This window comes from Paraburkholderia sp. RL17-347-BIC-D, assembly GCF_046027915.1.
Classification (GTDB): Bacteria; Pseudomonadota; Gammaproteobacteria; order Burkholderiales; family Burkholderiaceae; genus Paraburkholderia.
This window is the reverse complement of sequence record NZ_JARESS010000055.1, coordinates 1-51,604: the sequence shown is the minus strand read 5'-3', so window position 1 is coordinate 51,604 and position 51,604 is coordinate 1. Positions and strand designations below refer to the sequence as shown.

Sequence of the window (51,604 nt, the reverse complement as noted above, 5' to 3'; positions counted from 1 at the left end):
CGTTCCGCTTCGGGACGCGCCGCGAGGCACGCGCTGTCGATGGGCTTTGTCGCCGTGCCACGCCATTACGTACTGGCCATGTTATCCCGCGAACCATTCCGTCATTTGGTGATGACGTACGATCTGCCTCGCTACACCGTGAAGCAACATCGGCATGCGCGTTCCCATCGCGATCCCGGCAATGTCTGGTTGAGACAAACCATTGCCGATCCTATGCCCTCTGCCGTGATGAATCACCCGTATGATCGGCCGCCCGAAACAAATCTCATCTGCGACTTTGAGGCCTTCTTTAAACTCCTCAAGTCGCGCTCACTTTCCGGTGCAAACCGAGGAAGGGACCTTTAAAAAATCCCTTCACGTGTAGCTCCAGCCCGTCGCGAGAGCTGCCTCCCGTATTAATCCGCGGCAGGGAAGTCAAGCGTAGTGTCGTTGATACGGTTGAACAGGTTGGTGAAAGCAATGCTTGCTACCGCCATTGTGACGTCGACAATTTGCGTATCGGTGACACCTGCTTCTTTGACGGCCGCCACCACATCGGCAGGAACCGTGCCGCTGGTGGTGATCAGATGTAACGTAAACCTGGCCAACGCATCATTGCGCGCATCGCCCGAAGGCTGCGCCTGACGCAACGCCAGAATGTCTTCGCGGCCCAGACCTATTCTTTTTCCCATCAGTGTGTGTGCGGCCACACAATAGTCGCAGCCGGTAGTCTGGCTGACGACTAGTTTGACGACTTCGATATCGATAGCGCTCAAGCTGCTTTTTTGAGCGAGGCTTCCAGGTTCAATACGGCTTCTAGCGCAACCGGACTATTGCCGCCAATTCCAATATATGAATTGCGAACCTTTCCGACCGTGCTTTTGACAGCGCTGAATAATTCGGCTGCACGACCTGTGGCTTCGGACAATGTGATTGTGTGGAGACGACTCATGATGATTTCCTTTACGCAATACGTCGGTTGAGAAAAATCAGTGTCAATGGTTTGTTGTATTGAGAGCGGCAATTTACGCACCCGTATCGGCGAGCAATGCCTCCACTCTGGAGAAGCCCGCCAGTTGTTCGTTGGTAAGAACCACCGCACTTGTCATCGCCGGGGCGGGATGCCAGGCCACGAGGGTTTGGCCGTTGGTGTTTTCGCGCACCAGCCAACCCAGCGGCAAACCAAGAATTGGATACGTCTTATTACAGGCCGTCGTAAACCATCTTCGTAAATTGACTGCCGTTGAACACAAAATTCCCCCATTTGGCGTCGAAGGCCGCCGTCGGCTTGGCGGCAATAATTTCGTCCAGTGATTTGCCTTGCGATTTCAAGGCTGCAACGTTGTTGCGTACCGTGACCAACATGTCGCGGAATTCGATCAGTTGGGCGCGTGTACCCACTGCGCCGTGGCCGGGAACGACGATGGTATGGTCTGTCGTAAATGCCACAGCCTTGTTGGCCCATTGGATCGCACCGTCGATGTTGCCGCCGTCTTCATTGTCGATATACGGATAGATTCCGTTCCAGAAGGTGTCTCCCAGCGCTAGTACGTCAGCGTTTTCGAAGTACACCCATAGATCGCCATCGGTATGGCCATGACCGAAGTTTTCCACTTCGATGTTCGTTCCTGCGAAGGTGAAGGTCTTTTCATCATTGACGATCAGCGTCGGGCGCGCGCCTGCCGGCACCGGATCGAAGGTCCAATTCCAGGCATCGACATGCGTCGTCTCGGTCAGATGCCTCACGGTATTCTTGTGTGCAACGATGGTGGCGCCAGCTGCATGCATCCATGCATTGCCATCGGTATGGTCCCAATGCCAATGCGTGTTCACCACGTATTTCAGCGGCGCGGGACTGATCTTGTCGAGCGCGGCTTGCAGTTTTTCTTGCGATTTGCTGATGCCCGCGTCAACCAGAAACTTGCCTTCCTTGCCCGACAGGACGGTAATGTTGCCGCCCGAACCCATTAGCACGGTGATATTTTCGCGCAGGGGTTCCACGACGATATCCCCATCGGCACGGCGTAAATACCGGGCGCCCGCACCGGTATGAAAATAGTCGTCTGGCGCGGCGTCCTTTCTTGATGAAGACTGACTGCCGGTTCCGGCGAAGGCTACCGTAGAGGTCAACGGTAAACCGGCAGCAATGACGATCGCTACACACAACAGTTTGGAAAGTGCGCCTGATCTTTCTGCTAACTTGAAAAACGTATTCATGGTTCTTCGCCTTCGTTGAGCAGACTCAATCGTCTGCATGTGTGTCGAGTATGGGGATAGCCGGTTTCGCGATAACTGTGAACTGCCCGACTTCATTGAAGGCAGAGCCTGCGGCATTGCTGCCGATGCGCCGCCAACCAGCTGCCGATCAATAGGGCCGAAAAAAAGGCACCGGCAACGCAAACTCCTGACCAGCCCGCCTTGTAATAAGCCACGCTAGCCGCACTTGAACCGATTGCGCCGCCAAAGAAATAACAGGTCAGATAAATGGTCGTGATTCGGCTCCGCGCGTCTGGAGCGAGTGCATAGATCACACCCTGGTTGGAGATGTGCAAGCCCTGTACGCCCACGTCCAAAAGCAGAACGCCAACGATCAATGACGTCAGCGAGTGCGCACCAAGGTAAATGAACACGAACGACGCCAGAATCGCGCTGCTGAAAAGTCCGGTCGCACGATGTCCATGCCCGCGATCTGCCATTCGCCCCGCCGAGCCGGCCGCGAGCGCACCAGCGGCGCCGGCCAGACCAAACACTCCGATCTTCGCCTCGGAGTAATGGTAGGGAGCGGCATTGAGAAGAAATGTCAGTGCGGTCCAGAAGATACTGAAGCAGGCATAGCCCAGAGCGCCATACAGTGAGCGCAGGCCGATCGTTGGGTGTTGATCCAGCAGTGTCAGCAGAGACCGCAGCAACTGACGATAGCGCCAGGCTTGATCACTTCTTCGGTCTTGCGGCAATGCTCGCAAAAGGCACAAGGTGAGAAGCAGGATCAAAAATGCGGCGACACCATAAACGATGCGCCAGCCCGCCAATTGCGCGATGGTTCCGGAGACTGTTCGCGCCAGCAGGATGCCGAGAAGCAAACCGCTCATCACGGTGCCGACTACGCGCCCACGCTCGTCGTCTGATGCGAGCGAAGCGGCGAACGGAACTTGCAACTGTGCAGCGCACGAGGTGGCACCGAGTAGCATGCTTGCCGCGGCAAACAGCTTGAAGTCAGGGCTCAGAGCTACTGCGAGCAACGCGAGCACCGTGAGCAGAAGCAAGGATACGATGAGTGTGCGCCGATTCAATACGTCGCCGAGTGGCACGATCAATAGCAAGCCACACGCGTAGCCGAGCTGGGTGAGCGTAACCAGGAAGCCAACCCGGGCCGGACTATAGCCGAAGGTACTCGCAATAGCGGCCAATAGCGGCTGTGCATAGTAGATGTTCGCGACAATGACGCCGGAAGCAAGCGCAAACAGTAGCGTCAGCCGTCTCGTCAGATCAGGTGTTCGGGCAGACATGAATGTCCTTGTCACGAGTGGGGGCCGCGTCAGGTGTGGTCGGAAAACCGTCGATCAGCTTTTGCACCGTCATCGCCTCAAGCCAGGGGTTGACGAGATAATGATGGGCGTTGGCTATAGCGTCCAAGATCGGTTTACTATTCGACCAATAAGCATCTCCTATAGTTGAGGCGTCTTGCTACTGCGGCACATTCGCGACTTCCAACACTGTCGCAACGGATCAAGCAGTTGGGATACGCAATGGGTGCGCAACTCCTGGAGCGGTCAGGACGCACAATCCGGCTCACTGATGCAGGCAGAGGTTATGCACGGTACGCCCGCCGTGCACTGCAGGATCCGGATGCCGGAAGGCGGGCCACTCATGAGGTGCAGGGACTGACTCGCGGTGATCTTCGATTGGCGATGACGCCGTCGCTCACCGCCTCTTTGATTGGCCCGTTGGTGGAGAACTTCAACGCGCGCTATTCGAGGATCAATCTCAGCGTTACGGAAATGAACCGGGATCGCGTCGAGACCCTTCTTGCGCAACCCGACGAGGCCCGTTATCCATTCGTGAGTTCGAAATGGAATCGCTCGTGCTGTTGAGCAGCGATTTTTCGACACGGGAACATATAGACCGCTATTGCCAGGCGCAACGCGTCAAACCTCGAATTGCTATCGAGGCGAATTCGATCAGCGGGATCATCCAGCAACAGTCACCCGCCGCCGACGTCTCCTTTTTCGCGGCGGTTAGCGCTTCGTATCCTCTTGCCTGGAGCCCATGCCCGCAGCAATGCGGCTTTGTGCAACGACGAGTTGGTCATCAGTAGTCGCCACCAGCCATAGACGTGCGTGCTCCGCAATCTGGCGGTTGTGGTCCTTCAACGGGCCCATCGCGGCAGCTGCCTTCCAGACCACCGAGCCAATTCGGCTTCGCCTGCCCGATGGCGCGCCTACAAGCAGGCAGTACGGTCCCAGTGGAAGCGATACAAACGGAAGCGCCGGACTGGCGCGCACGCGCCAGTCGATGAAGGGTGTCTCGCTGATAAGCAGCGGCGTGGGCAAGCCGTAAAGCACACTGAAATCGTACAGCGCCAGTTGTTCCGGCATGCCGGCGTAACTACGCCGGATGTCGTCGACAACCGCCGCGCGGATCTCGTCCTCGAACATGGGTTCCTGCGCGTAGCGGGCAAATGCCTCTCGCGCCGCCAATTGATATGCGCTGAACAGGCCGAGTTCAATGCAGTCCTGCACTGCGCGTTGAACCTCCGCTACAGAACCGGCCTCCTCTGGCTTGCCCAACTGCGCAGCCCGCAAAAACCGCGCAAGTCCCGCCTCCTGGATCGCAGGCCCATCCACAGATACATCGTCTTGAGCGTCCTTACCAAGGGGCACGTAGGTGTATTTCTCGGCTGCGAAATGCGATTTCTTGCCTTCATCAAACTTGATCTCGCCATCGACGCAGTCCAAATAGCGAGTCCCGATTCGACCATGCTCCCAAACCCAATTTTTCAGGAGTGGACGTAGTGGATGCAGTCTGTCGTGATCGGTCATTGAAACCTCCAGGTGCCCCAGTATAGTTCCAAGTTGCGGATTGTTCCGCGGACGACATGGCGATCGTTCAAACCGTTGGATCGGCCCTCTCCAATCAAGCCAGGCAGAGCCCTGCTGGCTCAGCAGCGACCGGCCCGACAGATCAACATCGACCCACGACGGTCCATCAGGTATATGTAAAGCGGCCATTCAATGCTGCCGTTTCTATCTTGAACACCGCTTGGCGCTCAGATTGGGCGTTATCGCGCAAATGCCTGTTTCTTAGAATGGGATTGACTGCATGCGAAACCAACGGTATTTTTTCTGACGGGGCATCACGCCCCCTGCGCCGCCTCACAGTTCATTTCGGTTCCGTGCCGGCTGTGAAGGCTCGTCGGCACGGATACTCGGACCGAAGCCATGCGTATCTACTTCCAGAACGCGTCTATCCCGACGCGGGCCGCCAATCGACTCAAATACCGCCTGTCTCTAAAGGAATCCCAGGCGCGCCAGGTGACCTCCGAAGTCTTCGGCTATAGAGACTGGACCGACCTCCACAACGAGCTGGGCAGCAAAGCAGCTTCCGCGCTCGACGAGGCGTGTGACAGCGCGACGCTAACCGAGAGACGCGTCTATCAGGTGGCGCAATTGCTCGCATCGTCAGTTGATCTTCACGGCGAATCCGCGGACGACTTTGTTCGATGGTGGCAACCATCGGCCGCGCACGCGCACGAAGAAGGTCGCAACGCGCCAGAAACGCCGTTTGCCGGTTCGAAGGAAGATCTGAGTTTTCAAGAGGCGCTTAGCACGTTGGCTCACGCCGGGCAGCATTCCGTCGGCCACTTCGAACAGGCGCTCGTGACCGGCATACACAGAACGGAAAACGAAAGCTCGCTGAGGTTTGTAGAAACCATTGCTGATGAGTTGCTAAGCGGCAACCGAAACCGGGAACCCGAAGTGGCTCGTCACCTCCTTGAGGCTTTGGCCTCGCGAGGACTGCCCCGGTCGATACTTAACCTGGCGACGAGTTTGACGCTTGGCGATGGTGGGCCCAAAGACGAAAAGAGAGCCGCGGACCTGCTTGAGCAGTTGGCCGGATCTGCTTCAACCCCCGATGATCTGAAGCGGATTGCCGAATCACGCCTAGGCACCGCCTAAGCATTTGGCGCTCCGCAGAAACCCAGTGCGTCAATAGCTCTGCATTTGTGGGAGTGAGCGTCGGAGATGGGCGACGTCCCCGCTGCATTCAACGCCAGACCGTATCGCGACGCGCGGTGAAAAAGAGGGATCAACCAGCGGATCCGGCGAAAGCTGCTCGTACCTATCGGCTCGTAGCGGTCAACCAGAAAACCATTTGTGCGATCGCGGGCCGTCGAACGATCGCAAGGGAGCGGGCATTGTCGATTGGGCGCTCCGGGACATGCCGGGACGGCACTCGAATGAAGCGGCAGGCCGCCGATATGGCTGCATTACTCATACGCCTGCATTGCCCGCGCCTGCGTCGTATCCTTGAAGACGTTCGCGACAGAATATGCGGAGACGAGGATGAAGACCGACAACGTATTGGAAGGAGGCTGCGCATGCGGCGCCATCCGCTATCAGGTCACCGTTGTTCCGACCGACGCCGGCTTTTGCCACTGCCGCTTGTGCCAGAAGACCACCGGCGCAGCGGTGACCGCATCCGCGTCGGTGCCGATCGGCGAGTTCAGGTACGTCAGGGGTGAGCCGCGGGTGTATGAGTCGAGCACCTGGGGCGAACGGCGCTTCTGCGGTCATTGCGGTACGCAACTCGAGTATCGCGAGTCGGCGGCGCCGCAAACGGTCGAAATCAACTACGCGACGCTCGACGATCCCACAAGAGTCCGCCCGTCATGGCACGTGTGGTGCGCGAGCATGTTTCCTGGCCTCTCGTTGAGCGACGACTTGCCGAAGTATCAGGACGGCGCGTAGCCCGCTTCGCGGACTCTCGAAAGTCCGTTCGGTCCAGACGGCTCGGGCGGTTCACGACGCCTGCGGCTCAGACATGCTGCATCAATGCGGCCGTCAGAAAGATCAGCGATGCGGCAAGGCTCGACACGCTGCGCACTGCATGAAGTCTGCCCCACTTCTCGAGCAACGCCCTCGTTTCAGCCGATGCGAGATCACGCCCTTGCGCTAATAGCTGCGCGTTGGTGGGCTTAATGATGATCAAGGTGAACGGTACGACACTGCCTATGAGCAGCGCACCGACTAGCCATAATGCGGTTCCCCCGAGCCACCATGCCACGATACCGGCAATGCAACTCAAAACGGCCAACGGTGCTTGCATGATCGTCGCCCGACGGTAGCTCGGCGCCCAGACCGTCGCAGCCGTCCTGGTGTCGCATTGCATCCGGGCTGGATGTTCGACGAGACTGATGTAGATCGCCGCCCCAGAAAAAACGGTACAACCCAGCGTGGCGATGAATTGCGCAACTCCCAGCATGCAAGCCTCCCTATAGGGCGATGGCCGATGAACATCCTGATTGATACATACCTCTATGCCTTTCCAAAGACCCGCAACTGGTGGCCGCCTACGTCCGGTCGCAGCATGCATGGCCTGATAGGTTCGCGGCTCCCCGATCTGGTCGGGTCGAAAAATGCATAATCTATTGATTATCGTTACCATGAAAAACATTAACTATCGTAAATTTCAAACTGATCCTACTCTCTAGTCACCCTTCACGTCGTGCCTCGCTTGCAGCGCTCGAGCCGCCGGCCGCGTGATCGGGGCGAGGTCGAAGGAGAGGGTCATGAACACCGCCGAGAAGTCCCTGCATTACGTGGTCGAAAAGTGGCTTGCACCCGTTCCGCCGGTGCGGATCCGCGTGGTTCAGTTCGGTCGTATGCGTGCTGACGGCAGCCGCTACGTGCATGTCGAGGCGTCGGCTCCGGCCGGCTCGCGTGCAATCTTTTTCTTTCGGCACGATGACGGCCGCTGGTGCGTATTTCCTCCCCGGATCGCGCAACCATCGATGACCGGTTATCGGCTTGCGGCTTGAACTGCATCGCACGCCCGGCAAAGCAACGGACAAAAACGAAACGGCATCGCCATGCAGTCCGCCCAGATGCAATGCAGCGAATCCGAGTTATTCGCGTTGTGAAAAATGTCGACGGTCAGCGACCCGGTCTTAGCGGGAGATCAATTGCGACTTCACCGCGCGTCGCGCCAGGTTTTCTCGGATAATGACGCCCAGTCAGGGATGAGCGTTGATGCGCCCAAGTCCCATAGCTATGGGAGGTCACTATGCATCTCGCCGGCACCATACTTCCGATCTTTGCCATCATTCTAACGGGATGGTTTGCCGGCGCCTCCGGCTACATGCCGCGCGCGCTGGCCGCACCGCTGATGCGCTTTGCCTACTACGTGGCGATGCCCTCCCTGGTCTTCCTGACGATCGCCGATCAGTCGCTTCACTCCCTCCTTGACTGGCGCTTTATTGCTGCGTTCGGCGGCGGTTCCATGATTTGCTTTGTGGCTGTGATGATGTTTGTACGAATCGCGTGGGGCGCAGGCGTCGGAAAGAGCGGAATATTGGCTGCTGCCGTGTCGATGACGAACACCGGATTCGTTGCGCTCCCTATATTGAAGTCGCTTTTTGGCCCACCGGGCGTGCTCGCGGCTGCGATCGCAACCGTCTTCGTCGGCGCCATCATGTTTCCGATACTGGTACTGCTGCTCGAGATCGGGCGATACGATACATCGCGCAATATACGCACGGCGGCGCTGTTGCGGCAGATCGCCACCAATCCCGTCATCCTTGCCACGATTTTCGGACTGCTTTGGTCGATGCTCGGTTCGGAACTGTCCGGACCGGTCACGTCATTTCTCACGGTGCTCGGAGAAGCGTTGACGCCATGCGCGCTGTTCGCAATTGGACTTGATCTAACAATCGCCGAACTGCGCGAGCGGCTAGGTCTCTATGCGTTGCTGACGGCGCTCAAGCTGGCCATCATGCCGCTCGTGGTCTACGCGCTTTGCCTTGCGGCAGACCTCGACCGGACTGCGACCGTCGCCGCCGTCGTGTGCTCTGCCGTGCCCACCGCCAAGAGCGCGTACGTGCTCGCGGTTGAATACGACGTCGAAAAGGCCGTAGTGGGCGCAGTGATCTCGATGACTACGCTGTTTTCAGTCGTCACGCTGCTCGCCTGGCTTTACGTTTTGTAGCGCGGAGTCGCCATGGTCGCAGAACCTTTCTTCGGACCGTGATAACCGAGATGTCGAACTTCTTCCGGGTCAATAACCGCGTGTGCGGTCGACGATGTTCGTCAGCGGCTCGCCGCGCAGGAATCGCGCGAAATTGCCCAGCCAGAGTTCAAGCACCCGCAGATTGTAATCGGGCGCATCGCACGAAATGTGCGGCGTGACGACGAGTCCCGGCACGTCCCACGCCGCATGTTCCGTCGGCAAGGGTTCAGGGTCGAACACGTCGAGCAGCGCGCCGCCGCACTCGCCCGAACGCAGCCGCTCGAACAGTGCCGCATAGTCGATCAGCGCTGCGCGCGAGAGGTTGACGATGCCCGCACCGGGCCGCATGCGGGCGACGCGCTCGGCGGAAAGAAGACCGCGCGTCGCGGGCGTAAGCGGCGCGGTGACAACGACGAAGTCGGCTTGAGGCAGCCAGTCGTCGAGTGTGGAGATCGTCGCGAGCACATCGACCGCTTCCGCCGTCGGCGCGGCGCCGCTCCGGTTCAATGCAATCGTTCGCAGGCCGAGCAAACGTGCCGCGCGGCTCGCCGCCATGCCCAGATCGCCGAAGCCGATTATCAGCGCCGTCTTGCCGCGAATCGATGTGGTCAGCCGCACGTCCCAGCGATGCGCCCGCTGCGCCTGAAACACGGCCGGCAGTTGCGCATTCAGCATCAATAATGCCATCTGCGTGTACTCGAAGGCTTTCTCACTATGAACGCCGCTACTGTTCGTCAGGATCAAGTCGGGACGCAAGCGATCGAGCGGCATCAGATGATCGACGCCAGCACCCGTCGTGTGAATCCAGCGTAGACCTGGCGCGTCGTTCACCACGTCATGCGGAAATCTCGACGCCAGCAGGAAGTCGACGTCGTCGAGCGGACGCGCGAACCGTTCGCCGTCCCAGCCGAACGTCACATCGATGCGTTGTGCGAGATCGGGATGCCGCGCGCAGGCGGCCTGCCACACGGTTTCATGAAGATGAAAAGGTGGCGGCTGACGCCGCTGACTTTCGAGGTGCAACCTGTAACGGCGGGTGGGCTCGGTCATCCGGGCAGCATCCTTAGAGAGGAAGTGCAACGAGCGTGTCGTAGCGGCACGAATCCGTGACGACCGTGCGCTCATGCAGCAACGCGCGGCCGCCCGCGAGAACGACCTGATCGACGTAACGCCCCGCGCTAAACACGACCATCCCCCCTTCATAGCCGGTTCGCACGACCATGTAGCTGGTTTCGCAACCGATCAGCCCGTCTTCGACGCTGACGACTTCGGTCGGCCCAAGCACGTGACGGTAGACATGCGGCTCGAACACATTGACCGACTGGATGGAACTGACGCGATCCAGCAGCATGCCGCGCGTGTTGCAGAACCAGATACCGAAATCGCGGCCCGCTTCGAAATCGGTGCGCGTGAGAATGCGGTAAGTGCAATCTTCAGTGAAAAACTCCGGCCAGCGGCCGAGATCGCCATTGTCGATCGAACTGCAATAGTGGGTCATCAGGCGTGCGATACACGCGCCTGTCTGGGTGCTGACCTCCAGGTCAGGATAGCGCGCAACACTAGACATCCATCAGCTCTCTATAGAATTTCCAGAAGCCGCGCACCGAGGTTTCGGTTGCGCGGGTCGCCATCGGGCCGGTGCCCTTGCCGCCCATCTCGATCACCGCAGCGTCGTCAAGATCGCCGCGAATGCCCTTTTCGACGAACGCGCCGATCGTGCCGTCTTCCATCGACACATAACCCGCGGGGCCGACCAGATTGCTTTGCTTGCGCCGGATGAGCGTTTGCTCCGGCGTGTCTTCCTCGAAACCGAGCACCGTCCAGATCAGTTCGCATCGATCCACGCCGAGCGGCACCACCTGCCGCACGCCTATCGAATTCATGATCTGATGCAGCACGAAGCCGGGGAAAATGCTCTGGATCGCGTTCGTGATCTGGTCGGGATACTCCATCCACTGATCGATCAGCGAAGGATCCTTCAGACCAAAATCGTCGCGCATGGCACGAATCACACCGGAGTCGTATGCCTGATCGCCGATGTCGGTATAGCGCTTCGTAAAGGTGATGTGATGCCGGCTGTCTTCATCCTGCAAAGTGCCACCTTCCGCCGACAGCCGGTTGATCTTGAAGGTCGAGAAAAAAGCGTGCAGCAGGCTCGGGTGATAGTTGTCGCGGCTATTCTCGACGTAGAGCTTCCAGTTGTTGTGCATCACCTGGCTATAGCGGCCAAGTATTTTTACGCGTCCATATAGCGTGCGCTCCATGTGCCGCACCATCGTTGGCCCGAGATAGTCCTTCAGTGCAGGGGCCTCGTCGGAGAATGAGCCGAACACAAGGCCGCGGATCGTCTCCACGCGCAGCTTCGTCAAACGGAACTCCGACTTGTCGAAATCCTCGGGCATACCGCCTTTGCCCTGCACGCCCTTCTCGAATGCGACGCTCGTCAGTTCACCGTCGAAGTTATAGACCCAGTTGTGATAGGGGCAAACGAAGTTCGGACGCTTGCGGTGACCCTGCGCTTCATAGCAAAGCACTGAGCCCTTGTGCACGCACTTGTTCACAAGCGCACCAATGGTGCCGTCCTGCTGGTGCACAACAATTACCGAGGTATGACCGACCTTGGTCGTAATGTAGTCACCCGGCTTGGGAATCTCGATGTCGAGGCAGAGGAAACTCCATGTGGGCCCACGGAACACGGCATCCTGCTCGCGCTCGTAGGTCGCCGCATCGGAGAACACACGCAGCGGCACGCGCGTAATGCCCTCTTCCGGCCAGCGGATCCGACTAGCGGGAAATCCAATGGTCGCGACCGTGCCGTCGCACTTTTCCGTCATATTGCTGCTCCGTTGATGAAGGCCCGTACTTCAGTGTGGCCACGGGCCCATTCCCGATATCCGCTCATTTGACTGCTTCCGAGTCGAGATAAGGCTTCTGATAGAAGAGATCCGCGGGAAGCTCGCCCTTCAGCGTGCCGGCGGCCTTGAAAACTTCGAATGTGCGTTTCAGTGTGTCGATGTCACCCGATTTGAACGAGACCGTATTCATGGTCGTCCAGTGGTCGCCGTAAAAACGCGCTCCCTGGTCGCTCATGTTGCCGGCCTTCTTCAGAATCGCCACGACCGCGTCGGGATTGGCCGCGCCGAAGGCCAGCGCCTCGCGCATCGCCGCGAGCACCTTCACCGCATCCGCCGAGTTGTCCTTAAGCCACTCGCTGCGCATCACGGCGACACCGATATACGGCGGTGTGCTCGCCTTCGTCATCTGTTTCCATTGATCGGACAATGTCGTGATCACGCGGACTTTCTGCGCACTGTCCGGCACTTGCGCCACCGTGGTGGGACGCATGACGGCGGCATCCACGTTCTTCTGAACGAGGAACTGCGCAAGACGCGGCTCGTCGCCCGCCACCAGGCGATAGTCGGCAAGCTTGAGTCCGTAATTGCCGTCGAGCACGGCGGTGCCGACGCCAGTGGTCGCACTGCCGATTGGCGACATGCCGATTTTCTTGCCGCGCAGTTCACTCGCGGAATGGATGGGCGAATCGGCGAGCACGACGATTTGCGCATCGACGATCTGCGTGGCGGCCACCATCCGGACCGGCACACCCTGCTGGCTCAGGCTGAATGCCCCCGCGAGGCTGGTGCCGAATGCCAGATCGATCGCGTTCGAAGCCAACGCGGTGGTCGGTCCATTCACGTCCGGAAAGTGGACAAACTGCACCTGCAGGCCCTGCTTCTCAAAGAACTTCTGCGCTTCGAGCACGGCACCGAAACCGAGGCTGGTGCCACTGGTCCAGTAGCCCACTCGCAACGGCGCCGCATACACACTGGTGAGGCACGCGCCGACTAATGCGAGTGCGCATACTGCCTTTAGAACGGAACGAAACGATTTCATTGTGCTCTGCCTGAAATAGCGACGCCGTCGGTCTCCCTGGCATCGTCTTTAAAGGATTACTAAATGTCCTTATCAAAACATGAAGCACGGTGCAACCATCCATCGAGAGGTTCCGCCTGAAAGCAAAGGCGGAACCTCCGTATCACTTGCCGATCGCTACCAGCGGCGCGTGCTCGAAGTCCTGTTTCATGCTGCGGAGCACACGCTCCATCGTCATGTCGCGAAACTTCTCGATGTGCCGGCGCGCAATGCGCGCGCCTGCCTTGCCGTCGCCTGCCGCCAGCACCTCGACCAGTTGGCGGTGATCGTCGGAAATTTCCGGGCTGTCGTCTTCGTCGCTGAAACCGAGCGCCACCAGTCGCGTCATTTCGTCGAACAGCACCGAGATGCTGCGCACCAGACGGTCGTTGCCCGACGCCATCGCAATCACCAGATGAAATTCACGGTTCGCATCGAGGAAAAAGCCGATCCGGTTGCCGTGATTCTTCGACGCCGTATTGCCGCGCGCTGTGCGGTCGATCCGCATCAACGCCTTCGCGTCCACCTTGCCGGCCGCGAGCCGCGCGGCTTCGGGTTCGAGAATGAGTCGCAGCGCAAACACCTCCTCGACATCCTTCAGCGTGACCGGCACGACGACGTAGCCGTGTCGCGGAACCGAACGTACCAGCCCTTCGTGTGTGAGACGCGCAAGCGCCAGCCGGCATGTCGACTTGCCGACGCCGTATTGATCCATCAGCGCAGCCTCGGTCAGCATGCTGCCCGGTTTCAGCGAACAGGACAGTATCGCCTGCCTCATCGCCAGATAAGTCGACTCGCCCAACAACTTGCCCTCGGCCGCCGCCTTGCCCCCAGAAATCACTTTTCCTTCCATGTGGCCCCCCGTGCGCTCTATCCTGGAATGGCTGTGTATTATGCTTACGTCTTTCTGTAGGCACCTCACCAACCTCAACTCATTCTAGGAGATGCATATAGGGAAGTAAACTGGACACAAAAAAGCACATCGCGTATCAGCCGGCAGTGCCGCTCCATCGGCGTACGGTTCGTGATTCGATATCGAACAGGTCAAGCACGCGCCCGAGCGTATGATCGACCATCTGATCGAGCGTTTCCGGCAGCGCATAGAACGCCGGCACTGGCGGATAGACGATCGCACCGGCGTCCGTGACGGCGGCGAGGCTGCGGATATGACCGGCATGCAACGGCGTTTCGCGCACCATCAGCACGAGACGGCGACGTTCCTTCAGCATCACGTCTGCCGCTCGCGACAGCAGCGAACTGGTGCAGCCGGTGGCCACTTCCGACAGCGTCTTGATCGAGCACGGCGCAACGATCATGCCGTCGACGCGAAACGAGCCGCTCGAAATGGCCGCACCGATATCGGCGTTCGGATAGTTGACGTCGGCGAGCGCCTGCAGATCGGCGAGCCGCATTTGCGTTTCCTGTGCGAGTGTCACCTGCGCCGAACGGCTGACCACCAGATGCGACTCGACCTCCAACTCGCGTAACAGACGCAGCAGACGCACGCCGTAGATCGCACCCGACGCGCCGCTGATACCGACCACGAGGCGTCGCCGTGCGGCGGATTGGGCTTTCATGCGATACCTCCGTTATCCACCGGATGCGGCCATTGCCCGCGCAAACACGTCATCATGGCTTTTGACCCGCTATGATCTTCTTTGCCGTTTCGTACGGCCCGGTGACGAATACATCGGGCGGAAGCGTCCCTTTGATCGCGCCGCTCGCCGCGAAGATCTGCTGCTCGCGCTTGAGCGTATCGATATCGACTGGTTCGAAGGAAATGCTGTTCAGCTCGGCCCAATGCGCGGCATAGATCTGCGCGTCGCTTGCAGGCAGATTCGCTACTTTCTGCAGGATCGTCGCGACCTGGTCCGGATGCGCGTTGCCCCAGGCGATTGCATTGTGAATCGCAACGATCAGCTTCGCGGCGGATTGCGGATCGCGCTGGATCAATTCCGTGCGTGCCGCAGCCACACCCAGATAAGGCATCGCATCGGACTTCGTCAGCTTGTGCCATTCTTCCACCAGCGTGCCCAGACGCCGCGTCTTCACTTCAGTCAATTGCGCGACCGTGACGGAGCGCAGCGCCGCGGCGTCGACCTGATGCTGTACGAGAAACTGCGCGAGACGTGCCTCGTTGCCCGGCACCAGCGAATAATCGCCGGCGTTGAAGCCATAGTTCGCTTTCAGCACCGCGGCCGTCATCAGCGCGACCGAACTTCCCGACGGTGACATACCGATCTTCTTGCCGCGCAACTGCGCAATCGATTGGATCTGCGAGTCGGCAGGTGTGACAAATGTGACATCGGCCGGCGCTGTTGCACCGAAGATCTTGACCGGCACGCCGGTCGCCGCGATGCTGAACGCGCTCGCGCCTGCCACGCTGAAGCTCACGTCGATCACGTTGGCGGCGAGTCCGCTCGCCGGCGCGTTGACCTCGGCGAAGTGCACGAAACGCGCGTCGTCGATGCCGGCTTTCTTCAGGAAGTCGCCTGTTTCCAGCACGGCGCCGAGGCCGAGGCTCACGCCACTCGTCCAGTAGCCGATGCGCAGCGGCGCGGCTTGCGCGGAAAGCGCAAGCACGGAAATCACGGCGGCGAACAGCACACGCCTCGCAAGCAGGTAAGGTTGCATCACGTCAGCTCATCAACGGGGTGAATGGAGCGCTGCCGGCCCGCGCAGCGCACAGAACGACATCGCGGCAATCAGCGCCGCGTCGGCGGCACGGCGTCGAAGCGCGAACCGCGCACGCACAACTTGCCTTCCGCGGTTTTCCACAACTGCTTGCGTTCATGCAGTTCGCCGAGCGCGCGAGCCAGCGTGCGGAAGTCGTATTTCGACAGCCGCTCGGCGAGTTCGGTGTAGTAAAGCGGCGTGTCGCCAATGAGCGCGATCGCTTCGGCTGCGGCAGCCTCCACCTGTTCCGGCTCCGACACATGCACCGTATCGGCCTTGCCGCCGACGTAGTCCGCGATCTTCGCCGTGTCTGCGTACGCATACGAAATGCGCTCATAGCGCTCGTGCGGAATGCCTTCCGAGATCGTTGCGTCCACACCGACCTTGGCGCCCGTCGGCACCATGCCAGGCGGCATCACCGGCAGGCTCGGGTCGAGCGGCTTCGCGCGTGCGCCGGGGATCACGATCAGATCGCGGTCACCCTGCACGCGCGTCGCGATCGCCCATTCGACCTGTTCGCCGTTGAACACGTCGATGTCGTCATCAACGACCACCACGTGCTTCAGATCCATCACCGACAGCGCCGCCAGCAGCGCGTTCTTGCCTTCGCCGGCCTGCTTCCTGATCGAAATAACCGCGTGCCAGAATGCGCGGCCACCCAACGTTACGTTGATGTCCTTTACCTGCACGCCTGCCGTGCGCAGCGCGCTGCGAATCGCCTGATAGCGCGTCGGTGCCGCGAGCCACGTGTTTTCCCACGGCATGTGCAGCGAGTAATACATCGCATCGCGCCGATGCATGATCGCCTTGATGCGCACATCCGGATTCCAGTGCAGCCCGCCCATCAATGCGGTGAATTCGCCGAAACGGCCTTCCGGTTGCGTCCAGCCCGTCGGCAGGATTTCCGCTTCGATCACGATTTCCGAGTCGGCGATGTACGGCAGATCGACGGTCTCGCAAGGCGCCAGTTCGACCGGCACGCCACGAATGCCGCCCGCGATCGCCATCTCATCGACACCGATCGGCGCGCGATAGCCGGCGCCCATGATTTCCATCGGATGGTTACCGATCGAAATGGAAATCGGGCACGGACGTCCTTGTTCATACGCACGCTGCGCGAACATGCGCATATTGTTCGGCGTCACGATGTCGATGCCACTCAGCGCTTTTTCCTTCACCATGAAGCGATAGATGCCGCTGTTCAGGCCGTACTCCGGATCGCGCGAAATCACGATACCCGCGGTAATCATCGGGCCACCGTCGAAAATCGAAGACATCGGAATGGGCAGGCGGAACAGATCGACATCGTCGCCTTTGTAAATCACTTCTTTCGTGGCCGACGTGGCGACGTATTTAGGCGGAATCGGGTTCTGGATGCCATGCGCCAGCATCTTCTCGATTTCCGAGTAGCTGTCGCAGCCCATTGCCATCATCGCGCGCTCCTGCGTGCGGATGATGCCCGACAGCAGCGGCATGTCGTAGCCGATCACGTTATGAAACAGCAGCGCCTTGTCGCTCTGGTCGACGAGCGTGCCCACGTGGCGGATGTCGACGGGCTGCCGTATATCGATCAGTTGCTGTGCCGCGCGCAGCCGTTCCAGGAACTCGCGAAAGTTCTCGTTCATACAGAACTCCATAATGTTGAATGTCGTGTCGGTTTCACTTATGCGGTCTCGCTATCCTGCAAGGACGCAAGCGCTATCGCTTTCAATGCGGCGCGATCGATCTTGTTCGTCGACGCAAGCGGCAATGCATCGACGAACCACACGCGCCGCGGGTGCTGGTATGCGGGCGCATGAGTCAGCGCGTGCTGTTTGGCTTGCTCTTCCGTTAGCGACGCGCCCGCGCGCCGCACGACGAACGCCACCGGCTTGGTTCCCTTGATGTCGTCGGCAACCGGTACCACGCAAGCCTGGACAATATCCGGGTGTGTCTCCAGCATCTGCTCGACTTCACCAGGAAAGATGTTTTCGCCACCCGACACGAACATGTCGTCCGCACGGCCGACGAATGCATAGAAGCCCTGTTCGTCGCGGTGAAATACGTCGCCCGTTACATAGAAGCCATCTGCTGTCACCGGTAGCGGCAGGTCCGGCCGGTTGTGGTAGCCGAGCATGACGGCCGGGCTTTTTACAGCCAGCACGCCGGTCGCCACCCCTGTCGGCGGTGCGTCGAGCAACTTCACGCTCACTTCGGGATGCGGATATCCGACCGACAGCAAAGGCGGTTCGATCCCTTGCGGATGGGGCCCGAACACGATCGGCCCGCCCTCGGTCGTGCCGTAGACGTTAGTGAGCTTCGCATTCGGCAGTACCTCGCCGATTTGCGCAAGCAGACTCTCGCTAACGGGCGCCGAACCCATCCGGATGAAGCGCACCGACGAAAGATCCGTGCGCGCAAGCAACTCCTTTTCGCGCAGCATCATCGCGATCATTGGCGGGACGGAGGTGAGCCACGTGACCCGATAGCGCTCGATTGCCGTGATGTACATGCGCGCGGTGAATTGCGGAAGCAGCACGACAGTACCGTTCCCGTACAGCGACATCAGCACGAGCGTCAGCGCGTTCATGTGATACATCGGCGCGGCCACCAGAAAGCGATGCGCCGCCGGTGGCTGCGCGCGCGCACGCGTACGCGCCACCCATAGATGGCTGCCGTGCGAGAGCATCACGCCCTTGGGCTTGCCAGTCGAGCCGGACGTATAGAGAAACATTGCCGGCATGTTGGGCGTCGGCACGAAAGTCTCGAACGGGCCCGGTTCGACGAATGAAGCGAAACTTTCCTCTCCGGTCGAATCGAATACGACTGTCGGCAGATCGTCCGGGCAATCGGCAAGTCGCGCGGTGTCGCAAAATACCAGACGTGCACCGCTATCGCGGATCACAAAAGTGGAGAGCGCGGGCGGAAACCTGTAGTTGACCGGCACCGCGACCATTCCCGCGCGCATGATACCGAGCAGCGCCGCGACATACTCTGCGCGATTCGCCGCAAGAATGGCGACGCGTTCGCCGACTTTCAGGCCGCGCTGCACCAGTGCACGCGCGACGCCGTCAGCCAGCGCGTCGAGTTCCCCGTAGGTCATGCGCGTATCGTGCCACGCGCAACCTGTTTCATCCGGTTCCCCAAGCGCGATCACTGCAAGCTTGCACGGATCGCCGTCGGCTTCGATCAGATCGCCGAGATTCTCAGGCGTGGGCATGTTCAACTGCTCCGATAAATTCAATGACAGTATTGAGTTCGCCTAACAGCAGGGCTACGGACGATGCGTCACTCTGCGCATGGGCCGACGGCATCAGTCGCACGACGCTCTCGTCGGCATGGGACGCGAGCGCGTCCAGACGTGCACGCATCGCGGCAAGGTCGCTTACCTCGACGACGACCGCGCCAAAATAGCTGTCGCGCCCAGCTGCGTTACATACGAGGTCGCCATAGCGCGCGCGGTAGGCCGCGCCATCGACAAAGTCCAGATCGAAATCACCCAACGCAATGCGCGAGTGCCGGGCGGACGGCGATTTGAGATCCGACTCCCCAGCGATCAGCGCATAACGGCGCGCTTCGTGCTGCGGGTCGTCACTCACGATCACACATTCCCTCAAGCGCTGCGCGCCGTTCGGATGCTTCGTCCATTCGGCACGGAAGACCCATTCCGGCGTCAGGTGCTCGCAGAAATAGACGCGCCCGGCGGACAGTTCTTCGGCCGCGAGCCGGGTCGTCCTGAAACGGGCGATCTGCTCGACGCCTTCAATATCGACGGGTCGCGTGAACGACTGCGGTTCAGTGGCGCGCACGCCGGCGTCGATCAAACGCGCATAGGTTTCCTGCGCGTCGTCCGTCTTGAACACGAGACCGTCTATACCTAGACGGCTTTCGAGAATCTCGCGTCGCAACGTGGTGGCGCCGGGCGGCAGGCCAACCAGTTCGAGATAATGTCCATCGAACATCATCAGGTGATTGACCGAGCCAAGCGAGTGATAGCCGCGCGGCGTCAGCGCGAAGCCGAGCGCTTCGAAACACGACGCCGCGGCGTCGGTTTCGAACATCGCGTTCACGACGACATGGTCGAGCGTCGATGTCGCCGTGTTCATCATGCCTTCGGCGCGGGTGCCGGCGCGGTCGAATAGACGCCCCGGCCGCTTGCGAGCAGCGCGCCGGACTGGTCATAGATGTGCGCCTCCGCAACCGAAATCGCGCTGCCGAACTTCACGACCTTGCCGCGCGCGATGAGGTCGCCCGGCATCGCCGCGCGGTGATAGTCGACGCGCAGATCGATCGTCGGTACGCCGCGGCCCGTTTTCGACACCAGCGCCCAGTCGGCCGTGAGGTCGACCAGCGCGGCAAGAATGCCGCCGTGCGTATAGCGGCGTTCGGGGTTCACGACCCACTCTTCGCGCCACGTCGCGGCGATTTCGATCGAGTCGTCGCCGACTTCGAGCACACGCAGACCGAGCCACTGATGATAAGGACCGCGCGTGAGCATTGCCTGAACCTGCTCCGCGGTAAGTTGCTGGTTATCAGCCATTCGAGTCTCCGTATTTTTATGGGGTAACGACAATCTTGCCGAGCACTTCCCGATCGCGAATCATGCGCAGGCCTTCGGCGGCCTGTTCGAGCGGCAACACCTTGTCGATCTGCACTGCAATCTTCCTGGTACGGATCAATTCCATCAGTGCAGAGAGGTTGTCGTCATAGAAACTGTTCGATCCGATCACGCGAATCTCGAAGCTCCAGATGTAGCGAAGGTCTTCCTTGGGATCGTGGCCCGCGGTCGCGCCGCAGACAAGCAGACTACCGCCGCGTTTGATGCATTTGAGCGACGGCACCCACGTATCGCCACCGGTGAAATTGATCACGACGTCCGCGCCGCCTTCATAGCTCCGGCGTTGCGGCTTGCCGTACTTCTCGATGACCCACTTCGAGAAATCGGTGTCGCGATAGTTGATGACGTGGTCGGCGCCCATGGCCTTGAGCCGTTCAGCCTTGTCCGCGCTGCCGGCGGCCGCGATCACTTCCGCGCCGAGCATTTTGGCAAGCGTCACGCAGCCGGTTCCGACACCGCCGCTCGCACCCAGAATGACCACACGATCCCCCGGCTTGATAGTGTTGTGCGTGACGAGCATCCGGTGCGCTGTACCGTAGGCGACCGGCAAAGACGCCGCTTCTTCGAAGGTCACGCCTTCTGGCATTGCGATCAACTGGTCCGCGCTGACGAGGCAGTACTGCGCCATGCCGCCGTCGAGCATTTCGCCCATCAGACCTTTCTTCTTGTTGAGCGGGTTGACAAGCACGCGCGCACCGACCGACCAGTTTTCGACGTTGTCGCCAACCTCCGTGATCTCTCCCGCCATATCCAGACCGATGACCACAGGCAGCGGCACCTTGATGCCCGGCATGCCCTTCACCGTAAAGACGTCGTGATAGTTGAAAGACGACGCGCGCACGCGGATGACCACGTGACCCGGCACCGCCTTCGGCATCGGTAGCTCACCGACATGGAGTTTGTCCACGTCACCGTGTTCAGAGAGAATCAAAGCCTTCATCGTACCGTTCATATGTACTCCTATTTATAGAATGCAGACGCTCTACTTCTTCGTAAATTTCGATTACTTCAGCCCGCGGCGCGGCAGCAGTGCGTCGCGAGCCATTCTTTATGCTCGTTTCTTCCAGCGGAACAGGTGGTTTTCAAGCGGCTTGAGAATGCCGTACTCGAGCACCACCATCAGCACGACCATGGTGAGCGTCCATGCGAACACCTGATCGGTCTGAACAAGGTCCGCCGCCTGACGCAGCCGGTAGCCGACGCCGTTCGACGAACCGATCGTCTCTGCCACCAGCGACACCCGCCAGCCGAAGCCGAACGCAAGGCGCGCACCGGAGAAGAAATACGGCAGCACGGTGGGCAGATAGATCTTGGTCATCACCTTGCTGCGCGACATCTGAAAGCTGCGGGCAAGCTCTACGTATTCGGCGTTGACGCTTTGCGCGCCCTGCCACACGTTCGTGAGAATCAGCGGCATCGCTTCCATGAACACGACGAAGATGGTCGTGCCGTTCGAGATACCGAACCAGATCAACGCGAAGATGGCCCAGATCGCAGCGGATACCGTGTTGACCACCGACAGCACCGGCTCGCAGAAACTACCGAGGCGACGGTTCGCGCCGAGCAGGATGCCGAGCGGCGTGCCGACCAGCGCGGCCAGAAGGAAGCCCGCAACGACGCGGTACAGCGTAATGCCGAGGTCCTCGGCAAAGGTGCCGGTGGCGATCAGGTCAAGCAGCGCGTTCCACGTTTTTTCCGGGCCGGGCAGGATGAAGGCCGGCACGCGTTGCGCCGCCAGCCACCACAGGATCAGGAATATGGCGAGCAGCGAAAGACGTTGACCGGCGACTTTCGCAAAGCGGGTCAGGCGGCCAAACCGTGCGGGGAAAACAGAACTGGCGGTCGAAACAGAAGACATCGCAACGTCCTTAAATGAGGGCGCGCACGCGGCGCACCGTTTCCGCAACTTCGGCGGCGAGCGGATCGCGCGGCCGCGGCAGGTCGATCATCAGCGCATCGCGCACACGTCCCGGCCGCGGACGCAGGACAACCACCTTGTCCGCGAGGACGATGGCTTCTTCCACGTCGTGTGTGACGAATACGACGGTCATCTTCAACTGCTCACGGATTCGCAGCAGTTCCGCGTGCATCTGCGAGCGCATCTGCGGATCGAGCTTGGAAAACGGCTCGTCCATCAACAGGATGTATGGCTTCACGACGAGGCTGCGCGCGAGTGCCACCCGGCTACGCATGCCGCCCGAGAGTTCGTGCGGATAAGCGTGTTCGAATCCCTCAAGGCCGGTCATCTTCAGCGCGGCCAGCGCGCGTTCGCGCCGCCGTTCGGCGTTGAGCGAGCCCGCTTCGAGACCGAACTCCGTATTCGCCACGATAGTGCGCCAAGGCAGCAGGCGGTCTTCCTGGAACATGTAGCTGACCACGCGGGTATCGTGAGTCGGCTCGCCGGCAACTCCGTCGATCCGCACGCCGCCCTGGTCCGCCTGCACCAGTCCCGCGATGATGTTGAGCAACGTGCTCTTGCCGCATCCGGACGCGCCGACGATCGCTAGCACCGAACCCGAAGGCGCGGTCAGGCTGATGTCTTCGAGCACCGCCAGCCTGCCGTAGTGCTTCGAGACGTGCTCAACTTCCACCGCGTTGCGCGCGGTGGCAGGCTTCTCAAACATGGCCTGGGTAGTTACCGCGTTCATCGTGCGCCTCGCAACGGGACGATCGGTGCGCCTGCATGCGTGTCGCGCAGGCTCGCCATGACCTTTTCCATCGTCATGTCGCGAAACGTCGCCACATGACGGTGCGCGATCTGCTCGGCACGCTTGCCGTCGCCGCTCGCGAGCGCGCTGATCATCGCCGTGTGGTCATGCCGGATCTCCGGCTTCGTGTTCTGCACGCCGAAGCCGAGCGACACGAGCCGCGCCATATCGTTGAGCAGGCCACCCAGCATGCGAACCAGCCTGCTGTTGCCCGAACATTCGGCGATCGCCATGTGAAAAGCGGCATTCGCGTCCATGAAGATGCCGATCCGGCTGCCGATGCCAAGCGACGTATCGTCGTTGCGACACGCGCGCTCCAGCCGGTTCAACAGGTCGATATCCGCCTTGCCCGCTGCGAGGCGCGCCGATAGCGGTTCGAGTTCCAGGCGAAGCGCAAACACTTCTTCGACGTCCTTCAACGTAATCGGCGTCACCACGTAACCCTGACGCGGCACGATGCGCACAAAGCCTTCCTGCGCGAGACGCTGCAGCGCCACCCTGCAGGTTGCCTTGCCGATGCCGTAGCGTGCGGTCAGCGCGCTTTCCGTCAGCGTGGCGGCCGGTTCGATTACGCAGGACAGAATGTCCTGACGGATCGCCGAACACGCCCGCTCACTGAGAAGTTTTGCTTCGTTCGAACAGTCGATCAATTCCACCGTCGGAGCTGCAGGATCTTTCACGACACCTCTCCTTCGTCTCGTAAGCTGCTCACGTGGATCTGCGTGGGCAGGTGATGAGTTAACTTAGAACAGCCATTAAAAAAATGCACGGAAAAAAAACGTGACTTCTGAGCTGTTCAGCCAATGCGTTGAGCCCTATCGCATGCCATATACGCATGACGCTCACAGCGCGCACATGCCCCTAGAACGAATGCAGAATCCCGAGCTGTGCGCCCGTCACCCCGTCTCCACGCGCCGGCGTGTTCGGTGTGATGGGGCCGTTGGCGATCAGCGCATAGGTCGCGCCGTGACGGTTCACGAGCCGCTCAAGCGTTCCATAGATGAGCGTCCGCTTGCTCAAGCTGTAAAACGCGCCAACGCTTACTTCGCCCGCGTTGTTATGCTGGCCTGAGCTGTCCTGCGCGTAGCCGATGCCGGCCGCGAGTCGTAGCGCGGGCGTGAGGTTGTACGTCGTCGATAGCGAATAGACGCTGTGATATTTGCCTTCGACATTGGTCGCCGTATTCGAGCCGAGGTTGTTGCCGCGGTAGTAGCCGAAATAACCCGTCAAACTGCCGAACTGATAGCTGCCGCCGGCGAACGTCGTCTTCGTATTGATTTTTCCGTTCGCGCCATTCTGTTCCGCGTGGCTGATGCCGAGGTATAGCGGCCCGCGCTGATAATCGATCGAACCGACATAGGCGTTCAACGCGTCATGCGGCGACGTCTGACCGCCCAGGCTTGCACCCGCGGAAAACGTGAATCCCGCGACGTTCGGCGACCAGTACGTGATCATGTTGTCGTAGCGGAATGCGAACGTCGAAGCGTTGTGAAGAAACGAGCCGTACGTACCGCCGGAAAATGCGTCGAACTTGCTGTGCATCAGCAGCAGCACCGAGTTCTGGCGCCCAAAACGGAATTCGCCATACGGCGTGCCGAGACCGACCCACGCACTGCGACTGAAGGCGAGCGTGGAATCCGTCGCGGCCCCGGAGTTCGTGAGAATGCCGTTCTCGAGGTCGAACGTCGCACGCAGGCCGCCGCCGAGATCTTCACTCCCTCTGATCCCTATGCGGCTTGCCGACAAACCGCCACTCTGCATCGCAGTCTGTGCACCTTTGCCGCCTGCGTTCGTGTAACCCAGGTACGTATCGAGAATACCGTACAGCGTGACATCGGCTCGGGCCGGCGTCATTGTCACGGTGCCGAGTGCAACGAGCGCTGCAGAACAAGCCAAAGCCATCTTGCGCATTTCAAATTCCCGTTTCGGTAAATGGTTAATATCGGATTACTAAACATCTCGTCGTGAAATACTCTGTCGATTAATATTTGCATGTGACGTGTACGATAAACGCACACCCGTGAGGTGCTTACAAATAGTCGGTAAGCGCTCGACGATTGACTTTAGAACGACAAAAAAGAGAAGCACAACAACTATTTCTGGACATCTCAAGCGTGAGATGCTTACGCGCGGATCGCGCCCTCTCGATCAGGCTTCACTATTTTTCAGTGCGGTGTCGGGTGAGTGGTTCGCCGCTGCAGGTTGAACTGCACGGCAAGACCGCCACGTAGAGCTGCTACTGGGCGAGCTATTAAGTGAACATCGCCTAAAAGCCGGGCAACAACTGGGAGGGGCAATCGTTGGGGCGCTGTCACGTTAAATTGCGCACGACACAATAGCGGAGATGACACACGCTTGCTCAGAAGATGACGGAACTTGGGTGGCCTCGGTGAAACGATGCCTGGTGGTGAAGCGTGCGGCGAGCTGTTTGCGATAGAGTGAGGTGCGTAGCAGGTGTCGCTTGAGCGCGAAGTGCTGACGGATCGGACCGAAGCTGGCTAAGAAAACCTGCGTGCGTTCAGGATCGCGGAAGCCACGCATGCGTCGCTCGCGTTCGCGCGTCGGCTGATGACTTCTATGAGCAGAAAGTTGTAAAGGCCATTTGCGAACTGCCTCACAAAGGATAGGTCAAGTCTTGCTCCTCGCTGGCGCGGAAGCGCACAGCTGGGTCAAGGGAGGATCCGTCAATCCAAATATCTCAACAACCTCGTCGAGCAGGACCATCGGGCGATCAAGCGGCGACGGCGAGCTTCAGTTTCAACTTTGACATTCTGACGCTGCTTTCGTGACTAAAATATGCCGCTTTCAAACGGTTGCTTCGCCTCGCACGTTGCTGTCAATGGCGCTGTCCGACCTGTTTCAGACTGTCACCACTTTGCGACCGTACAGGTCGTCTCGGATAGCGGTTGATGTCACCGCGTGAGTAGCAAAGGTGATTTTCCGAGCGTTGTCGCAGAACGCTTTGCAGGTGGTGGCACGGCACTCGGCGGTGGTGCGCCAAGCAAACGCAACAAAACGTAAATTCTGCCGGCCATTAAAGCCTTAACTGGCGGAAGGCAGCCGGAGTCGAACCGACCTGAGAGCGTCTGACGCCCTCAACTGGGTTTGAAGCCCAGCCGCGCCACCGGACACGAATGCCTTCCTACGGTGATTGAACTACACGTTGCCGATGATCAGAGCAGATCGAGCCAGCGACTATCCGTGCGCAGCAGATGCAGGCCACGGTGGAAGCGAGTATACCCAACCCGGTCGAAGAATTCCAAAAGCTGAATCGCGCGTTTGCGGCCCAATCCGGTGACGTCGCGAAACGGTGCGGCCGCAACCGTACCGGCATTTTTTTGCGCCTCGTCAGCCGCAATCAAAGCCAGTTCGCGAATCATCTCCGGGTGATAGAAGAGGTCGCGCACGACCTGAAACAGTTCGCCCTGCCGCGCGAGCTTGCGCATCAATTGACGCACACGCTCCTCGGATACGCCGTGCGCGTTGGCCAGATCGCGTACCCACGGCGGATCGAAACGCCCCGCTTTGACTGCGGGTAGCAACGTCGCCGCGAGCGCGCGATCAACGTCGTCGAGCGTCACCGTGTGGCCCGGCAGATGCAGCCACGGTCCGCGTTTGACGATCTCGCCACGCGTCGCGGCATCGTCGACAAGCGCGCGCCACAGCGCGTCGTCCACCAGCGGCGCGGCAATGCGTCGCAAGCGCGAGATGTCCGGGCCCAACTCGTCCGGCGAGCGTTCGTGGTACTGCGCGAGCGTCGTCGTCAATCGCGTATTGAGCGCTTGCCAAAGCGCGTCGGCGACTAGCAATGCGTCCTCGCCTGGCAGTTCCACGACACGCGTGTTGGGCGGCAACGCGAGCGCGGCCGCCGGCATGCCCGTCAAACTTTCCAGCAGCGAGCGCGACAAGCCATGCGCCGCTCTCGCGAAGATGGCGTCGAGCGTGCCGGTGTCGAGCACCGTCTGAAGCGCGTCGAGCCACGCCAGCCGCTCGGCCGAACGACGCTTGCGCGACGGCGCGAACGGGTCGAGTACATGGCCACCGCCGATCGTGCGATTAGCCTGCGCGTTGCGCACCACGAACCGATCGCCCGGCAGCGCGCAAACCGGCCGCTCGAACACGAGTTGAACGCGGGCACGCTGACCGGCGCCGAGCGTGTCGCCATCGAGCAACGCGACATGCGCGACCTGGTGCTGCGTGCCCAGATGCACATGCAACGGCGCCCAATGCTCCAACGTAAGCGGTGCATCGGCGAGCAGCGTCAGCATGACGTCGATTCGCTGCGACGCCTGCGAGAGCCGCGGATCGACGATCCAGTCGCCACGATCGATCGCGCTCTTCTCGATGCCCGCGAGGTTCAATGCGCAGCGCTCGCCGGCGCGGCCGCTTTGCGCCGGACGATTCTGCGCATGAATGCTGCGCACGCGCACCGGTTGATTCTTCGGCGCGAGCAGCATCGTGTCGCCGACCGCCACGCGGCCCGACACCACGGTGCCGGTCACGATCGTGCCCTGGCCCGAGAGCGTGAAGACACGATCGACCGCGAGACGGAACAGGCCGTCGTCGCGCTTCATCCGCCACGCCGCGGCCGCCGCGTGCAGGTGCGCCTTCAAGGCGGCCACGCCGGGATCGTCGGCGCGCACCGCGCAAGTATCGAACACGGATGCGTCCTCGAGTACGCTTCCGCTTAGAAACGCGCTGACTTCGTCGTGCACTTCGCGCAGACGCTGCGCGTCCACGCGGTCCACCTTGGTCAACGCGACGGCACCTTGCCGAATACCGAGCAGCTCGATGATCGCCAGATGCTCACGCGTTTGCGGCATCACACCGTCGTCGGCGGCAATCACGAGCAGTGCGAAATCGATGCCGCTCGCACCCGCGGTCATGGTATGCACGAGCTTCTCGTGGCCCGGCACGTCGATCAGGCCGAGCACGTCGCCATTCTCGAGCGGCACGTACGCGTAGCCCAATTCGATGGAAATGCCGCGCGCCTTCTCTTCTTTGAGCCGGTCCGTATCGACGCCCGACAGCGCTTTCACCAGGCTCGTCTTACCGTGGTCGATATGTCCCGCCGTACCGACGATCATGCGCGCACGCCCTTCAGTTGCTCGATCAGTTGCGCTTCATCGGCGGCTTCGAGACAGCGCAGATCGAGGCGCAATGCATCGTCCGCGATACGGCCGATCACGGGCCTCGCCATCTCGCGCAGCCGCTTTTCAAGCGCGAGCAATTGACGGCCACCGCGTTTACCGTCCGCCATTCTGACGACGAGGCCATAACTCGGTAGCACGTCGACCGGCAAAGCGCCGCTGCCGATCTGGCTGAACATCGGCTCCGCCGTCACCGCATAGCGTTCGCCGAATGCGCGCTGCAACGCGGGTTGCACGCGCTCCGCGGCGAGCCGGATGTGGTCGGCGGGACGGGTCAACAAGCGCAACGTGGTGAGCCGCTCCGTGAGCTTCTCCGGCGCACGGTACAACTGCAGCACAGGCTCCAGCGCCGCGAGCGTCAGTTTGCCGACGCGCAACGCGCGCTTGAGCGGATGCTTCTTGATCTTCGCGATCAGATCGCGTCGCCCGACGATCAAACCGGCTTGCGGACCACCGAGCAACTTGTCGCCGCTGAACGTGACGAGGTCCGCACCGGCTTCGACGGTTTCGCGCACCGTCATTTCACGCGGTAAGCCCCATTGGCTCAGATCAACCAGCGTGCCGCTGCCGAGGTCCACTGCAACCGCAAGACCGCGCGCATGGGCAAGCGGCGCGATTTCATCCAGACCGACCTCTTTGGTGAAGCCGCTAATCGCATAGTTGCTCGCGTGGACTTTCATCAGCAGCGCGGTTTGCGGGCCGATGGCTTCCTCGTAGTCCTTCAGATGCGTGCGGTTCGTCGTGCCGACTTCGCGCAGCTTCGCGCCCGCGCGACTCATGATGTCGGGAATGCGAAACGCGCCGCCGATTTCAACCAGCTCGCCGCGCGACACGATGACTTCTTTCTTCGACGCCAGCGCGGACAGCGTGAGCAGCACGGCGGCCGCGTTGTTGTTGACCACGGTGGCCGCTTCGGCGCCGGTCAGTTCGCAGATGAGCGCGTCGATCAGATCGTCGCGATCGCCGCGCTTGCCGGTGCCCAGATCGAACTCGAGGTTGGCGGGTTGCGTCAGCGCTTTCATCACAGCCTGCACCGCTTCGTCGGGCAGCAATGCGCGGCCGAGATTGGTATGCAACACCGTGCCGGTCAGATTGAAAACGCTGCGCAAGCGCGACTCGTTGCGCTGGCGCAGCGCGGCTTCGACTGAACGCTTCAGTTGCGCGACGTCGAGCGCGCTCACAGACGCATCGCCCGACTGCGCGCCGGCGCGCCAGGTGTCGAGCGCTTCGCGCACCGCGCTCAACACCTGGGTGCGGCCGTATTCGCCGATCAATGCCGCGAACTCGACCGACGCCAGCACCTTTTCCACCGACGGCACGCGCGCCATCAGCGCCTGCAATTCAGAGCCGCTTACATCGCTCACGAGGCCATCCCTTTTCTAGTCGCATCCACTCGCTGCTAGTCGGACTCGCCGGAAGAGTCATCCGCACCGACACCCTGTTCGGGCCACAGCCACGGATGCGGCGACGCCCGCCGGTAACCTTCCGCCCCCATCAGCAAATCCAGCGTAAGACTGGCGAGATCGTCCGCGAACGGTTCGAAATCGTAGTCCTTCGACTGAATGCCGATCTTTCGATAAGTATGGCATTCGTCGCACGATTCCGCTTTCAGCGCGGCGTTCTTCGATTCCGCTTCGCGCGTGGCCTCGTCGGCATCGGGCGAGCCGACCGTGTGATAAGCGATGCCCTTGGTCGAATCGCAGTTCGAGCACTTCGTGCGAACCATGTGCCACTCGGTCGAGCACAGGCCGCATTGCAGGTAGCGGTAATTGTCATACGCGCCGCCCACGCGCACGATGCTCGCCACCGGATGCGATCCGCACACGGGACACAGGCCGAGTGTCTCGATGTACGGCACCTCGCGCTTGTCGATATCGGCAGCGAGGTCGGTCCACACCACTTGCAGCGCGGCCACGATGAACGGCGCGCTCGCCGGATCGACCTCTTCGAAGCGCTGCGCAAAGATTGCGTCGGCCTGGAATTCGAGCGTAGCGGTGTCGAGCGTGCGCAGCCTGGCAATCAGCGCTTCGAGCGGCGGCGTGAGCGGGCCCGCGGTTGCCACCTTGTCGAGCAACTGGCGCAGCACGTCGCGCCAGGCCGGATCGCGCACGCCGGAAAGCGCCGGAATCAGCGGCATGGAATGCTGCTGCGCACTCGCGATCAACTCGAGGCTGGGCGGCTGCGCCTTGAAGCTCGTCATCACGGCTTGCTGCGCATCGGCGAGCACGGCCATCAGGCGCAAATAGCCGGCGATCGGATTGTTGAGCGCCGCAAGCTGGCGCAGCCGCGCGGCGCGGGCGGAAAACACCGCGAGCCGTTCCGGCGTGCGAATGCGCGGAATCGCCGAATGATCGAGCGATTCGATATCGCCGGCTTCGAGAATACGTTGAACCACAGTATCGACCTCTGAAAACTAAGGAGCCGCCGCCGTTCATCGAACAAGGACGGCGGCTCGGGTGCAGCGCGCCGGAATCCGCGCTGCCTGGGTTGCCTATGCGTGGCCCGCTATTTACCGATGATTTCCTTGAACCAGTTCGGATGATGTTTCCGCGCCCAGCCGTAGGTCACCGTGCCGCGCGTCATGGCGCCGATCGACCCCTTGATCCACAGCGCCGCATAAATATGCACGACGATCCCGACGATCAGCACGAACGCCGCCGCGGCATGCACGAGCGCCGCGAGCCGGATGATCTCGATCGGAAAATAGAACGAGAAATAGCGGCGCCAGATCACGATGCCACTCGCCAGCAACAGCAGCAGACAGATCACCATGGTGAAAAATAACAGCTTTTGACCGGCGTTGTACTTACCGATCGCGGGGAGCTTTTCCTCGCGATTGTTGAGCACGTCGTCGATCTGCCTCATCCACTGAAGGTCGGCCTTGTCGAGATAGTTGTGATGCCAGAAGCGCAACGCAAGAATCAGAAACGACAGGAACATCACGCAGCCGACGAACGGATGCAAAATCCGCGTCCATTGCCCGCCGCCGAAGATCGCGTAGAGCCACGACATGGCCGGATGAAACATGGCGAGGCCGGACAGCGCCAGCAGAACGAACGTGATCGCGGTGATCCAGTGATTCGTACGCTCGTTCGGCGTGTAGCGCACGATCAGACTGTTGCCCTTCACGTCCTTCAGATCGGTATGCTCAGGGTGCTTCATTGGATGCCTCCCGCGAACGACGTGCCTCGTCGGCTTCGTGCTGGGCTTCGGCTTCATCCGCCTCCGACACCTCATTCGGACCGACGCGCGTGTAGTGGAAGAACCCGGCTATGGCCGCGAACGCAATGCCCGCCAGCGCCAGCGGCTTGGCCAGCCCCTTCCACACGGCAACCATCGCGCTGATCTTCGGATTCTGCGGCAAACCGTGATACAGGTTGGCCTTGTCCGCGTGATGCAGCACGTACATGACGTGCGTGCCGCCCACGCCGGCAGGATCGTACAAACCGGCGTTCTGGAAACCGCGTTCCTTCAGATCTTCAACCCGGTCCGCGGCCTGCTGCTTCATGTCCTCCTTGGTGCCGAACATGATCGCGCCGGTCGGGCACGTCTTCACGCAGGCCGGTTCCTGGCCGACCGCCACGCGATCCGAACACAGCGTGCACTTGTATGCCCGGTTGTCCTTCTTCGAAATGCGCGGCACGTTGAACGGGCAACCGGTGATGCAATAGCCGCAGCCGATGCAGTTTTCCTCGTGAAAATCCACGATGCCATTGGTGTACTGCACGATCGCGCCCGGCGACGGACAAGCCTTCAGACAACCGGGATCCTCGCAGTGCATGCAGCCGTCCTTGCGGATCAGCCACTCGAGATCGCCTTCGGTGTTCTCGTATTCCGAGAACCGCATGACGGTCCACGAATGCTCGCTCAGGTCGCGCGGGTTGTCGTAGATGCCGGTTGTCGTGCCGATTTCATCGCGCAGATCGTTCCATTCCATGCAGGCGGTCTGACACGCCTTGCAGCCAATGCACTTCGACACGTCGATGAGCTTGGCGACCGTGCCCGTGACCGGCTCACGCACTTGCGGTTCAGGCAAGGTCGTGGCCGAGAGGCGTTTGATGTCCAGTGATTGCAGTGCCATCTCTTCTCCCTATGCCTTTTCGACCTTGACGAGGAACGATTTGAATTCCGGTGTTTGCGAATTCCCATCGCCCACGGAGGGCGTCAGCGTATTGACGAGATAGCCTGGCTTCGCGAGTCCCTTGAAGCCCCAATGCAGCGGCAATCCGACTGTCTGGACTTTCTTTCCTTCGATCATCAGCGGTTTGATCCGTTTGGTGACGAGCGCCACGGCAATGATGTGCCCGCGATTGGACGACACCTTGACGCGATCTCCGGCCACCACGCCCACCTCCTTCGCCAGATCCTCGCCGATCTCCACGAACTGCTGCGGCTGCACGATCGCATTCAGGCGCGCGTGCTTGGTCCAGTAGTGGAAATGCTCCGTCAGACGATAGGTGGTCGCCGTATGCGGGAATTTCTCGTGCGTGCCGAACGCGGCCCGGTCATCGGGGAACACGCGTGCCGCCGGACTGCTGACGACCGCCTTGTTGTTCGGATGCAGCGGGTTGTAGCCGAGCGGCGTTTCAAACGGTTCGTAGTGCTCCGGGAATGGCCCTTCCACCAGACCATCGCGCGAGAAGAAGCGCGCCACGCCTTCCGCGTTCATGATGAACGGATTCATGCCGTTTTCGGGCGGTTCGTCCGCCTTGAAGTCGGGAATGTCCGCGCCCGTCCACGCCTTGCCGTTCCAGGCGATCAGCTTGCGCGTCGGATCGAACGGCTTGCCGCTGACGTCGCACGAAGCACGGTTGTACAGAATCCGCCGGTTCGCCGGCCAGGCCCACGCCCAGTTCAGCGTATTGCCGATGCCGGTCGGGTCGGAGTTGTCGCGGCGGCCCATCTGGTTGCCCGCCTGGGTCCATGCGCCGCAGAAGATCCAGCAACCGCTCGCGGTACTGCCGTCGTCGCGCAACTGTGCGAAGCTCGCCAGTTGCTCGCCCTTTTTGGCAAGCACCTTGGTTTTGTCGGTCGGGTCGGTGACGTCGGCAAGCGCCTTGCCGCTGAACTCCATGGCGATCTCTTCAGGCGTCGGGCTTTCCGGGTCGGCATACGGCCAACTCATCTTGAGAATCGGATCGGGATACTTGCCGCCGTTCTTCCTGTAGGCCTCGCGGATGCGCAGCCACAAGCCCGACATGATCTCGAGATCGCTCTTCGCTTCTCCGGGGCCGTCCGCGCCCTGCCAGTGCCATTGCAGCACGCGGCTGGAGCTGACCAGCGAACCGCGCTCTTCCGCGAAACAGGTGGTCGGCAAACGGAACACTTCGGTCGCGATCGAAGTGGGATCGACGTCGTTGAACTCGCCGAAATTCTTCCAGAACTCGGAGGTTTCGGTGGCGAGCGGATCCATGATGACGAGCCACTTCAGCTTGGCCAGACTCGCGCCGATCTTCGCCTTGTTCGGCGCCGCGGCGAGCGGGTTGAAGCCCTGCGCGATGTAGCCCGTCATCTTGCCTTGATTCATCAGCTCGAAGACCTGCAGCATGTCGTATGACTTATCGAGCTTCGGCAGGTAATCGAAACCGAAGTTGTTCTCGGCGGTCGCGCTATCGCCCCACCATGACTTCATGAAACTGACATGGAAAGCGCGATAGTTGCGCCAGTAGCTCAACTGATTCGGCCGCAGCGGCTGGCTCGCGCGCTTCGCGATGTAGGCGTCGAAGTCCTGCTCGGCTTCCAGCGGCAGCGTCATGTAACCCGGCAACAGGTTCGACATCAGGCCGAGGTCGGTCAAACCCTGAATGTTCGAGTGACCGCGCAGCGCATTCATGCCGCCGCCCGCAATGCCGATATTGCCCAGCAGCAATTGCACCATCGCGCCGGTGCGGATGATCTGCGCGCCGATCGAATGATGCGTCCAGCCGAGCGCGTACAGGATCGTGCCGGCGCGCCCCGGGACAGCCGTCGATGCGAGCATCTCGCACACCTTGAGGAATTTTTCCTTAGGCGTGCCGCAGGTGCTCTCGACCTGCTCGGGCGTGTAGCGCGAGTAGTGCTGCTTCATCAGTTGATAGACGCAGCGCGGGTGCTGCAACGTCGGATCGACTTTGGCAAAGCCGTCGTCGCCGCGTTCGTAGTCCCACGAACTCTGGTCGTACTTGCGCTTGTCGGCGTCGTAGCCGGAATAGAGACCGTCGGTAAATGAGAAATCCTCACGAACGATGAACGGCATGTCCGTGTAGTTCTTTACATACTCGTGCTGGATCTTGTCGTTGGTGAGCAGATAGTTGATCACCCCGCCCAGGAACACGATGTCCGAGCCGGTCCGAATCTGCGCGTAATAGTCCGCAACCGATGCCGTGCGCGTAAAGCGCGGATCGACCACGATCAACCTCGCCTTGCGATGCGCTTTGGCCTCAGTGACCCATTTGAAACCGCACGGGTGCGCCTCGGCCGCATTGCCGCCCATCACCAGAATCACATCCGCGTTCTTGATGTCGACCCAATGGTTCGTCATCGCTCCACGGCCAAACGTCGGGGCAAGACCTGCCACCGTCGGGCCGTGTCAGACACGTGCTTGATTGTCGAATGCGAGCATGCCAAGACTGCGGACAGTCTTGTGCGTCAAATAACCGACTTCATTGCTACCGGCCGATGCTGCGAGCACGCCGGTGGTCAGCCAGCGGTTGACCTTCTTGCCGTCTGCCGTTGTCTCGACGAAGTTGGCGTCGCGATCTTCCTTCATCAATTTCGCAATGCGATCGAGTGCGTCTTCCCACGACATGCGCTTCCATTCATTCGAGCCGGCCGCACGGTACTCCGGATACTTCAGACGGCTCGGGCTGTGAATGAAGTCGATCAGGCTCGCGCCCTTCGGGCACAGCGTGCCGCGATTGACCGGGTGATCGGGATCGCCTTCGATGTGGATGATGCTGGACTTTGCGTTCTTGGCGTTGTCGCCGAGTCCGTACATCAGGATGCCGCAGCCTACCGAACAGTACGGGCAGGTATTGCGGGTTTCGGTTGTGCGCGACAACTTGTACTGACGGACTTCCGCTAACGCGGGCGTCGGTGAGAAGCCCATGAGGGCGAGACTCGATCCGGCTAGCGTGGTGGCGGAGACCTTCAGAAATTGTCGCCGGGACATATGGGTCATTGAATGGCCTCGGCTCTTTATGGGGACACTGATAACGATTATAGAGACCGGTATGAAATCCTGCAGCGAGAACTTAGGCCTTCTACAGTGCAACTAAATATGAAATGCCACAGCCGATTTCAACAAAGTCGAGGCATTGTTATTGCTGAATCAGTGAGTCACCCACCGACACTTACTCCAGATCTTTGGGCACTTATGACCTATCCCCTTCTCAAAACTTCTCTCGCAGGCAATCTTTACGGCGCCGTGAAATCGTGTGCGTCGGTCGGCGTTGTCTCGCTTGCGCTGGGTGCCGCGATACTCGCGCTGAGTCCGCCCGGCATTGCTCAGATCACACAAGGCAGCGGTTCGTCGCAGCAGGAGAACCGCACTTCTTCGATGGGATCGGCGCCCGATTCATCCGCGTCCGCAGTCCATGAATCGCACAAGCCTCAGACAAAAGATGGCGGTTCGGCGAACTCGCGCGGCAAGACTGACGGGAAGAGCCACAAATCCCAAGGCGCGGGCGGCTTCGATAACGGCCTCTATGGCACCGGGGCCGGCAGCAACAAATAGCGAGTGAGTTTGCCGCGCTTTTGTCGCACTTTTGCGTCAAGCGCATTGCGACCGTGCGGCGCGTTGCGGGCAGGCGCGGAGGAATGCACGGCGTGTTTCGCGTTCTGTCCGGATCGCTTCGGCGACCGCCGGTCCCTGCGCATTGCACGAACAACCATCATAATGGCGGTCATTCGTAGCCTGAAATGCCCGCCACAATGACCAACACCCCCAGCCACGCAAGCGCTTCGCCCCGTCTGACCAGTCTGTCGCACGGCGGCGGTTGCGGCTGCAAGATCGCGCCCGGCCTGCTCGCCGATCTGCTCAAGCGCAGCGCGCCGCTGCCGTTCTTTCCCGATCTGCTGGTCGGTAACGACACAGCCGACGACGCCGCCGTCTACAAACTCAACGACGAACAGGCTATCGTCGCCACCACCGACTTCTTCATGCCGATCGTCGACGACCCGTTCGACTTCGGCCGCATCGCCGCGACCAATGCGCTGTCCGACGTCTACGCGATGGGCGGCAAGCCGCTGATGGCGCTGGCAATCGTCGGCATGCCGATCAACGTGCTGCCGCACGACGTGATCGCAGCCGTGCTGAAGGGCGGCGAATCCGTGTGCGCCGAGGCCGGCATCCCGCTCGCCGGCGGCCATTCGATCGATTCGGTCGAGCCGATCTACGGCCTCGTCGCCATTGGCGTGGTCGATCCGAAGCGCGTCAAACGCAACGCGGGCGGGCAAGCGGGCGATGTGCTGATCCTCGGCAAGCCGCTGGGCGTGGGCATTCTCTCGGCAGCCCTGAAGAAAGACCGGCTCGACGCCGCCGGCTACGCCGCCATGATCGGCGCGACGACCAAGCTCAACCGGCCGGGCGCGGACCTGTCCAGGCTCGACGGCGTGCACGCGCTCACGGATATCACCGGCTTCGGCCTGCTCGGCCATACGCTGGAACTGGCGCGCGGCTCGAACCTGACCGCGCGCGTGCGCTATGCAGATCTGCCGTGGCTGCCAGACGTGGTGAGCCTCGCGGAAGCCGGCATTTTCACCGGCGCGTCGGGACGCAACTGGGACGCATACGGCAAAAACATCGTTCTGCCCTCCTCATTTCCTGCGACGGCGCGCACGCTGCTCACCGATCCGCAAACCTCGGGCGGCTTGCTGGTCTCGTGCGCGCCGCAAGCCGTCGACGAGGTTCTCGCCCTGTTCCGCGCCGACGGGTTCGGCGAGGCGTGTGTGATCGGCGAAATGGTCAGTGGAGAAGGGCGCGTCGAGATCATCTGAGCCGCGAGCGGAAGAAGGAACGATGCGGGGCGCGCGGCCGGGAAACAGCGCTAAGTGCCCCGCCGGCCGCTATTCACGGCGCGTGCGATAATTTCACCCTTCCCGCCGGCCCGTTTTGTCCCTAACTCCTTGAAAAACCTACTCGTCAGCCTCGAAAAAGCAGGTGATTTCGATGAAATCATCGATGTGCGCACGCCTCTCGAATTTGCGGAAGACCATATTCCGGGCGCGCTTAACGCGCCCGTGTTGAGCAATGAAGAGCGCGTGCTGGTCGGCACGACGTACAAGCAGGTATCGCCGTTCGAAGCCACCCGGATCGGTGCGGCGCTGGTCGCGCGCAATATCGCGCACCATCTGGAAACGACTTTCGCCGACCGGCCGCGCAACTGGCGGCCGCTGATCTATTGCTGGCGCGGCGGCAAACGCTCGGGTTCGGTGACCACGCTGTTCAATATGATCGGCTGGCAGGCGCGCCAACTCGATGGCGGCTACAAAACCTATCGGCGGGCCACGCTCGACACGCTCGTCACCTTGCCGAAGACGTTCTCGTACATCGCGCTGGTGGGCCCGACCGGCAGCGGCAAGACGCGCCTGCTCGCGGCCCTGCACGCGGCGGGCGCGCAGACGCTGGATCTCGAGGCGTTGGCCACGCATCGCGGCTCGCTGCTTGGCGCCTGGGCCGGCGTGGCGCAGCCGTCGCAGAAGCGTTTCGATACGCTGCTCGTGAGCGCGTTGCGCACGTTCGATCCGGCACGGCCGGTGTTCGTGGAAGCGGAGAGCCGGCGCATCGGCTCCGTCGCACTGCCGCTCGCGCTGCTCGACACGTTTCATCAGGGCCGCTGCGTCGAGGTGATCTCGAGCCGCGAAGATCGCGCGGCATTCCTGCTGCACGACTACGCCCATCTGTTCGACGATCCCGATTCGCTGAAGGGGCAACTGCAACGGATGATCGGTTTGCATAGCCGGGAACGTGTCACGGGCTGGCAAAAGCTCGTCGACGACAACCGCCGTGCCGAGCTCGCGCACGAGTTGATCGGGCGTCACTACGATCCGGCGTATGCGCGCAGCAGCCATCAGCATTTCGTCCAGTTGCCGCGCGCATTGCAATGGAATTTCCGCCCCAACGACGCCGATGTCGTCGACCAGGCAAAAGCACTGCTCGTACAGCTCGACAGCAGCGCGCTCGCTGTCAACTGATTAAAACCAACGTTCAAGACCACCATGCAATCAACTCTTCGACAACCACGAGTCGCTCTTGGCTGGATCGTCTTTCTGCTGATCGCTGTGGTCGGCCTCTTCTATGTGAAGTGGTTCCCGTACTACAACCGCGCGTTCGTGGCCGCGAGCCAGCACTCCATCGGCAAATCCATCCTGATGGGCACGTCGGCGAGCGCGCCGGCGGCGTCGTGGCAGGCTGCCATCGACTACGCCCTCGCCTACGGCAAAGCGATCTGGCAAGCGATGGTGCTCGGGCTGCTGCTCGGTTCGGCGGTGCAAGCGCTGATTCCGCCGCAATGGGTCGCGCGCGCGCTCGGCCGCACCGATTTCAGCAGCGTCGTGAAGGGTGGCCTGCTGTCGTTGCCGGGCATGATGTGCACGTGCTGCGCGGCGCCGGTCGTGGCGGGCTTGCGGGCGCGTCAGGCGGCGCCGGGCGCGGCGATCGCGTTCTGGCTCGGCAATACCGCGTTGAATCCCGCCACGCTGATCTTCATGGGCTTCGTGCTCGGCTGGCAGTGGATGGGCCTGCGCCTCGTCTTGGGCATCGTGATGGTGTTCGGCCTCGGCTATCTGGTGAACCGGATGGTTACGCCGAAGGAAGCCGAAGCGTCGCGCGAAGCGATGGCGCAACTGGTCACCAGCGATGTGCCCGGCACTGCCTTCGCACGCTGGGTGAAAATCCTCGGCACGATGACGCTGCGGCTCATTCCCGAATACATCGTGCTCGTGCTGATTCTCGGCGCGGCGCGCACGTGGCTGTTTCCGCATGTCGGACCGGATATCGACAACAGCCTGCTGTGGATCGTCGCGCTGTCCGTCGCCGGCACGCTGTTCGTGATTCCGACCGCGGGCGAAGTGCCGATCATCCAGGCCATGCTCTCGTTCGGCATGGCGGCCGGCCCGGCTGGCGCGTTGCTGATGACGCTGCCGCTGATCAGCGTCCCGTCGATGGCCATGCTCGGACGCTCGTTTCCGCGGCGTGTGCTGACGGTCGTGGCGTTGGCCGTCGTGGTGTGTGGTGTGATCAGCGGGTTGCTGGCTGTCGCGTTGGGGTTTTAAAGCATGAAACGTATTGCCGCATTTGCTTTGACGTGCTGGTCGGCTGCCGGCCTGCTTTACTTCGGACAGCATTCGGTGGCGCTGATCGTGGTGAGCGGGGTTGTTGCGCTGGCTGGGTTTGATCTGCTTCGTCCATGATCGCGCGCTGATGCGAAAGCGTGAGCGTGGATCGCTTACGCGAAGCGTATTTCGACGGCGCGTCTTATTTGTAGAGACATGAGCGTCGGCGCTCGGATCGCACGGCTAACAGCATGAGAGCTCTGCTCTGCTGTTAGCCGTTTTTTGTTTCGCGCAATCGAGCGTTTGCGCGAGTTCGCTTACTTCTTCAACGCCTCGCAAATCGCAGCGAGCCACAACGCCACCGCATGCGCACCCGGATCCACGTGACCTAGCGCGCGATCGCCGACATAACTCGAGCGCCCGCGCCGTGGATGCATCGACGCCGTTTGCGAGGCACCTTCGGTTGCCGCGTCGACGGCCGCTTTCAGCGCGGCATCCAATGCCTCCTGGCGCGCGAGAGCGGATTGCAACGCGTCGGCGGCCGGCTTCAATGCATCGACCATCGTGCGATCGCCCGGACGCGCACCGCCCAGTTCCATCAAACCGTCGACACCCGCGCTGAACGCCGCCGCCCATTCCTTCGGCGTCGATCCGCCTGACCGTTCGAGCGCGACCGCCGTGCGCACCAGCATCACCGCGTAAAGCGGGCCCGACGTGCCGCCGACCACGCGCCGCAGCGTCGCCGACATGGCGCGCAATACGGCGCCTGGTATTGTCTCAGCCGGATAGCCATCGAGTTCCTGAAGTATCGCGCGTGCGCCACGCGAAAGACTGATGCCGAGATCGCCGTCGCCGACGCGCTGATCCATGTCCGTCAACGTCGGCTCCGCTTTCAGCAGGCACGCGCAAACGGCTTCGATCACGCGGCGCAACGTAGCTTCACGCGACAGCGTCGCACCGCTTGCGCGCTCCGGTTCGGCAGGCGCGGGCCGCACGGAAACCTGCGCGATGCGGCCGCTCAGCGCGGGCCACGCACTCGTATGCGCGGCGGCGTCGAGCCAGCGGAGCCGTTGGTCGTCCACGCGCAGCAGCGTCAGCGAGATGCCCGCCATTTCCAGCGCGCTCAGGAACGTGCCGGCCCAGCCGCGTTCCACCTTGATGCCGCGGCCCGCCAGATAACGCAGCGCGGAACCGGCCACAATGCTCAATTCGCTCGACGGCGTGCCGCCTAAATTGTTCACCAGCAACGCCACCCGCTCACCGGCCTGCAACGACAGATCGCCGACGATCTTCGCCAGCAGCTTGTCGACGATCGCGGCGGCAGGCTCCATCGCACCGCGCTCCACACCCGGTTCGCCGTGAATGCCGAGACCCCATTCGATCTCGCCGTCCGCCAGCTCGAAGCCCGGCTTGCCCGCAGCCGGCACCGTGCACGCGGTGAGCGCGACGCCCATCGTGCCGAGCGAAGCCGCCACGTCGCGCGCGATCTGCGCGACTTCCGCCAGTGGGCGGCCCGCCGTGGCAGCCGCGCCTGCAATCTTGTGAACCAGTACGGTCCCCGCGAGCCCGCGACGGCCCGCGTGATCACCGCTTGCCGTCAGCGCGACGTCGTCGGCGACGATCACCATTTCCGTGGCGATGCCTTCGGCGCGCGCGATCTCGGCCGCGAGGCCGAAGTTGAAGCGGTCGCCCGTGTAGTTCTTCACGATCAGCAAGGCGCCTGCCTTACCGGCCACCGCACGGATCGCGTCGAGTACGGCGTCGGTGGACGGCGACGTGAAGACTTCACCCGCGACCGCCGCGCTCAGCATGCCGGAGCCCACATAACCGCCGTGGGCGGGCTCGTGGCCCGAGCCGCCGCCCGAGATCAGCGCGACTTCGCCGCGCGCCGCTGCGGCCTCGGCGTCCGCGCGCACGACGATCGTGCTGCCTTGCAACAGGCAGAGATTGGGGTTGAGCGCCGCGAGTCCGTCGAGCATGTCCGGGACGACCGCGGAGACCTCGTTGATGAGCTTCTTCATTGCGTCAGCTTCCATTTAAGCTGCCCGCGCTTTCGTCGCGCGCTGACGGCAGTTTATTCAGTGGCGAAACCGGAAGGCTTAACTGTAGCGCGCATTGGCGAAAGACGACGTGATACGGCAACGTTGAACGCACAAGGCATTCGCGGCGCACGAGTGACGCTGCGTCGAGTTCAAGGCTATGGAGAGGGGAGAAACTGACAGGACAGCGGCACAACGAACTGTGCGCCGAGGTGATGCGAGAACCTGACAGTAGACGAAAGCGAAGCCGCTTTCGTCTACGTCACGGATGCGTTGGTAGGCTCGATTGGATTCGAACCAACGACCCCCACCATGTCAAGGTGGTGCTCTAACCAACTGAGCTACGAGCCTTTAGAGGCGCGAATTATAGAGAACCCGCACGCTCAGCACAAGCCCCTAACGGCACTTCTGTCGACTAGCGCGTTGCACTCAGTTCGTGGATGCCCACTCGGTCTGCGTATCGAGCGGAAAAACCGGCCGCTTCACGCGCTTGAAAGCGAACAGGCCATAGTCCGAACTCGTCACGCCGCGGCTGTCGCACTCCACCAGCGCTGCGGCGATCGGCACGAACACCGGCCGGCAGTACATGCGCGATTTGAGCAACAGGAAACGCGCGCGACGCGGATCGATGCCGACGCTCTCGAACACACCGAGGTCCCACGGTTCGTGCGTGCGCTCGGTCATCACGAGCTTGACGGTGCCTGTGTCGAGGACCGCGGCGCGTCCCATGAAGGCGCGCTGTCCGGTGTACGTCGGGCCGCTGATCACGTACTCGCCGTCGGTCAGCGCGCGCACCACGCCGGTCACGGCAAGCGGCGGACGTGGCTTGAGCGCATCGCTCGCGACCTTGTTGCCGATGGTCACCGTCACCGTGCTGCCGACGCCGGCCGACATCAACGCCGCGACCGCTTGCGGATCGCACAACGGCCCGCTCACGATGTCATCGAGCTTCTGCTTCAAGGCTTCTTCGAGCAGATCCATCGTGTCGCATGTGCCGCCCGACATGCAGTTGTCGCCGTGATCGAGCAGCAGCACGGGCTTGTCGGCGTCCACCGCGAGCACGGTGGCTTGTGCGACGGATTCAGCGAGCGGCGCGCTGCGATACACGAAATCTTCGCGCTCGTTCCAGATCTGCCGCGCGATGCGCTCCGCTACCTCTTCGGCGTGAGTACGATCGCCATTGCCCACCACCACGACGCTGATGCACGGCGCCTCGATATCAGCCAGCGAGAAGCCCGACAGCACCGACACCGCGAGCATGCCGTCGGCCTCGGCGGCGCGAGCGGCATCCACAGCGCGCTTCATCGCGCCTTCGGCAGTCGCGCTGCGCAGCGTATGCGTGAGCAACGGCGGCTGGCGCCATGCGATCACGGGCTTCGCCTTGCCGTGGATCAGATCGAACATCAGACGCGCCGCATGTACGCCGGTCTCGTACATATCCACGTGCGGATAGGTCTTGAAGCTGACGATCACGTCCGCATTGTCGATCATCTTTTGCGTGACGTTGCCATGCAGATCGAGTGCGACGGCGATCGGCGCATCCGGCAGCAACGCGCGCACGCGTTCGAGCAAGTCGCCTTCACCATCGTTGGAATTCTCGGCGACCATCGCGCCGTGCAGATCGAGCATGACGGCGTCACAACCTGTCGCGGCCGACACGATCGCTTCGCAGATTGCATCGTAAGCGGCGGCCTCGACCGGCCCGCTCGGATTCGCCGACGCCGACACCGGCGTTACGATGTCGGCATGCTCACGCTCGGCTGCGTCGATGAACGCGGCCATCGCCGTCTGCATGCCTTTGTTGTCGTTGAACGCGTCTTTGCCATAGGTCGGACCGTTACGGCCGAATGCCGCCAACGGCGTGGCCACCGGCGAAAACGTATTGGTCTCGTGATTCATTCGCGCGATGAGGATCTTCATGCGTCTGCGCTCCCCGCTTTCTGCGCGGCGCTCAGCATGGCCTGCAACAGCACGTTGCAACCGGCTTCGAGATGATCCGCGCGTGCGTCTTCGATTTCGTTGTGGCTGATGCCGTCTTTGCACGGCACGAAGATCATCGCCGCGGGCGCGACTCTAGCAAGATAGACAGCGTCGTGGCCGGCGCCGCTGATCACATCCATCGATGAAAAGCCGAGCGTGTCCGCGCCCTGCTTCACGGCACCGACCAGGTCCGCGGCGAACGGTTGCGGCGGGAAATACACCACCTGTTCGACGTCCACCGTGATGCCGCTTTTCCCGCCTGCCACCGAGCATGCGGCGCGCAACGCGCTGTCCATTGCTGTGAGCGAGGCATCGTCGGCGGCGCGCAGATCGACGGTGAGCGTCACGCGGCCTGGAATCACATTGCGTGAATTCGGATGCACGTCGAGCCAGCCAACCGTGCCGCGGCCGTGAGGCGCGTGATCGAGCGCGATGCGATTGACGGCGTGAATCAGATCGGCGGCGACCAGCAGCGCGTCGCGGCGCAGTTCCATCGGCGTCGGGCCGGCGTGCGCTTCCATGCCGTGTACCGTCACGTCGTACCAGCGTTGGCCGAGCGCGCCTTGCACCACGCCGATTGTTTTATCGTGTGCTTCCAGGACGGGGCCTTGTTCGATGTGCGCTTCGAAATAGGCGCCTACCGCATGTGGTTTTGTGACTTCGCCGGCATATCCGATCCGGGACAGTGCGTCACGCACCGTGATGCCTTCTCGATCGTGTTGTTCGAGCGCATGCTCCAGGGTGAATGCGCCGGCGAACACGCCGGAGCCCATCATCACCGGCACGAAACGCGAGCCCTCCTCGTTGGTCCACACGGCGACTTCCAGAGGCGCGAGCGTCTGCACGTTGGCGTCGGTGAGCGTGCGCAGCACTTCGAGTCCCGCGAGCACGCCGTAATTGCCGTCGAACTTGCCGCCTGTAGGCTGCGTGTCGATGTGGCTACCGGTCATCACGGGCGGCAAATCGTCACGCAAACCCGCGCGGCGCGCGAAGATATTGCCGATGGCGTCGATCCGCACGCTGCAGCCGATCTCCTTCGCCCACGCGATAAAGAGGTCGCGCGCCTGACGGTCCAACTCCGTGAGTGCGAGCCGGCACACACCGCCTTTCGCGGTGGCGCCGATCCGCGCGAGTTGCATGAGACTGTCCCAGAGCCGCGCGCCGTCGACTCGCAGATCGGCGAACGTCGCGACGGTTGTTGATTCATGAACTTGCATCGATGCTTCCTCGTGTTGAAGACTGAGTGCGCGTCAGACCACGCCGACGCCGAGATAACGGTCCTTGATCGAGTCGTCCGCGGCAAACGACGCGTTGTCGCCTGCATAGACGATCACGCCTTGTTCGATGATGTAGTGCCGATCCGCGAGTTGCGTGCAGACTTCGAGGTTCTGCTCGACCAGCAGAATCGCCACGCCCGCCTCGCGAATCAGCTTGAGTTGCACGACGATTTCTTCGACGATCACCGGCGCGAGGCCTTCGACGGGTTCGTCGAGCATCAGCAAACGCGGGTGATTCATCAGCGCGCGGCCAATGGCGAGCATCTGCTGTTCGCCGCCGGAGAGCTGCGCGCCCCCATTCGTACGCCGTTCCTTTAAGCGCGGAAAAATTCGGTAGATGTCGTCGAGTTGCCACGGCGAATCTTTGCGAGCGCCGAGCCGCAAGTTTTCTTCGACCGTGAGCAGACGAAAGATACCGCGATGCTCGGGCACAAAGCAGACGCCTCGCGACGCGATCTTGTGCGGCGGCAGGCCGCTGATCTTGGCATCGTTGAACGTGACCGTGCCGCGCTGCGGCGCGACGACACCGGCGATCGCTTTCAGCGTGGTCGATTTGCCTGCGCCGTTGCGGCCCAGTAGCGTGACCGTTTCACCATCGTTGATCTGCAAGGACACGCCCTGCAGGATGTGGCTCTTGCCGTAGAAGCCGTGAATCTGCTGCACGTCGAGAATCATGCGCGGCCTCCGGTGATCATGTTGCCGAGATAGGCGCTGCGTACGCGCTCGTCGCCGCGAATGTCGTCGGGACGGCCTTCCACCAGCACGCGCCCTTGCTGCATGACGGTGATCGTGTCGGAGATGTCCATCACGATGCCCATGTTGTGTTCGATCAGTACGACCGTGTAGTCGTCGCGCAGGCCGCGAATCAACTGCTTCATGTCGTCGAGGTCGTCGATGCCCATGCCCGAGGTCGGCTCGTCGAGAAAGATCGCCTTGGGGCGCGCGGCGAGCGCCATGCCGACTTCAAGCCGTCGCTGCTGACCGTGCGACAGCGCGCCCGCCGACACCTCGCTGAACCTCTGCAACGCGAGCCGCTCAAGCACGCTGTCGACGATGTCCGCATGCGTAAGCGCGCCGTGCGGCGGCGTCCACGCATTCAACGCACGCACCGCGTCGACACCTTGCGCGGCGAGCCGCAGATTTTCTCGCACGCTCAGATTGGCGAACAGGCTCGTCACCTGAAACGAACGCGCGACGCCGCGCCGTACGCGTTTATGGTCCGGCTCGTGCGTGACGTCGTGGCCGTCGAAAACGATCTTGCCTTCGGTGATCGGCAGCGTGCCGGTCAACACGTGAAAGAGCGTGGTTTTGCCCGCGCCGTTCGGACCGATCACGGAATGCACCGTGCGCGGCATGATGTTTAAAGTGACATCGGAGAGCGCCGTGAATTTGCCGTAGCGCTTCACAACGCCACTCGCTCGCAGAATGGCTTCGCTCATACGGGCTCCTTGTCTGCGTCGGCGGATGATTTGCGGCGTAGCGATTGCCAGATGCGTTCGCCCAATCCCCACAGACCGCGCTGCATGAACAGGCTGACGGCAATCAGCACGATGCCGAGCAGCAACAGCCAGCGCGGCCACAATGTGGAAAGCCAGTCGGCGAACAGCACGTAGAACGCGGCACCCAGTACGGAGGCGAACAGATTGCCTGTGCCGCCGATCACGGTCATCACGAGAATCATCTCGCTCGTGTGATAGTCGATGTTGGAAAGCGGCGCGATGCCGGTCATCAGCGCGTGCAGCGCGCCCGCCAGACCCGTGACCGCGCCGGAGATCACGAACGCCATCAGCTTGAAGCGTTTGACGTCATAACCGACCGCAGCGGCGCGCGCTTCATTGTCGCGAATCGCGAGCAACGTACGGCCGAAGACAGAGTGCGATACGCGCATCAACAGCCAGAACACCACGAGGAACAACACGGCCACGAAACCGTAGTACTGCCACGGCGAGGTCAACGGCACGATCGTTTTGCCGAATGGTCCGAGCGCCGGGCGCGGGATGTCGAGCAAGCCGTTGTCGCCGCCGGTCAGATCGGGCGTGGTGTAGGCGAGGAAGTAGAACAGTTGGCCGAACGCAAGCGTCAGCATGACGAAGTAGGTGCCGCGCTGGCGAATCGAAAACCAGCCGACCAACGCCGCGGCCGCCGCGCCGGTCACTACCGATGCAAGCAACGCCACCGACACCGGCAAGCCCGTTTTGGTGAGGACCAGTCCCGCGCAATAGCTGCCGAGCCCGAAGAAAATGCCCTGTCCAAACGAAAGCAAGCCTGTGTGCCCAAGCAGCAAATTGCAGCCGAGAGCGGCGAGTGCGAACACGAGCACTTCAGTAGCCAGCGATCCGGAGCGCAGCGTCAGCGGCAACACGCACACGACCAGCAATGCCAGCAGCAGGAAGCGATAGCGATGCAATGAATGCTTCAGGCCCGATTGAGCCCTTGCGGAAGAAGCGCTCTGCACGATAGGTTTCGACGTATCGATCATGCCGCCCTCCCGAGCAAACCGTTCGGTCGCAGCAACAGGACAGCGGCCATCGCGACATAGATCATCAATCGCGCGCCTTCCGGCCACAACGTGCTCATCACGCTTTGCACGATCCCCACCAGCAATCCGCCGACCAGCGCGCCAAGAAAATTACCCATGCCGCCGACCACCACCACGACGAACGCGACGCTGAGCGCTTCGATACCCATGAACGGATCGACGCCGCGAATCGGCGCGGCGAGCACGCCCGCCAACGCGGCAGTCGCAGCGCCGAGCGCGAACACGAGGCTGAAAACGCGCAGCACGTTGATGCCGAGCAGCGAGACCATCTCAGTCGATTCGCTGCCCGCGCGCACCGCGCTGCCGAGCCGCGTGCCTTCCAGCACCCACCACAAAAGCGCGGCCAATACCGCCGTGAAGCCGATCACGAAGAGACGGTACTTCGGATAGACGAAGCTGCCCCAGATCACCACGCCGTTCAGCACGTCGGGCACGGCCACGTTATCGCCGAGCGGTCCCCAGATCAGGATCGCACATTCCTGTACGACGAGTGCGAGACCGACTGTGACGAGGATATGAAACTCATGCTGCTGCGCATAGACGTGCCGCAGAATCAGTTTCTCGACGACCCACGCAAGCGCGCCCACCACGATCGGCACGACCACGAGCGCGGTCCAGAAGCTCATCGACCACTGCATCGCCTGATAGCAGAAGTACGCGCCGAGCAGATAGAACGCACCGTGCGCGAAATTCACGAAGCGCAACAGGCCGAACACGATCGACAAACCGACCGCGAGCAGGAAATACAGCATCCCCACTCCGATACCGTTGACGATCTGCAGGAGATAAACGTTCATGGCGTCCGTCTAAAGGGTGGTGCGAAGGGAAAACCGCGGTACGGTGGTGCGATATGCGCGCCGCGCTCGCATGCGGCACGGAGGCGTCAGGCCATCTTGCAGCCGGTTTTGTCGAGCGGCAGGAACGATTGACCTGAGCTCACGATATCCGCGTAGTCGTCGGCGTTTTTCATCTTGTTCTTCGCCTTGCCCTTCAACAGATAATAGTTCTTCAGCACCTGATGGTCGCCTTTGCGGACTTCTTCCGGGCCCGTCAAACCGTCGTATTTCATGCCTTCGAGGGCGGCGATCACTTTCTTCGGATCGACGTTGCCTGCTTTTACGATGCCGTCGAGCAGGATCTTCGTGCAAATATACGAGCCTGCGAGGCTGTAGTTGGGGTTTGCCTTGAATGTGGCATTCGAACGTTTGACGAGATCGCGGTTGAGCGGCGAATCGATATCGTGCCAATACTGTGCGCCGAAATAGACACCTTCGCACAGGTCCGCGCCGAGCGATTCGAATTGCTCGAGTCCGGACGCCCAGGCCATCAAAATCGTGCAATTGTTCTTCATGCCGAAGCTCACAGCCTGGCGCAACGTATCGGACGATTGCGAGCCGAAGTTCAGAATCAGCAGCACGTCAGGCTTCGCAGCGACTGCGTTCGTCAGGTAGCCGCTGAACTCCTTCTCATTGAGCGAGTGGTAGCTGTTGCCCACATGCTCGATGCCCTTCTCTTTGAAGATCGCCTTGGCTGCCGAGAGCAAACCGTCGCCGAACACGTATTGCGGCGTGATGGTGTACCAGCGTTTCGCTTTGGGCATCATCTGGATCAGTGGACGCACGGTCTGCTCGATCGCGCCGTAGGTCGGCACGGACCAGCGGAACGTGGCGTCGTTGCAGTCCTTGCCGGTGATTTCGTCCGCGCCTGCCGTCGTGATGAAAATGCCGCCTGCTTTCTGGACTTCCTTGCCCATTGCCAATGCTTCGGAGGACAGAATACCGCCGGCAAAGAAGCGCGCATTCTTCTGTTGCGCGATTTCCTGCACACGGCGTACAGCGGTTGCGGGCTTGCCTTCCGTGTCGAGCACCGTATATGCGAGCGGTTGACCCAGCACCTTGCCGTATTGCTCGATAGCGAGCTTCATGCCGAGGTCGGCGTATTTGCCGTTCGCCGCGAATGGACCCGACATCGGCACCGGACAGGCGAACTGCAAGGTGCCGGCCTGCGCAAACGCGCTTCGCGCGACCAGCGAACCCAACGTCCCCGGAACGGCCGACAACGCGGCCAGCTTCAACATATTTCGGCGATTCAAAATGACGCTCCTTAGGAAAGAGACACGCACTGACCGACTACGAAACTGCACGCATTGCGCGAACGACTACTTGAGCTTGCTGGCCGCAGTGAAGTTTTCCACCGCATCGGCTTTGTTCTATTTATCATGATAAATAGGTTGGACTTGATCGTAGGTACAATAAATTCGGGTGTCAATAAGGCAAAATTCCTGGCGGCATCGAGGCAGCCTGCCGGGCTGCGACTGCGCCGGCGAATCGGTCGACGATCGTGCAGGACAAACTGGGAGCATCGAATATGGCCATGGACCGCGCCAAGGCTGGCGCCGCGATTGAGATCAAACAGCAAAAACGCGGCGATCTGGTCGCGGAAGAAATCAAGCGGCTCATCACCGAGAAAGACCTGAAGCCAGGCGACCGGCTGCCGCGCGAGGTGGAATTGCAGCAGCTCTTTTCGGTGAGCAAAAGCACGATCCGCGAGGCGTTGAAATCGCTCGAGGTGCAAGGTCTCATCAAAGTGACCACCGGCCCGAGCGGCGGCGGCATGGTGGTGGAAGTGCCGCTCGATCGCACGTTGCAACTTCTGCAAAACTATCTGTTCTTCAAGGACGTATCGATCGACGACATCTATACCGTGCGCAAACTGCTGGAGCCCGAGCTCGCGGCAGGGGCCGTGCCGCATCTGACGGAGCAGGACTTCGAGGCGCTCGACGCGAGCATTGCGTGTTGCGACCGACCGGCTTCGTCACACGGCGGGCAGGACATCGTGCGGCAACGTCAGGAGGACGTGAATTTCCACGACATCCTCGCGGCGGCGAATCCGAATCCGTTCCTGCGTTTTAGTTGCGAGTTGATCAATGAAATGATCCGTCAGCTCATCGAGTTTCGTAACGACACGCCGCAAGCTGAGCATGAACGGTTCGGTCAGGCCAACGTCAAGATTCACAAAGCGATTACGAAGGCAGCGCGTGAGCGTGATGTGGAGAAGGTGCGTGAGTTGATGGTGATTCATATGACCGAGGCGCCACGCTATGTGAAGCGGATGAAGGGGAAGCTGCGTGGACGTCTCATCCTGGATTCGGAGATTCGGCGGCGCGTGCGGGCGCGAAGTGTGGCGCCGTCTGCGGATGAGGGTGATGAGGAGTGAAGCGGGGGTTTCGATGCGGGTTGCGGGTGGGTTGCGAGTTGCGGGTTTCAAGCCGAGGGCAATTCCGCTATGGACGCCGGTTGGGCGTCTTGCTTGGAGAGCGGAGACCGTCTGCTCTGACGAAGAGATGCAAATGGTTTGATGCGGCCGGCATAGGGCAGAAGGCTTGGCGCGCTCGCGATATCGGCGCCACGTAGCGCGGGATCCGGGTGGGTGAAATGCCTTTCGCATAAAGGAAGATCGAAAGGCATCGCGCTCAGGTTAGGAGGATGCAGGCGCCGGGCCCCGCGAGAGGGAATCGTGGCGAAAGCAGCAGCTAGTCGGCGTTCCAGTCGGTCCGCCTGTGGCATGCACGACGGAGGGCTCAATCTTTTGCGAGCCGCGCCGTTATTGCATCTGCACAGGCATAAACATTGGACCTTCATGGCACAACCTATTCCGTTTTCCCGCCACACTGGCGCTGCGCGTGCCCGGCATGCCAAGGCCATGCTGTTGCCGATCGCCCGGCAGACCGCCGACGACCTCGCACTGCGGGTCCATCTGGCACTCGACGCCTTGCGCCGCGGCGCGGGCAGCATGACCGACGCGCAAACGCTCACGCAGATCATGCTGTTGACGGGCTTTCTGGCGGAATCGGGTTTCGGCTCGGCGACCGGTGAGCAACTGGGTGCGGCGGAACGCGCAGTATCGGCGGTGTTCGATATCGGCCGTGAAACCGGCAATTGGAAACTGGATGACGCCGGATTCGCGCTTTTTGCGACAATCGCGACGAATTACGACCGGCAGTTGCACAGCGCGCCCCTTTGGGCGATTACCGATGCGAGCGAACGACTCGATCGGTTTACCGCGGGCATGTCGTATCAGACGCCGGCGCGTAAGCGGGCTTAATTGATCACGTGATGTGAAACGACGAGGGAAGCCTCGTCGACGAGGTTTATGCGACTGGTGAGGCGCACAGTGTACTGGCTGGGCGCGACGCGGTGAGCCGCGAAGGCGTAGATGTATTGACGGGCTACGCGAAACGCGCTGCGGATGGGGGATTGAGGGCGGTTT

46 protein-coding genes, 2 tRNA genes and 5 pseudogenes are annotated in these 51,604 nt (G+C 61.3%); 14 read left to right on the top strand and 39 right to left on the bottom strand.

Annotated elements, in window-relative coordinates; all coding sequences use genetic code 11:
* Nucleotides 1-345 (top strand): annotated as a pseudogene (locus P0D96_RS40135) (hypothetical protein); the annotation flags it as partial.
* Between the two features lie 50 nt (nucleotides 346-395).
* On the opposite strand, the pseudogene P0D96_RS40130 reads toward P0D96_RS40135, so the two are convergent.
* From P0D96_RS40130 to P0D96_RS40115, 4 genes and pseudogenes are all read right to left on the bottom strand, one after another.
* Nucleotides 396-931, bottom strand: a pseudogene (locus tag P0D96_RS40130) (carboxymuconolactone decarboxylase family protein).
* Nucleotides 932-1,182: 251 nt separating this feature from the next.
* Complete coding sequence (locus P0D96_RS40125; protein WP_408183540.1) at nucleotides 1,183-2,196, bottom strand: MBL fold metallo-hydrolase; 1,014 nt, start codon at nucleotides 2,194-2,196, stop codon at nucleotides 1,183-1,185.
* Between the two features lie 92 nt (nucleotides 2,197-2,288).
* Nucleotides 2,289-3,485: an MFS transporter gene (locus P0D96_RS40120; protein WP_132381498.1), complete on the bottom strand. Its 1,197-nt coding sequence runs from the start codon at nucleotides 3,483-3,485 to the stop codon at nucleotides 2,289-2,291.
* Entirely contained in the window at nucleotides 3,466-3,612 is a 147-nt protein-coding gene (locus tag P0D96_RS40115; RefSeq protein WP_165924005.1) for a hypothetical protein, read from the bottom strand. The genes P0D96_RS40120 and P0D96_RS40115 overlap by 20 nt, the downstream gene beginning before the upstream one ends.
* Before the next feature lie 38 nt (nucleotides 3,613-3,650).
* Between P0D96_RS40115 and P0D96_RS40110 the strand changes: the two are divergent.
* Nucleotides 3,651-4,294: pseudogene (locus P0D96_RS40110) on the top strand (LysR substrate-binding domain-containing protein).
* Here P0D96_RS40110 and P0D96_RS40105 read toward each other — a convergent pair.
* Nucleotides 4,215-5,018 (bottom strand): hypothetical protein, encoded by an 804-nt coding sequence (locus tag P0D96_RS40105; protein ID WP_408319316.1) that lies wholly within the window; start codon nucleotides 5,016-5,018, stop codon nucleotides 4,215-4,217. The pseudogene P0D96_RS40110 and the gene P0D96_RS40105 overlap by 80 nt on opposite strands.
* Nucleotides 5,019-5,417: 399 nt before the next feature.
* Here P0D96_RS40105 and P0D96_RS40100 point away from each other — a divergent pair, with 399 nt between their 5' ends.
* Both P0D96_RS40100 and P0D96_RS40095 read left to right on the top strand, forming a co-directional pair.
* On the top strand, nucleotides 5,418-6,155 hold the full coding sequence (locus tag P0D96_RS40100; protein ID WP_408319314.1) for an SEL1-like repeat protein: 738 nt from the start codon (nucleotides 5,418-5,420) through the stop codon (nucleotides 6,153-6,155).
* Nucleotides 6,156-6,542: 387 nt separating this feature from the next.
* The gene (locus tag P0D96_RS40095; RefSeq protein ID WP_408182268.1) at nucleotides 6,543-6,947 is read left to right on the top strand and encodes a GFA family protein; all 405 of its coding nucleotides are present in this window, start codon (nucleotides 6,543-6,545) and stop codon (nucleotides 6,945-6,947) included.
* Nucleotides 6,948-7,014: 67 nt separating this feature from the next.
* On the opposite strand, the gene P0D96_RS40090 is transcribed toward P0D96_RS40095, so the two are convergent.
* A complete protein-coding gene (locus P0D96_RS40090; RefSeq protein WP_408182267.1) occupies nucleotides 7,015-7,461 on the bottom strand; it encodes an anthrone oxygenase family protein in 447 nt (148 codons plus the stop codon).
* 307 nt (nucleotides 7,462-7,768) lie between these two features.
* On the opposite strand from P0D96_RS40090, the gene P0D96_RS40085 reads away from it, so the two are divergent.
* Both P0D96_RS40085 and P0D96_RS40080 read left to right on the top strand, forming a co-directional pair.
* Nucleotides 7,769-8,017 (top strand): hypothetical protein, encoded by a 249-nt coding sequence (locus tag P0D96_RS40085; RefSeq protein WP_408182265.1) that lies wholly within the window; start codon nucleotides 7,769-7,771, stop codon nucleotides 8,015-8,017.
* Nucleotides 8,018-8,262: 245 nt separating this feature from the next.
* Complete coding sequence (locus P0D96_RS40080) at nucleotides 8,263-9,183, top strand: AEC family transporter (protein ID WP_408182263.1); 921 nt, start codon at nucleotides 8,263-8,265, stop codon at nucleotides 9,181-9,183.
* Nucleotides 9,184-9,252: 69 nt separating this feature from the next.
* Here P0D96_RS40080 and P0D96_RS40075 read toward each other — a convergent pair whose 3' ends face one another.
* From P0D96_RS40075 to P0D96_RS39995, 17 genes and pseudogenes are all read right to left on the bottom strand, one after another.
* Nucleotides 9,253-10,254, bottom strand: a complete 1,002-nt coding sequence (locus tag P0D96_RS40075; protein ID WP_408182262.1) for a D-2-hydroxyacid dehydrogenase — start codon at nucleotides 10,252-10,254, stop codon at nucleotides 9,253-9,255.
* Nucleotides 10,255-10,267: 13 nt separating this feature from the next.
* Complete coding sequence (locus tag P0D96_RS40070) at nucleotides 10,268-10,771, bottom strand: aromatic-ring-hydroxylating dioxygenase subunit beta (protein WP_132381481.1); 504 nt, start codon at nucleotides 10,769-10,771, stop codon at nucleotides 10,268-10,270.
* Complete coding sequence (locus P0D96_RS40065) at nucleotides 10,764-12,038, bottom strand: aromatic ring-hydroxylating dioxygenase subunit alpha (RefSeq protein ID WP_408319311.1); 1,275 nt, start codon at nucleotides 12,036-12,038, stop codon at nucleotides 10,764-10,766. The genes P0D96_RS40070 and P0D96_RS40065 overlap by 8 nt, the downstream gene beginning before the upstream one ends.
* A gap of 64 nt (nucleotides 12,039-12,102) precedes the next feature.
* Nucleotides 12,103-13,098, bottom strand: a complete 996-nt coding sequence (locus P0D96_RS40060; RefSeq protein WP_408319309.1) for an ABC transporter substrate-binding protein — start codon at nucleotides 13,096-13,098, stop codon at nucleotides 12,103-12,105.
* A gap of 142 nt (nucleotides 13,099-13,240) precedes the next feature.
* Nucleotides 13,241-13,969: a GntR family transcriptional regulator gene (locus P0D96_RS40055; RefSeq protein ID WP_408182256.1), complete on the bottom strand. Its 729-nt coding sequence runs from the start codon at nucleotides 13,967-13,969 to the stop codon at nucleotides 13,241-13,243.
* A 136-nt stretch (nucleotides 13,970-14,105) separates the two neighbouring features.
* Nucleotides 14,106-14,693 carry a UbiX family flavin prenyltransferase gene (locus P0D96_RS40050; protein ID WP_408319307.1) on the bottom strand — a complete coding sequence of 196 codons (588 nt, stop codon included), beginning with the start codon at nucleotides 14,691-14,693 and terminating at the stop codon, nucleotides 14,106-14,108.
* A gap of 52 nt (nucleotides 14,694-14,745) precedes the next feature.
* The gene (locus tag P0D96_RS40045; protein WP_408319319.1) at nucleotides 14,746-15,750 is read right to left on the bottom strand and encodes an ABC transporter substrate-binding protein; all 1,005 of its coding nucleotides are present in this window, start codon (nucleotides 15,748-15,750) and stop codon (nucleotides 14,746-14,748) included.
* Nucleotides 15,751-15,821: 71 nt separating this feature from the next.
* Nucleotides 15,822-17,417 (bottom strand): UbiD family decarboxylase, encoded by a 1,596-nt coding sequence (locus tag P0D96_RS40040; protein WP_132381471.1) that lies wholly within the window; start codon nucleotides 17,415-17,417, stop codon nucleotides 15,822-15,824.
* A 38-nt stretch (nucleotides 17,418-17,455) separates the two neighbouring features.
* A complete protein-coding gene (locus P0D96_RS40035) occupies nucleotides 17,456-18,991 on the bottom strand; it encodes a class I adenylate-forming enzyme family protein (protein ID WP_408319305.1) in 1,536 nt (511 codons plus the stop codon).
* On the bottom strand, nucleotides 18,978-19,880 hold the full coding sequence (locus tag P0D96_RS40030) for a VOC family protein (RefSeq protein ID WP_408319303.1): 903 nt from the start codon (nucleotides 19,878-19,880) through the stop codon (nucleotides 18,978-18,980). Before P0D96_RS40030 ends, P0D96_RS40035 begins: the two co-directional genes overlap by 14 nt.
* Entirely contained in the window at nucleotides 19,877-20,311 is a 435-nt protein-coding gene (locus P0D96_RS40025; protein WP_132381465.1) for a PaaI family thioesterase, read from the bottom strand. The genes P0D96_RS40030 and P0D96_RS40025 overlap by 4 nt, the downstream gene beginning before the upstream one ends.
* A 16-nt stretch (nucleotides 20,312-20,327) precedes the next feature.
* Nucleotides 20,328-21,341, bottom strand: a complete 1,014-nt coding sequence (locus P0D96_RS40020) for a zinc-binding dehydrogenase (protein ID WP_408182252.1) — start codon at nucleotides 21,339-21,341, stop codon at nucleotides 20,328-20,330.
* 96 nt (nucleotides 21,342-21,437) lie between these two features.
* Complete coding sequence (locus tag P0D96_RS40015) at nucleotides 21,438-22,247, bottom strand: ABC transporter permease (RefSeq protein WP_408182251.1); 810 nt, start codon at nucleotides 22,245-22,247, stop codon at nucleotides 21,438-21,440.
* 10 nt (nucleotides 22,248-22,257) lie between these two features.
* Nucleotides 22,258-23,037, bottom strand: coding sequence for an ABC transporter ATP-binding protein (locus P0D96_RS40010; RefSeq protein ID WP_408182250.1), 780 nt, complete (start codon nucleotides 23,035-23,037; stop codon nucleotides 22,258-22,260).
* Nucleotides 23,034-23,777, bottom strand: a complete 744-nt coding sequence (locus tag P0D96_RS40005) for a GntR family transcriptional regulator (RefSeq protein WP_132381458.1) — start codon at nucleotides 23,775-23,777, stop codon at nucleotides 23,034-23,036. The genes P0D96_RS40010 and P0D96_RS40005 overlap by 4 nt, the downstream gene beginning before the upstream one ends.
* A 181-nt stretch (nucleotides 23,778-23,958) precedes the next feature.
* Complete coding sequence (locus P0D96_RS40000; RefSeq protein WP_408319301.1) at nucleotides 23,959-25,008, bottom strand: porin; 1,050 nt, start codon at nucleotides 25,006-25,008, stop codon at nucleotides 23,959-23,961.
* A 405-nt stretch (nucleotides 25,009-25,413) separates the two neighbouring features.
* Nucleotides 25,414-25,680: pseudogene (locus tag P0D96_RS39995) on the bottom strand (hypothetical protein); the annotation flags it as partial.
* Between the two features lie 96 nt (nucleotides 25,681-25,776).
* Between P0D96_RS39995 and P0D96_RS39990 the strand changes: the two are divergent.
* Nucleotides 25,777-25,869: pseudogene (locus P0D96_RS39990) on the top strand (IS6 family transposase); the annotation flags it as partial.
* Between the two features lie 275 nt (nucleotides 25,870-26,144).
* Here P0D96_RS39990 and P0D96_RS39985 read toward each other — a convergent pair.
* The 7 genes from P0D96_RS39985 to fdnG form a co-directional block, all read right to left on the bottom strand.
* Nucleotides 26,145-26,240: transfer RNA gene (locus P0D96_RS39985), tRNA-Sec, on the bottom strand.
* Between the two features lie 30 nt (nucleotides 26,241-26,270).
* Nucleotides 26,271-28,184, bottom strand: a complete 1,914-nt coding sequence (selB, locus tag P0D96_RS39980) for a selenocysteine-specific translation elongation factor (protein ID WP_408291948.1) — start codon at nucleotides 28,182-28,184, stop codon at nucleotides 26,271-26,273.
* Nucleotides 28,181-29,611 (bottom strand): L-seryl-tRNA(Sec) selenium transferase, encoded by a 1,431-nt coding sequence (gene selA, locus P0D96_RS39975; RefSeq protein WP_408319299.1) that lies wholly within the window; start codon nucleotides 29,609-29,611, stop codon nucleotides 28,181-28,183. Before selA ends, selB begins: the two co-directional genes overlap by 4 nt.
* 35 nt (nucleotides 29,612-29,646) lie before the next feature.
* A complete protein-coding gene (gene fdhE, locus P0D96_RS39970; RefSeq protein WP_408319297.1) occupies nucleotides 29,647-30,642 on the bottom strand; it encodes a formate dehydrogenase accessory protein FdhE in 996 nt (331 codons plus the stop codon).
* 110 nt (nucleotides 30,643-30,752) lie between these two features.
* Nucleotides 30,753-31,409, bottom strand: a complete 657-nt coding sequence (locus P0D96_RS39965) for a formate dehydrogenase subunit gamma (protein ID WP_132381418.1) — start codon at nucleotides 31,407-31,409, stop codon at nucleotides 30,753-30,755.
* Complete coding sequence (fdxH, locus tag P0D96_RS39960; RefSeq protein WP_408259338.1) at nucleotides 31,396-32,328, bottom strand: formate dehydrogenase subunit beta; 933 nt, start codon at nucleotides 32,326-32,328, stop codon at nucleotides 31,396-31,398. Before fdxH ends, P0D96_RS39965 begins: the two co-directional genes overlap by 14 nt.
* A 9-nt stretch (nucleotides 32,329-32,337) precedes the next feature.
* The gene (gene fdnG, locus P0D96_RS39955) at nucleotides 32,338-35,406 is read right to left on the bottom strand and encodes a formate dehydrogenase-N subunit alpha (protein ID WP_408291942.1); all 3,069 of its coding nucleotides are present in this window, start codon (nucleotides 35,404-35,406) and stop codon (nucleotides 32,338-32,340) included.
* 99 nt (nucleotides 35,407-35,505) lie between these two features.
* On the opposite strand from fdnG, the gene P0D96_RS39950 reads away from it, so the two are divergent.
* The 5 genes from P0D96_RS39950 (at nucleotide 35,506) to P0D96_RS39930 (ending at nucleotide 39,638) form a co-directional block, all read left to right on the top strand.
* Nucleotides 35,506-35,961, top strand: coding sequence for a beta-xylosidase (locus tag P0D96_RS39950; protein WP_408291940.1), 456 nt, complete (start codon nucleotides 35,506-35,508; stop codon nucleotides 35,959-35,961).
* A 197-nt stretch (nucleotides 35,962-36,158) separates the two neighbouring features.
* Entirely contained in the window at nucleotides 36,159-37,223 is a 1,065-nt protein-coding gene (selD, locus tag P0D96_RS39945) for a selenide, water dikinase SelD (protein ID WP_408291938.1), read from the top strand.
* Between the two features lie 129 nt (nucleotides 37,224-37,352).
* Nucleotides 37,353-38,420 carry a tRNA 2-selenouridine(34) synthase MnmH gene (gene mnmH, locus P0D96_RS39940; protein WP_408319295.1) on the top strand — a complete coding sequence of 356 codons (1,068 nt, stop codon included), beginning with the start codon at nucleotides 37,353-37,355 and terminating at the stop codon, nucleotides 38,418-38,420.
* Between the two features lie 24 nt (nucleotides 38,421-38,444).
* A complete protein-coding gene (locus P0D96_RS39935; RefSeq protein WP_408319293.1) occupies nucleotides 38,445-39,500 on the top strand; it encodes a permease in 1,056 nt (351 codons plus the stop codon).
* 3 nt (nucleotides 39,501-39,503) lie between these two features.
* On the top strand, nucleotides 39,504-39,638 hold the full coding sequence (locus P0D96_RS39930) for a hypothetical protein (protein ID WP_258194915.1): 135 nt from the start codon (nucleotides 39,504-39,506) through the stop codon (nucleotides 39,636-39,638).
* A 179-nt stretch (nucleotides 39,639-39,817) separates the two neighbouring features.
* Here P0D96_RS39930 and dhaK read toward each other — a convergent pair whose 3' ends face one another.
* The 9 genes from dhaK to P0D96_RS39885 form a co-directional block, all read right to left on the bottom strand.
* Complete coding sequence (dhaK, locus tag P0D96_RS39925) at nucleotides 39,818-41,521, bottom strand: dihydroxyacetone kinase subunit DhaK (protein ID WP_408319291.1); 1,704 nt, start codon at nucleotides 41,519-41,521, stop codon at nucleotides 39,818-39,820.
* 292 nt (nucleotides 41,522-41,813) lie between these two features.
* Nucleotides 41,814-41,890: transfer RNA gene (locus tag P0D96_RS39920), tRNA-Val, on the bottom strand.
* Between the two features lie 78 nt (nucleotides 41,891-41,968).
* Nucleotides 41,969-43,459, bottom strand: coding sequence for a M81 family metallopeptidase (locus P0D96_RS39915; protein ID WP_408319290.1), 1,491 nt, complete (start codon nucleotides 43,457-43,459; stop codon nucleotides 41,969-41,971).
* Nucleotides 43,456-44,736, bottom strand: coding sequence for a Zn-dependent hydrolase (locus tag P0D96_RS39910; protein ID WP_408182232.1), 1,281 nt, complete (start codon nucleotides 44,734-44,736; stop codon nucleotides 43,456-43,458). Before P0D96_RS39910 ends, P0D96_RS39915 begins: the two co-directional genes overlap by 4 nt.
* A gap of 33 nt (nucleotides 44,737-44,769) precedes the next feature.
* On the bottom strand, nucleotides 44,770-45,471 hold the full coding sequence (locus P0D96_RS39905) for an ABC transporter ATP-binding protein (RefSeq protein WP_408182231.1): 702 nt from the start codon (nucleotides 45,469-45,471) through the stop codon (nucleotides 44,770-44,772).
* Nucleotides 45,468-46,235, bottom strand: coding sequence for an ABC transporter ATP-binding protein (locus tag P0D96_RS39900; protein ID WP_132381396.1), 768 nt, complete (start codon nucleotides 46,233-46,235; stop codon nucleotides 45,468-45,470). Before P0D96_RS39900 ends, P0D96_RS39905 begins: the two co-directional genes overlap by 4 nt.
* Entirely contained in the window at nucleotides 46,232-47,275 is a 1,044-nt protein-coding gene (locus P0D96_RS39895; protein WP_408319287.1) for a branched-chain amino acid ABC transporter permease, read from the bottom strand. Before P0D96_RS39895 ends, P0D96_RS39900 begins: the two co-directional genes overlap by 4 nt.
* A complete protein-coding gene (locus P0D96_RS39890) occupies nucleotides 47,272-48,132 on the bottom strand; it encodes a branched-chain amino acid ABC transporter permease (RefSeq protein ID WP_106314729.1) in 861 nt (286 codons plus the stop codon). Before P0D96_RS39890 ends, P0D96_RS39895 begins: the two co-directional genes overlap by 4 nt.
* An 86-nt stretch (nucleotides 48,133-48,218) precedes the next feature.
* Nucleotides 48,219-49,427 (bottom strand): ABC transporter substrate-binding protein, encoded by a 1,209-nt coding sequence (locus tag P0D96_RS39885; RefSeq protein WP_408319286.1) that lies wholly within the window; start codon nucleotides 49,425-49,427, stop codon nucleotides 48,219-48,221.
* Nucleotides 49,428-49,702: 275 nt separating this feature from the next.
* Between P0D96_RS39885 and P0D96_RS39880 the strand changes: the two genes are divergently transcribed.
* Together P0D96_RS39880 and P0D96_RS39875 are read left to right on the top strand one after the other, a co-directional pair.
* Nucleotides 49,703-50,551: a FadR/GntR family transcriptional regulator gene (locus P0D96_RS39880; protein ID WP_132381392.1), complete on the top strand. Its 849-nt coding sequence runs from the start codon at nucleotides 49,703-49,705 to the stop codon at nucleotides 50,549-50,551.
* A 423-nt stretch (nucleotides 50,552-50,974) separates the two neighbouring features.
* Nucleotides 50,975-51,439, top strand: coding sequence for a hypothetical protein (locus P0D96_RS39875; RefSeq protein ID WP_408182225.1), 465 nt, complete (start codon nucleotides 50,975-50,977; stop codon nucleotides 51,437-51,439).
* Nucleotides 51,440-51,604: the final 165 nt, after the last annotated feature.

Bases quoted from the DNA above. Each gene is read 5' to 3' on its own strand.
- P0D96_RS40125 (WP_408183540.1), bottom strand. From the start codon at position 2,196: ATGAATACGTTTTTCAAGTTAGCAGAAAGATCAGGCGCACTTTCCAAA.
- P0D96_RS40120 (WP_132381498.1), bottom strand. From the start codon at position 3,485: ATGTCTGCCCGAACACCTGATCTGACGAGACGGCTGACGCTACTGTTT.
- P0D96_RS40105 (WP_408319316.1), bottom strand. From the start codon at position 5,018: ATGACCGATCACGACAGACTGCATCCACTACGTCCACTCCTGAAAAAT.
- P0D96_RS40100 (WP_408319314.1), top strand. From the start codon at position 5,418: ATGCGTATCTACTTCCAGAACGCGTCTATCCCGACGCGGGCCGCCAAT.
- P0D96_RS40095 (WP_408182268.1), top strand. From the start codon at position 6,543: ATGAAGACCGACAACGTATTGGAAGGAGGCTGCGCATGCGGCGCCATC.
- P0D96_RS40090 (WP_408182267.1), bottom strand. From the start codon at position 7,461: ATGCTGGGAGTTGCGCAATTCATCGCCACGCTGGGTTGTACCGTTTTT.
- P0D96_RS40085 (WP_408182265.1), top strand. From the start codon at position 7,769: ATGAACACCGCCGAGAAGTCCCTGCATTACGTGGTCGAAAAGTGGCTT.
- P0D96_RS40080 (WP_408182263.1), top strand. From the start codon at position 8,263: ATGCATCTCGCCGGCACCATACTTCCGATCTTTGCCATCATTCTAACG.
- P0D96_RS40075 (WP_408182262.1), bottom strand. From the start codon at position 10,254: ATGACCGAGCCCACCCGCCGTTACAGGTTGCACCTCGAAAGTCAGCGG.
- P0D96_RS40070 (WP_132381481.1), bottom strand. From the start codon at position 10,771: ATGTCTAGTGTTGCGCGCTATCCTGACCTGGAGGTCAGCACCCAGACA.
- P0D96_RS40065 (WP_408319311.1), bottom strand. From the start codon at position 12,038: ATGACGGAAAAGTGCGACGGCACGGTCGCGACCATTGGATTTCCCGCT.
- P0D96_RS40060 (WP_408319309.1), bottom strand. From the start codon at position 13,098: ATGAAATCGTTTCGTTCCGTTCTAAAGGCAGTATGCGCACTCGCATTA.
- P0D96_RS40055 (WP_408182256.1), bottom strand. From the start codon at position 13,969: ATGGAAGGAAAAGTGATTTCTGGGGGCAAGGCGGCGGCCGAGGGCAAG.
- P0D96_RS40050 (WP_408319307.1), bottom strand. From the start codon at position 14,693: ATGAAAGCCCAATCCGCCGCACGGCGACGCCTCGTGGTCGGTATCAGC.
- P0D96_RS40045 (WP_408319319.1), bottom strand. From the start codon at position 15,750: ATGCAACCTTACCTGCTTGCGAGGCGTGTGCTGTTCGCCGCCGTGATT.
- P0D96_RS40040 (WP_132381471.1), bottom strand. From the start codon at position 17,417: ATGAACGAGAACTTTCGCGAGTTCCTGGAACGGCTGCGCGCGGCACAG.
- P0D96_RS40035 (WP_408319305.1), bottom strand. From the start codon at position 18,991: ATGCCCACGCCTGAGAATCTCGGCGATCTGATCGAAGCCGACGGCGAT.
- P0D96_RS40030 (WP_408319303.1), bottom strand. From the start codon at position 19,880: ATGATGAACACGGCGACATCGACGCTCGACCATGTCGTCGTGAACGCG.
- P0D96_RS40025 (WP_132381465.1), bottom strand. From the start codon at position 20,311: ATGGCTGATAACCAGCAACTTACCGCGGAGCAGGTTCAGGCAATGCTC.
- P0D96_RS40020 (WP_408182252.1), bottom strand. From the start codon at position 21,341: ATGAACGGTACGATGAAGGCTTTGATTCTCTCTGAACACGGTGACGTG.
- P0D96_RS40015 (WP_408182251.1), bottom strand. From the start codon at position 22,247: ATGTCTTCTGTTTCGACCGCCAGTTCTGTTTTCCCCGCACGGTTTGGC.
- P0D96_RS40010 (WP_408182250.1), bottom strand. From the start codon at position 23,037: ATGAACGCGGTAACTACCCAGGCCATGTTTGAGAAGCCTGCCACCGCG.
- P0D96_RS40000 (WP_408319301.1), bottom strand. From the start codon at position 25,008: ATGCGCAAGATGGCTTTGGCTTGTTCTGCAGCGCTCGTTGCACTCGGC.
- selB (WP_408291948.1), bottom strand. From the start codon at position 28,184: ATGATCGTCGGTACGGCGGGACATATCGACCACGGTAAGACGAGCCTG.
- P0D96_RS39965 (WP_132381418.1), bottom strand. From the start codon at position 31,409: ATGAAGCACCCTGAGCATACCGATCTGAAGGACGTGAAGGGCAACAGT.
- fdxH (WP_408259338.1), bottom strand. From the start codon at position 32,328: ATGGCACTGCAATCACTGGACATCAAACGCCTCTCGGCCACGACCTTG.
- P0D96_RS39950 (WP_408291940.1), top strand. From the start codon at position 35,506: ATGAAATGCCACAGCCGATTTCAACAAAGTCGAGGCATTGTTATTGCT.
- selD (WP_408291938.1), top strand. From the start codon at position 36,159: ATGACCAACACCCCCAGCCACGCAAGCGCTTCGCCCCGTCTGACCAGT.
- P0D96_RS39935 (WP_408319293.1), top strand. From the start codon at position 38,445: ATGCAATCAACTCTTCGACAACCACGAGTCGCTCTTGGCTGGATCGTC.
- P0D96_RS39930 (WP_258194915.1), top strand. From the start codon at position 39,504: ATGAAACGTATTGCCGCATTTGCTTTGACGTGCTGGTCGGCTGCCGGC.
- dhaK (WP_408319291.1), bottom strand. From the start codon at position 41,521: ATGAAGAAGCTCATCAACGAGGTCTCCGCGGTCGTCCCGGACATGCTC.
- P0D96_RS39915 (WP_408319290.1), bottom strand. From the start codon at position 43,459: ATGAAGATCCTCATCGCGCGAATGAATCACGAGACCAATACGTTTTCG.
- P0D96_RS39910 (WP_408182232.1), bottom strand. From the start codon at position 44,736: ATGCAAGTTCATGAATCAACAACCGTCGCGACGTTCGCCGATCTGCGA.
- P0D96_RS39905 (WP_408182231.1), bottom strand. From the start codon at position 45,471: ATGATTCTCGACGTGCAGCAGATTCACGGCTTCTACGGCAAGAGCCAC.
- P0D96_RS39900 (WP_132381396.1), bottom strand. From the start codon at position 46,235: ATGAGCGAAGCCATTCTGCGAGCGAGTGGCGTTGTGAAGCGCTACGGC.
- P0D96_RS39895 (WP_408319287.1), bottom strand. From the start codon at position 47,275: ATGATCGATACGTCGAAACCTATCGTGCAGAGCGCTTCTTCCGCAAGG.
- P0D96_RS39890 (WP_106314729.1), bottom strand. From the start codon at position 48,132: ATGAACGTTTATCTCCTGCAGATCGTCAACGGTATCGGAGTGGGGATG.
- P0D96_RS39880 (WP_132381392.1), top strand. From the start codon at position 49,703: ATGGCCATGGACCGCGCCAAGGCTGGCGCCGCGATTGAGATCAAACAG.
- P0D96_RS39875 (WP_408182225.1), top strand. From the start codon at position 50,975: ATGGCACAACCTATTCCGTTTTCCCGCCACACTGGCGCTGCGCGTGCC.